42 protein-coding genes are annotated in these 57,671 nt (G+C 66.8%); 39 read left to right on the top strand and 3 right to left on the bottom strand.

Annotated features, from left to right (window positions below; translation table 11 throughout):
- The first annotated feature begins 181 nt into the window (after positions 1–181).
- From ON37_RS28495 to ON37_RS33590, 10 genes are all read left to right on the top strand, one after another.
- Entirely contained in the window at positions 182–427 is a 246-nt protein-coding gene (locus tag ON37_RS28495; protein ID WP_040723873.1) for a hypothetical protein, read from the top strand.
- A 53-nt stretch (positions 428–480) separates the two neighbouring features.
- Positions 481–1,386 (top strand): ROK family protein, encoded by a 906-nt coding sequence (locus tag ON37_RS28490; protein WP_040723870.1) that lies wholly within the window; start codon positions 481–483, stop codon positions 1,384–1,386.
- Positions 1,387–1,613: 227 nt separating this feature from the next.
- A complete protein-coding gene (locus ON37_RS28485; protein WP_051032238.1) occupies positions 1,614–2,765 on the top strand; it encodes a GAF domain-containing protein in 1,152 nt (383 codons plus the stop codon).
- A 102-nt stretch (positions 2,766–2,867) separates the two neighbouring features.
- A complete protein-coding gene (locus ON37_RS28480) occupies positions 2,868–3,911 on the top strand; it encodes a conjugal transfer protein (protein WP_040723869.1) in 1,044 nt (347 codons plus the stop codon).
- An 18-nt stretch (positions 3,912–3,929) separates the two neighbouring features.
- Complete coding sequence (locus ON37_RS28475) at positions 3,930–4,190, top strand: hypothetical protein (protein ID WP_040723868.1); 261 nt, start codon at positions 3,930–3,932, stop codon at positions 4,188–4,190.
- Entirely contained in the window at positions 4,187–4,705 is a 519-nt protein-coding gene (locus ON37_RS28470) for a Rossmann-fold NAD(P)-binding domain-containing protein (RefSeq protein ID WP_210741870.1), read from the top strand. Before ON37_RS28475 ends, ON37_RS28470 begins: the two co-directional genes overlap by 4 nt.
- Positions 4,706–7,246, top strand: a complete 2,541-nt coding sequence (locus ON37_RS28465) for an ATP-binding protein (RefSeq protein ID WP_040723866.1) — start codon at positions 4,706–4,708, stop codon at positions 7,244–7,246. It abuts the gene before it with no gap.
- Positions 7,243–9,744, top strand: a complete 2,502-nt coding sequence (locus ON37_RS28460; RefSeq protein ID WP_040723864.1) for a hypothetical protein — start codon at positions 7,243–7,245, stop codon at positions 9,742–9,744. Before ON37_RS28465 ends, ON37_RS28460 begins: the two co-directional genes overlap by 4 nt.
- A 44-nt stretch (positions 9,745–9,788) precedes the next feature.
- On the top strand, positions 9,789–10,631 hold the full coding sequence (locus ON37_RS28455; protein WP_040723863.1) for an NlpC/P60 family protein: 843 nt from the start codon (positions 9,789–9,791) through the stop codon (positions 10,629–10,631).
- Positions 10,628–12,070: an NlpC/P60 family protein gene (locus ON37_RS33590; RefSeq protein WP_051032234.1), complete on the top strand. Its 1,443-nt coding sequence runs from the start codon at positions 10,628–10,630 to the stop codon at positions 12,068–12,070. The genes ON37_RS28455 and ON37_RS33590 overlap by 4 nt, the downstream gene beginning before the upstream one ends.
- Here ON37_RS33590 and ON37_RS28445 read toward each other — a convergent pair.
- Positions 12,064–13,218: a transglycosylase SLT domain-containing protein gene (locus ON37_RS28445; RefSeq protein ID WP_245553553.1), complete on the bottom strand. Its 1,155-nt coding sequence runs from the start codon at positions 13,216–13,218 to the stop codon at positions 12,064–12,066. The two genes, ON37_RS33590 and ON37_RS28445, sit on opposite strands and share 7 nt — an antisense overlap.
- On the bottom strand, positions 13,218–14,342 hold the full coding sequence (locus tag ON37_RS31325) for a transglycosylase SLT domain-containing protein (protein WP_157171659.1): 1,125 nt from the start codon (positions 14,340–14,342) through the stop codon (positions 13,218–13,220). The genes ON37_RS28445 and ON37_RS31325 overlap by 1 nt, the downstream gene beginning before the upstream one ends.
- An 875-nt stretch (positions 14,343–15,217) precedes the next feature.
- Here ON37_RS31325 and ON37_RS28435 point away from each other — a divergent pair.
- The 11 genes from ON37_RS28435 to ON37_RS28385 all read left to right on the top strand — a co-directional run bounded on the left by ON37_RS28435 (position 15,218) and on the right by ON37_RS28385 (position 30,340).
- A complete protein-coding gene (locus tag ON37_RS28435; RefSeq protein ID WP_040723859.1) occupies positions 15,218–15,751 on the top strand; it encodes a hypothetical protein in 534 nt (177 codons plus the stop codon).
- 6 nt (positions 15,752–15,757) lie between these two features.
- A complete protein-coding gene (locus ON37_RS28430) occupies positions 15,758–17,473 on the top strand; it encodes a hypothetical protein (RefSeq protein ID WP_040723858.1) in 1,716 nt (571 codons plus the stop codon).
- 49 nt (positions 17,474–17,522) lie between these two features.
- A complete protein-coding gene (locus tag ON37_RS28425) occupies positions 17,523–20,087 on the top strand; it encodes a hypothetical protein (protein WP_157171658.1) in 2,565 nt (854 codons plus the stop codon).
- Between the two features lie 46 nt (positions 20,088–20,133).
- Positions 20,134–21,651, top strand: coding sequence for a PPE domain-containing protein (locus ON37_RS28420; protein WP_040723855.1), 1,518 nt, complete (start codon positions 20,134–20,136; stop codon positions 21,649–21,651).
- Positions 21,648–21,992 (top strand): YbaB/EbfC family nucleoid-associated protein, encoded by a 345-nt coding sequence (locus ON37_RS28415; protein ID WP_040723853.1) that lies wholly within the window; start codon positions 21,648–21,650, stop codon positions 21,990–21,992. The genes ON37_RS28420 and ON37_RS28415 overlap by 4 nt, the downstream gene beginning before the upstream one ends.
- The gene (locus ON37_RS28410) at positions 21,989–22,750 is read left to right on the top strand and encodes a hypothetical protein (RefSeq protein WP_040723851.1); all 762 of its coding nucleotides are present in this window, start codon (positions 21,989–21,991) and stop codon (positions 22,748–22,750) included. The genes ON37_RS28415 and ON37_RS28410 overlap by 4 nt, the downstream gene beginning before the upstream one ends.
- 29 nt (positions 22,751–22,779) lie before the next feature.
- Positions 22,780–23,142, top strand: a complete 363-nt coding sequence (locus ON37_RS28405; RefSeq protein WP_040723849.1) for a hypothetical protein — start codon at positions 22,780–22,782, stop codon at positions 23,140–23,142.
- Positions 23,143–23,162: 20 nt separating this feature from the next.
- Positions 23,163–23,462 (top strand): hypothetical protein, encoded by a 300-nt coding sequence (locus tag ON37_RS28400; RefSeq protein ID WP_040723848.1) that lies wholly within the window; start codon positions 23,163–23,165, stop codon positions 23,460–23,462.
- 6 nt (positions 23,463–23,468) lie between these two features.
- The gene (locus tag ON37_RS28395) at positions 23,469–26,045 is read left to right on the top strand and encodes a hypothetical protein (RefSeq protein ID WP_040723847.1); all 2,577 of its coding nucleotides are present in this window, start codon (positions 23,469–23,471) and stop codon (positions 26,043–26,045) included.
- A 123-nt stretch (positions 26,046–26,168) separates the two neighbouring features.
- Positions 26,169–28,082: a type VII secretion target gene (locus tag ON37_RS28390; protein WP_040723845.1), complete on the top strand. Its 1,914-nt coding sequence runs from the start codon at positions 26,169–26,171 to the stop codon at positions 28,080–28,082.
- Between the two features lie 11 nt (positions 28,083–28,093).
- On the top strand, positions 28,094–30,340 hold the full coding sequence (locus tag ON37_RS28385; protein WP_040723844.1) for a hypothetical protein: 2,247 nt from the start codon (positions 28,094–28,096) through the stop codon (positions 30,338–30,340).
- On the opposite strand, the gene ON37_RS28380 is transcribed toward ON37_RS28385, so the two are convergent.
- Positions 30,325–31,728: a hypothetical protein gene (locus ON37_RS28380; RefSeq protein WP_040723843.1), complete on the bottom strand. Its 1,404-nt coding sequence runs from the start codon at positions 31,726–31,728 to the stop codon at positions 30,325–30,327. The two genes, ON37_RS28385 and ON37_RS28380, sit on opposite strands and share 16 nt — an antisense overlap.
- Before the next feature lie 199 nt (positions 31,729–31,927).
- Here ON37_RS28380 and ON37_RS28375 point away from each other — a divergent pair, with 199 nt between their 5' ends.
- The 18 genes from ON37_RS28375 to ON37_RS28290 form a co-directional block, all read left to right on the top strand.
- Positions 31,928–32,899 (top strand): C40 family peptidase, encoded by a 972-nt coding sequence (locus tag ON37_RS28375; RefSeq protein WP_040723842.1) that lies wholly within the window; start codon positions 31,928–31,930, stop codon positions 32,897–32,899.
- An 18-nt stretch (positions 32,900–32,917) separates the two neighbouring features.
- The gene (locus ON37_RS31320; RefSeq protein ID WP_157171657.1) at positions 32,918–34,591 is read left to right on the top strand and encodes a WXG100-like domain-containing protein; all 1,674 of its coding nucleotides are present in this window, start codon (positions 32,918–32,920) and stop codon (positions 34,589–34,591) included.
- Positions 34,592–34,959: 368 nt separating this feature from the next.
- Positions 34,960–36,714, top strand: coding sequence for a type VII secretion AAA-ATPase EccA (gene eccA / locus ON37_RS28365; RefSeq protein WP_040723890.1), 1,755 nt, complete (start codon positions 34,960–34,962; stop codon positions 36,712–36,714).
- 3 nt (positions 36,715–36,717) lie between these two features.
- Positions 36,718–38,277, top strand: a complete 1,560-nt coding sequence (eccB, locus tag ON37_RS28360) for a type VII secretion protein EccB (RefSeq protein WP_040723840.1) — start codon at positions 36,718–36,720, stop codon at positions 38,275–38,277.
- Positions 38,274–42,287 (top strand): type VII secretion protein EccCa, encoded by a 4,014-nt coding sequence (eccCa, locus tag ON37_RS28355; protein WP_051032230.1) that lies wholly within the window; start codon positions 38,274–38,276, stop codon positions 42,285–42,287. The genes eccB and eccCa overlap by 4 nt, the downstream gene beginning before the upstream one ends.
- 106 nt (positions 42,288–42,393) lie before the next feature.
- Entirely contained in the window at positions 42,394–42,708 is a 315-nt protein-coding gene (locus ON37_RS28350) for a PE domain-containing protein (protein WP_040723838.1), read from the top strand.
- 27 nt (positions 42,709–42,735) lie between these two features.
- Positions 42,736–44,196 (top strand): PPE family protein, encoded by a 1,461-nt coding sequence (locus tag ON37_RS31315; RefSeq protein ID WP_157171656.1) that lies wholly within the window; start codon positions 42,736–42,738, stop codon positions 44,194–44,196.
- Positions 44,197–44,241: 45 nt separating this feature from the next.
- Positions 44,242–44,664: a hypothetical protein gene (locus ON37_RS28340; RefSeq protein WP_040723837.1), complete on the top strand. Its 423-nt coding sequence runs from the start codon at positions 44,242–44,244 to the stop codon at positions 44,662–44,664.
- A 42-nt stretch (positions 44,665–44,706) separates the two neighbouring features.
- Positions 44,707–45,006 (top strand): hypothetical protein, encoded by a 300-nt coding sequence (locus ON37_RS28335; protein ID WP_040723836.1) that lies wholly within the window; start codon positions 44,707–44,709, stop codon positions 45,004–45,006.
- Between the two features lie 20 nt (positions 45,007–45,026).
- The gene (locus ON37_RS28330; protein WP_245553552.1) at positions 45,027–45,920 is read left to right on the top strand and encodes an ESX secretion-associated protein EspG; all 894 of its coding nucleotides are present in this window, start codon (positions 45,027–45,029) and stop codon (positions 45,918–45,920) included.
- A 413-nt stretch (positions 45,921–46,333) separates the two neighbouring features.
- Entirely contained in the window at positions 46,334–47,689 is a 1,356-nt protein-coding gene (locus tag ON37_RS28325; RefSeq protein ID WP_245553551.1) for a MinD/ParA family ATP-binding protein, read from the top strand.
- Positions 47,686–49,200, top strand: coding sequence for a type VII secretion integral membrane protein EccD (gene eccD / locus ON37_RS28320; RefSeq protein WP_040723835.1), 1,515 nt, complete (start codon positions 47,686–47,688; stop codon positions 49,198–49,200). The genes ON37_RS28325 and eccD overlap by 4 nt, the downstream gene beginning before the upstream one ends.
- Positions 49,200–50,573, top strand: coding sequence for a type VII secretion-associated serine protease mycosin (gene mycP / locus ON37_RS28315; RefSeq protein ID WP_040723834.1), 1,374 nt, complete (start codon positions 49,200–49,202; stop codon positions 50,571–50,573). Before eccD ends, mycP begins: the two co-directional genes overlap by 1 nt.
- Positions 50,570–52,315, top strand: coding sequence for a type VII secretion protein EccE (eccE, locus tag ON37_RS28310; protein WP_051032228.1), 1,746 nt, complete (start codon positions 50,570–50,572; stop codon positions 52,313–52,315). The genes mycP and eccE overlap by 4 nt, the downstream gene beginning before the upstream one ends.
- On the top strand, positions 52,315–52,773 hold the full coding sequence (locus ON37_RS34380; protein WP_245553550.1) for a helix-turn-helix domain-containing protein: 459 nt from the start codon (positions 52,315–52,317) through the stop codon (positions 52,771–52,773). The genes eccE and ON37_RS34380 overlap by 1 nt, the downstream gene beginning before the upstream one ends.
- Before the next feature lie 88 nt (positions 52,774–52,861).
- Positions 52,862–53,932, top strand: a complete 1,071-nt coding sequence (locus ON37_RS28300) for a discoidin domain-containing protein (RefSeq protein WP_040723833.1) — start codon at positions 52,862–52,864, stop codon at positions 53,930–53,932.
- A complete protein-coding gene (locus ON37_RS28295) occupies positions 53,929–54,693 on the top strand; it encodes a hypothetical protein (RefSeq protein WP_157171655.1) in 765 nt (254 codons plus the stop codon). The genes ON37_RS28300 and ON37_RS28295 overlap by 4 nt, the downstream gene beginning before the upstream one ends.
- 125 nt (positions 54,694–54,818) lie before the next feature.
- On the top strand, positions 54,819–57,671 hold a 2,853-nt coding region (locus ON37_RS28290), incomplete at its 3' end, for an NAD-glutamate dehydrogenase domain-containing protein (RefSeq protein ID WP_174362157.1).

Genomic DNA, 57,671 nt, shown 5'->3' with positions numbered 1-57,671 from the left:
AAACACTGCTTCCCAGCAGGTTTCGCACACCACCCCAGCATCTGCGCCGACCCCCTCGGGCCATCGCCCGCCGTGCGCGGACGGTCCCAACGACTGGGATCTCGATGTCGGCAGCCTGGAGTCCTGGCGATCGGCAGTCCGGGTATGCGCGAGCTGCCCGCTGCTCACCGAATGTTCCCGGATGGCACAGGCTTTGATCGCTCGCGGCGACGGCCCGCGCGCGATGATCTGGGCGGGTATCGCCTACGACAGCGCCGGCAAGGTCGTCGAGAACCTCGATCGTCACCGGATCAACCCGGTCGATCACAAACGTCCGCTGCGCATCATCCACAACGGCGCCCGGCCGGTGTGTGTCGAGTCCGCCCCGGAAACGCCGCGCCGACGTATTGTCCTGGGGCGCCGGTTGCGACCGGCGATCACCGGCTGATGCTGTCCGGGTATCGGCCGATGCGGCAAAACCTTTGTGATGGTGGGTAATTCATGACTGTGCTGGCATTGGCGATCGGATCGTCGCAGATCGCGGCGAGCCGGATCGACGACGAGGTGGGCGAAGACGAGATTCGCAAGGCGCCCGTTCCCGCCCGAGGGGTGTGGGAATGTTGTCGTGATCTGCTGTTGGACGCCGCCGGTGGACGCGAGGTCTCCTCGGTCGGCATCGGATCGTCCGGACCTATCGATATGACGGCCGGAGTCGTGGCACCGTCCGGTATCGCCGAGTGGCGAGCCGGATTCGAGCTGGTGGACGCGGTGAAGGGGCTGTTCCCCGCGGCGAAGGTGCCATTGGCGCTGGACGGTGTGTGCCTGGCGCTGGCCGAACGGAACTTCGGTCTCACCCATGAGGTCATGGACACCATGTCGGTCCTGTTGTCCGACCATGTGGTCGGTTCGGTCACGGTCGGCGGCCTGGTTGTCGTCGGGCGCACCGGCAATGCCGGACAGCTCGGACACGTGCTGGTCCCTGGCTTCGACGACAGGTGTGAATGCGGCGGAACCGGTTGTCTGGAGGCCGTTGCGGGCGGGCTGTCCGCGGTTCGTTGGGCGCAAGGGCAGGGCTGGACCGGAAATTCGCTGTCCGAACTGGTCGAATCCTGCGTCCAGGGCAACGAGATCGCGGTCGCCACGGTTCGGCGAGCGGCCACCGCGGTGGGACGCGCCATCGCGTCGGTCGCGCCCCTGCTGGATTTCGACACCGTCGTGATCGGTGGTGAGCTGGCGAATGCCGGTCCGGCGCTGTGGAAGACGATGAACTCGACGGTTGCGACCCACGCTCGGCTCGGCTCGGTGATGGGGATGCGGCTGCTGGCTTCGGAACTCGGCGATCTCGGTGTGCTCACCGGCGCCGGGGTGCTGGCCCTGGTGTCACAACCGGAGCCGCAGCCGTCGTAACTGTCGCCGGCGTCGAGTGGGCTGACGGGTATCGGTAAAGATCCTGTGACGAAACGTGCCGTTGAACGGCGGCATCCGGTGCATCATGGACATACTGCAATGGTGCACCAGCCGGCGCCTGTTGATTGTGCCGCTGTCTAACGGTACATTTCTTGAGTGCATGATCGAAGCAGTGATCGTGGCCGATCGAAGTGGCTGGTGCAGGGCAAAGTGCGATGAGCGACCCGGTGATTGCGTGGATAACGATAGAGACGCTGACCTCCGAGTGGATGTCGGTGGCCTCGGTCGGGGATTCGCCACGTGAATTCGGTGCCTGGCAGCGGGTTTTGCAACGGCATCTCGCGAAGATGCCCGCCGTCTACGACGGGTTGAACACTGCGGGTATCGCGGATGCGATCAACCTGGCGCGCAGCCGGGCCGAAGATGTCGAGATCCGAATCGGCACCCGGGCCGGGCCGCACCGGCTGCTGGTCAAACCGGTCTTCGGCCCGGCCGGAGATGTCCACGCGATTCGGTTGTGGATCGGCCCGGCCTCCGCGCACGTGCCGCCCCTGCGGCCGGCGATCGGCGTGATCTGGGATCTCGCCTCCCAGACATTGCAGCAGCCGGGCGGTGTTTCGGACCTGTCCGGGGTCACCCCCGAGGAGTATGTGCCGCGGCTCTCGATCGCCGAGCTGTTCAATCGAATGTCGGGTTTCAACCGTCACGCCGAGGTGCTCGACCTGCTCTACAGCCCGGTTCCCGGTGCCCGAATGCAATTCGAGTCGACGGTGCGATTCGAGGGGCAGCGGCCGGCCCGGTGGCGGTTGACGATTCGCGCACGTGCGGACGAACGGACCACCGGCGCGTGGCTGCTGATCGAGGACGTGAGTTCCGACGATCAGCCTGCGGCCGGGCCCACCCTGGAGCAGGTGGGGCTGCGTGAGGCGCATCGTCGCGCGGGAACGCATCTGGCTATCGTGCAATTGGAATACGCCAGCATTTCGCATTGGCTGACCGATCCGGCGCCCTGGGTGCGCTGGGACTATCTGTTCCGGCCTGTGGACGTCTTTCACCCCGACGACCGGGAACGCCTGGTCCGCCTGGACGAGCGGCTCCGCGCCGGCGATACCGTCGGAATGACCGTGCGAGCGTTGAATTACGGCGGCGGTTATACGCCGACCTCGCTACTGATCTATCCGTACCCCGGCTATTCCACCCGGCAGTTGGCGATTGCGCAGCTGGTCCGGGCGGTCGACGACGTGCCGGTGGTCGAACCGGTGTGCGCGGGGGGAATTTCCGTGCCGCGGCGTACACCGATCGGATACGACGACCAACTGCAACGGCGTCTGACCGGACGGAGGCGGACCGGCGCACGCGCGGTCGACTTCCCATCGTAGGGAACAAGTCGGCCCGGGATGGGGGTGTCGCTCTCTACCATTCCGAGAGTGCGGAGTTTTGCTGGTAGATCCGGGAATTCGGGCGAAGATCTGCTTCGCCGGATGACCGCGCGCCGGCGCCGCGACAATATTGTGGTCGTCGTGCTGGCCGTGCTCGCGGTACTGGGCGGCGGGCACGCCGTATTGTCCTGGTTTCGCAGTCCGCCGGCCGGACCGTCGGATTCGGCGACCGTTTCCTTGATCGGACACTCCGCGCTGGCGGCCTCCTTCGCAGAGGATTTCGTCGTCACCTATCTGAGTTCCACCGCTGGGCAGCAGGATCGACTGTCGTCCTATCTGGATTCCGGGCAGCAGTTGCGGTTGCCGGCGACTGCGCATCCGGTCTCCGATCCGCTCGTCGTTCATGTCGGACGCACCGAATCGTCTGCGGCGCTCGAGATTTGGGAAGTCACCGTCTCGGTGGTTCCGGGGCGCAACTCCACGGCGTCCGAACGGCAGTACTACCAGGTGGCGGTCTCGGTGACCCCGGACGGCCGCCGCCGTGCCCTGTCGGTGCCCGCGATGGTCGAGCCGCCGGGCATCGGACCCGACGTCACCCTGGCCTATTCGACACCGTGCTCGACCGAGACACCGCTCGCCGATGTGGCGCGGGGATTCCTCACCGCGTATCTCACCGGCTCCGGTGATGTGGCTCGTTACACCACAACGCAATCAGGCATCACCGTGTTGCGCCCGGCTCCCATGCGGGGGCTGGAGGTCGTCGGCGTGTCCTCGGACGACTCCACCTGCGGCAGTGGCCGCGACTCGGCTCGGGTGCTGGCGACTGTCGCGCCGAAGAACGCCGCGGCCGCGGCGCCCTCGGACAGCAGCGGTAGCCCGCAGTCCTCCCAGCACGATTCGGGTCTCGGAACCGCCCCCGGCGCCTCGAAGGCCGCCGGGCCCGCGGACGGCGCGGCCCTTGCCTACCCGCTGACCATGGTGCGCACCAACGGGCAGTGGCAGGTGCAGGCGATCGACCGTGTTCCGGCGCTGACCGATCCGCTCACCATCGTGACCAATTCCGGTGCCGGAAATCGATCGTCATCCGACGCCCCCACAACCACACCGACGACGACCGTGCAGATCCCGCCGGCGACCCAGAACTGATCCGAGAAGGGACTCGCGATGCAGCACCTCAACAGCCTCCTGTACTACATCCTGTTGGTCGTCCGCGCGCTGGGCATCGTTATCATCACCATCCTGAGCATGGGCATCCTCATCTCCGAATCGGCGAAATCCAAACTGTCACCGGCCAAGGTGCTCGGTGTCGTCGGGTCGGCGATTCTGGCTGCGGTGTTGTTCTGGATGTTGCCGACGATCATCAACTACGCGCGTTCGGATGCCACCAGCGTCGTGCCGGATCAGCCGATCGGGCGTTACCGATGACCGAAGTGGTCAAGGTGTACACCCCGATCAAGCGTGTTCCCACCATGATCGGCAAGGCGCAGAACGGGCAGAAGCTGCCCTTCGGGCCGTACACCCTGCCGCAGGTCGTCGGGGGAATCGTGGTCATCCTGCTCACCTCGGTGGCGGCGATGACCCTGCCGATGAACCCGGCCATCACCTTCGTGATCGGTCTGATCATCACCATCGCCACCGTCTTCGGATTGAGTCTGCTGCCCTACTCCGGGGTCCGGCTCATCTCCCGCGCGCTCTGGTTCGGCCGTCTGGTGTTCTTTCGCAAACCGGTGTCGGCCTCCGGATTTCCGGTGACCGCCGAGTCGACTCGGCATCTCGCCTTCGTGGACGAGACGGTGGTGATCATCTTCCCCAGCGACCCGCAGCCGCAGCATCGGCAACGTCGTCCCCTGGAACGTCCGCATATTTTCGAGAACCTGGCCGAGCGCGCAGTCACCCCGGGTGACGCGGCCGGTCCCGCTTTGGCCGGAGGAGTCCACTGAATGGCGTTCGAGCGAGACCTGCAGCCCACCGCAGCCGTTCGGGGGAATCTGCAATTCACGCACAGCGGGATGGTGACGGCGACCTACTTCATCACGCCGATGGGTTACGGGCTGCGCAAGGCCAGTGACAAATTCGACGTGAAGGCCGCCCATCATTCCCTGATCACGAATTTGCCGAACGGCTCGCTGTTGCTCGGTATTCAGGCCCGGCTGAATATCATCGACGTGCTGGGGAAGATGGTCGAGGGGGTAGATCTCGACGAATGTGACGATTACGCACTGGAAGTGATGGCATCGTACGAGCGGGTGCGCTCGATCGTGCCGCAGACGCGGATCCATCTGCTCTCGATCCCGGTGGGCTCGACGGGCCCCGGCCTCTCTGCGTTGTCGCGCATGTGGCGGGGGAGTACCACGACTCTGGACGCGACCGCTCTATCTCGCGAGGAGTTGCAGAAGTACGACGACACGGCGAACGAGATCCTGTCGCGTATCGGCACCGAGTTCGATCCGGTGCCGGTGCCGGCCGCGCTGTTCCAATGGTTGTGGGAGCACTACCTTTCCCGCGGCGCCGGCGGCGATCCGGTGGCGCCCACCCGGGCCGGGGTCCTCGACGACGCCACCGCGGCGGTATTCCGTTCCGCCGCGCTGGACGAGGGAGCGCAGGCCGACAGCAATCGCCGGCTGCGCCCGTCCTTCGTTCCGATCATCAAGGTGGTGCAGCCCGACTTCGAATACCGGCCCTCGTATCAAGCGATGCTCACTCCGGTGTCGTTTCCCTACGGGGGGATGAAATTTCCCGGGGGAAGTGAATTCCTGAATCTCCTGGACGGGATGGAAGGCGTCACGATCGACTGGGCCATGCGGGTCTCGACGCGGCCGGCCGAGAATGTCCTCAAAAGCAACGAGCAGAACCTGCGCCGGCTCGGCGAGCAGATGGACCAGCGCGATCAGGAGGTTTCGTTCGCGCAGAACACCCTGATGTCGAAGGTGCAGCTGCTGGGGGAGTACAACAACCACTTCGAGGTCAACGGTGCCGAATCGGAGGTCTCCTTCACCACCGTGATCGCGATCGGAAGTCCCTCTCGGGACACCACGATGGACGCGGTCAACACCTTGCGCCGCCGGTACAAGCGTTTCCAGGTCGAGATGACCGCTCCGGTCGGCGCTCAGGTCGATCTGTGGTCGATGATGATTCCGGGCAGTCCCCCGCGCCGTGCCTACGACGATTACGCGCATATCGCGCCGTCGGATATGTGGTCGGGTTTCGTTCCGTTCACCACCAGTCAGATCGGCGACGACAGTGGCCCGGTCATCGGTGTGAATCTGTTGTCGGGGAACTTCGAACCGATTCACTTCGGCATCATGGAGGCGGCGCTGCACGACCTGTCGGCGTCGTTCGCGGTGACCGGCGAGCTCGGTTCCGGTAAGTCGTATTTCCTGAAATTGATGGCCGTTCTGGTCCACGATATGGGCGGGCAGTTCCTCGCCATCGACCGCAGTCAGGTGGGCGAGTGGGAACATTTCGCCCGATCCATCGACAACGCGGTGGTCATCGATCTGACCAATCCGACGGTTTCGCTGGACCCGTTGCGGTTGTTCGACCCGCGCGTGGCCGGCGAACGGACCCTGGATTCGATTCTGCCGCTGCTGGATCTGTCACCCACCAGCGGCGCGGGCGCGGTGATCGGCAGTCTCCTGACTCCCAAAGGCATTGCCGAGCACGGGATCACGTGCCTACTCGATCTGTTCCGCCTGGTGCAACGGATGCGGGACGAACCCGGAGCCGGTGACGAATACGCCGATCTCGCCGCGCGGCTGGGCACCATCGTCGATCGGGTACCGGTGTTGTTCGATCCGGCCCTGCGTCCGTTGCGGCTGGATGCGGCCGCCACGGTGATCCGCAGCCACAACCTGGCGCTGCCGACGGCCGAGGAACTGGTGACCCCGCATCTGTACAACCGGCTGCCGCTGACCAAACGGCTCGGCACCGCCCTGTACGAACTGGTGGGCGTGACGGCGCGGGAGGCATTCCTGTCCGACAACGGTCGATTCGGTCTGCTGGTCGGTGACGAGGCGCACCATTTCACCCAGACCCAGGTCGGCTCCGCGGTGACCAGCGATTTCAGTCGCGACGGCCGAAAGCACCTCGCCGCCATCGGATTGGCCTCCCACGATCCGAAAACCGACTTCCAGGGTGCCGCACACAACCTGATTCCCAACCGCTTCGTGTTCCGTCAACGCGACGAGACGCTTGCCCGCAACAGCCTCGAATGGCTGGGCGTGGATCTGGAGGAAGCGCCGTTCCTGCTGCAGATCCTGCGTGAGGAGACCTCGCCACCGGTCGGCCCCGGCCGCCAGGTTCCGGAGGAACGGCGCGGCGAGATGTTCATGCGTGATGCCTTGAACCGGATCGGACGGGGGAAGGTGCTCGGCCCGGCTCGTGAGGATCGGGCCGCGGCGATCAGCAGCACCCCGACCGCCGGGGCGACCCGGACCATCGCGCCCCGAGCGGCGCAGATGCAACGGTTGGCCGCACCATGAGCGGCGGATCCGACAGCGCCGGATCCGGGATGCGGGTAGGGCTTTTCGACCGGCTCGACGATTACCGCTGGCAGCTCGAATTCTTCGACCCGGCGCGGTGGCAACCGTCGTCGCTGACTCACCGTGTGCGGCAGTGGATTTCGGCGAGTCGACGCCGATGTTTCGTCGTATGGACCACGGTGGTGGTCTTCGTGCTGGCGGTAATTCCCGGGGCGGTGGGCGCGGTCGCCGTGGCGGCGAGCGGATCCGACGACGATTCCAGTGGGTCCTCGGTCAACAGCGGGCTCAGCTGGATGAATGTGCGGGATTCGTCGGGCGTTCCACTGTCGGACTATCGGTTCGTCACCGACCACGGCAGCCTGCTGAATCCTGGCAACACCGCGATCTCGCTGGTGATCAGCCTGGAGTTCGCCGGCTGGTTGGTGCTGGTGACAACGGCGATCTGGCTGGTCGGCTACGCACTCAGTTTCGCCTGGCTCGACCTGTTCAGTAAAGCCCTCGACAGCGTGGCGAAGACGCTGAGCCGGCAGATCGCGACACCGATGTTGCTGATTGTCGCGGTGACCATCGGTGCGTTCTTCGTGGCCTGGTTCATCGTACGCGGATTACATGCCAAGGCCACCATGCAGGTGGTGTCCATGCTGTTGGTGGCGGTCATGGGGCCGATCTATCTGGCCGAGCCGCTGGCCGACGTACTGTCGTCGGACGGACTGCTGGCGCAAGGACGCAATGTCGGGCTCGCGGTAGCGGCCGGGCTGAACGGTAACAGCAATCCCACGGTGAATTCGCTGGTTCCGCAGATGCAGCGCGATATGGCCGACAATTTCGCCCGGCGGCCGCTGCAGGTGTGGAACTACGGCTACGTGATCGACAGCAACTCGGCCTGCAAGCAGGCGTGGACCTCGGGAATCCAGGCCGGCGGGGACAAGGCGGTCCGCTCGGGACTGGAAAAATGCGACAACTACGCCCACTGGTGGAGTGAGCACCCCACGGTCGGACAGATCGGGGCCGGCCTCATTCTGCTGCTGGCCGCCGCTGTGCTGCTGTTGTTCGCGGTGTATCTCGCGCTGCGGGTCATCAAGTCGGGACTCGATACCGTCTACCACGGGTTCATGGCGATATTCGGTTTCGCTGCCGGAGGTTTCGTCTACGGCCCGACTCAGACCTTTCTGGTACGCAATGTGATCGACGGGTTCATCGCCGCCGCGCGAATGGCCGTGTTCACCATATTTCTGGGCGTTTATGTGCTTTTCCTGGGAAATCTGTTCCAGCAGGCCGGCGACCAGGTGATGCCGATATTCGTCATCGGGGCCATCGTCGAGATCGTGGCGGTGTTCCAGCTTCGGCGGCTCAACGACGGACTGACCCGCGGCAACGAGTGGGTCGCCAACCGGGTGGCGCTCGCGATGGAGGGTGCGTCGTCCCGCGGTGGCGGCGGTGGCGGCGGCGGGACCGCGCTGGGAATGGGACATGCCGGCGCCGGACATTCGATGAAGGGAATGGGAATGCTGGCGAGTCTGGGGGCCGTCAGCACGATAAGCAATTCTCCTGCGACCGAATGGATCTGGGGCCGGACCCGGTCACCGTTGCGGCCGTTCTCGCGAACCGAGCGGACCTCGGCCCTCGCGCAGTGGGGCGTGTGGGGGGCTCCTGGATTCGGCGGGCCGACCGGTACCTACGCCCAGTCGTATCAGAACCGTCGATTGTTCGCGACGGCGGCTCGCAACGCGGCCCTCGAGCGTGGCGGGATCGACACGGTGGCCGGCGCGGCCGCAGCTCTGCAGGGCATCGTGGACGTCGGGGGCGGCCTGCCCGATGCCTGGGGTGCGATGGTCGGCGCCGGGTTCACCGACGAGAACATCATGCTCACCGCAATTCGCTCACTCGGCATCGTGACGGAGAATGCCGAGGACGAGACCTTGCAGGACAAACATCTCGGCCTCGTGGTGGCGGCCGTGCAGCGCGCACAGACCTCGGCCAACCGTCTGTTGCGCGGCCAGGGCAACGAACACGAAGTGGCGGCCGATATCGCGACACTGCAGTCGGCGGCATTCCGTTTCCGGCGGGCCAACGCCGGTGGAGTCACGCTCGACGGTGGCAACGCGTATGGACCGCAACGTGCGTTCGTCGAGAGCTATATGCGAAATCCGACGCAGGAACGGATCATCGCGCTGCGCAACGTCGCTAACGGAAATGCGCCCGGCCTCCCGGAGCTGGCGGGGATCGATCAGCAGGGTGCAGCTCGCATGATGCGCTGGATCGGTAACGAGCATGCCCGAGAGGTCGGTGAAGCGGTCCGCAACTTCGAGCGCAATCCGGCAGACCCGCAGGCGATCCGGGAAATTCGGCGAGTGGTCTCGCGGGCGACCGACACCGATATGTGGTCCTCGGGTAGTCACCGCACCCCGTGGAATGCGCCTCAGCCACCGGGAACCAATACGCCCGATCCGCGGTGGGCTCAGGTATTCGGAGATGTACACGACCGGATGTGGCGGTAGGCGGCGTCGTTGGAACCGTGCCGAATGCGGGCAGGAGGGTCTCGATGAGCAATCGGAACATGATCGCACCGCTGCTGTTGGCGATGATGCCGGTTCGGGTCTGGCTCGTCGTCGGCGTGGTGGTCGCGGTACTGACGCTCCTCGGCGGATGTACCGTCCTGGTGCTGGCTCCGGTCAGCACCCAGGCGACCAGTGCCGCCAACAATCTGCATTATCAGTGCGACGGCTTGATAGGTCCGGATCCGGACCTCGGCACTCGAGCAGTTCCCACTCCTTCCGAAACGTTTGCGCCGGAAGATCTTCCGACCGAGAACCCGTTTGCGAAGTTCACGGTGGAACCCGGAGATTCGAGTGTGTCCGATTGGATGCGTGCCTGCGCGGCGGTCATCACCTCGGCGCCGTATCTGCAAGCGGCGTCGACCGCGCCCAGCGCCGCGTATTGTGCAGCGCTGGTGTTGTCCGGGGCCACCGTTGCCGAGGGCGGAAGCGATATGGCGAGGCTTACCCGGTGGGTGGTCTATACGGCTTCGGTTGCCGCGGTCACCGGTCGCTGCGATCCGGTCGCGGTCGATGCCGTGCCACAGCCGACGGGCCGTGACGCGTGCGATTCATCCACGGCGGTGGTTTCCGGCCGCGGGAAAGGTGCGGTGGTACTTCCGATGACAATTTCCGAGCAGGCGATATGTGGTGCCCGGGTCTCGGGTGCGGCAACCGCCGGCGATCTGGTGTTCTGGGATTACCGCAAATTCGTGCCCGCGCGGGTCGGTATCGCCTCCGGACCGGATCGCATGGTTGCCCCGGACCCGAGTACCGGAAAAGTGGTGGAGCAGCCCATTCCTACCGGTAGTGATGTTCGGATCAAACGCGTTCTGGGCGGTGCCGCATGACCACGCCGGCGGAAGTCGATCACGGCGCCACCGCATCCGATCCCCAGGAGGGGGCCGATCCGAATGCGGAGGACGCGCAGACATCATCGGCGGAACTGCGACCCCTGCATCAGCGCGACGAACCGCGGCCGCGGGTCGCGCCGTCCGTGGCCCCCGGTGGGCCACGCGGGGATCCGAACGGACCCGCACCGAGTGGCTCGCCCGCGGCCCCGGCACCGGCCCCGCCCGCCGCGCCGCCGGGACCCCCGCCGGTCAGCACCGGTGCCGGGGTCGTCGCTCCGGCGGGGACGCCACCGGTACAGCCCGGGCCCGCCGGTGCGGCACCCGTCGTCGCCCCGTCCGGACCCGTCGCCGCACCGGGACCTGTCCCCGGTCAACCGGCGGCATCACCGATTCCGGGCATCGACCCGGACCTGCTGGCCACCGCTGTTCCGGCCGCCATGATGGGCGGGGCGATGGCGCTGTCGATGTTGCCGATGCTCGCCTCGGCGCTGGCCGGGCTCGGCGGCGGAAACGGTGCCGGTGCGGGCGGGTCGGGCGCGGACCCGCAATCCGGCCTGACCCCGCAGGCACAGCAGGCGATCGAAGCGCTGAAGGAGCTCAAAGCGGCCTACGGTGACGGCGATTCGGAGGACGCCGATACCGGCGGGCCCGGGAAGAAGAAGCTCACCGGTGACACCGGTGACACCGGCGGCACAGGGGCGACTGCCAACCAGGTCAAGGCGCGTCGTCTCTTTCAACGAAATGCGGCTCGTGCCTTCAACACTCTCGACAACGACCTGGTCAGATACATCACCAAACATGCCGGAAAACACAAGGTCGACAAGCGAGCCGTGCGTCAGCTGCTGCGGGATGTGGATGCCAAACTCGGCGAACTCGGGCCGATAGCCTATACCCGAGCCGGCCAGCAGAAGGTGCACCGGATACTGGAGGATGCGCTGCACGAGGCGCAGAAGATCGTGTCCGGCGGACAAACGAATTCGGCCGATACCGCCAAGGAGATCGATCGGCTCACCGCCCAATATCTCAACAATCTCTACGGGAAGCAGACGCCGGCGGGTGCCGGCGGGACCTCCGCGGCGGGGCAACGGGCGGTTCAGGTGGCACTGCAACAGGTCGGGAAACCGTATGTGTGGGGCGCGGAGGGACCGAGTTCCTTCGACTGCTCCGGTCTCATGCAGTATTCCGCCGGGGCGGCGGGCGCCAAGCTGCCGCGGACCGCGGCGGAGCAGTATCGGCAGTTGCCGAAGGTCGCTCCGAATCAGATCCGGCCGGGAGACCTGATCTTCCCGGCGGCACAGTTCAACGGCGGAAATCCGCAGCACGTGATGATGTACATCGGGGACGGAAAATGTGTTGCCGCACCGAAACCCGGACAGACCGTTCGAGTGGAGTCGCTGCCGAAGAGCTACGCCGCCACCCGATGGGCGAGTCAGTAGCCGACGTAGTGTCCGCCGGAATGCAGATTGGACACGCCGGGAACGTTGGCGACCGAACCGTAGCGCTCGATGGAGTACCGCACCCCGGCGATGATGTTGTCCACCGGATTCCAGATATCGCGGTGGCCCGGAAGTGAATAGGCGGCGAAGGTCGAATCGATGGTCTGCATCAGACCTTTGGACGGATGCCCCGCCGCGGCATTGCTGTCCCAGAGGTTGATGGCGTGTGGATTACCCGACGACTCGTGCGCGATGATCGTCGCGATATCGGCCGGATCGATCCCACTGGTGTCGTAGCCGTGTTCCCGCAGAATCCGTAGCGCCTCGGAAATCCACTGTCCCTGCTGCCCGGCAGGCATCGTCGAAGGAGGACCGCCCGAACCCGCGCGTGACCCCTGCCCGGCCGGGCGGGACGCGGTTGAGTCCGTGTGAAATCTCGCGGCCAACGCGCGGATTTCCGCGGCGGTGAGGTGTGCCGCATTCTGGTTGTGCCCCAGCACTTTTTCCGCTCGATCGAGCGCGGCACCGAGAGTGGACATGATCTGATCGCGGCCCGCGGCGGTGTGAGCCACCGGTCCCAGCGCGGTGAGAGCGGCATCCACCTCCGCGACGATCGCGTCCACTGCGGCGCGTCCGGCGGCGTTGTCTTCCGCGGCGTCCGCCAGGAGGCGATGAAGTTCGGAATTGAGATTGCCCAGAGCCGTGCCGCGTTCGGAGTGTCCCGTCGAGACCGCGGTGTATTGGCCCGACACCCCGCTGTCCCAGGCGATCGGGCCGGTCGGGGCGCCGGTACCCGATACCGGCGGGCTCGTCGCGCCTTCGGGAGTGGGCGCGGCGGCACCGGTGCCGAAGCCGGCGGAGATCGCGGCCAGCCCCGCCAGTGCCGAGGCGGCCATCGGGAGGTTTGCGGCGTGCCCGGACAGGCCTTCCGCGCGCGGAGGTGACGCGGAAGGCGTTGTGGTGGAGGCTGTCCGGCTACCCGATGCGGCCGGGGCGGCGTCGGCAGCCGCTGCGGGGGCCGGCACGCGGGCCGGTCGAGGTGGAGCCGGCCGGGTGGTTTCGCGCTCCCGTTCCCGCCGCGACGGTGCGCTGGTGGTCGCGGTGGTGCCCGGTGGGCCGTTGTCTCGACCGAGTTCGGTGTCCGCCATCAGTACCCCACATAGGGTCGGCCGTTGCGTACCGCGCGCACACCCGGCACGTTGTCGACCGAGCCGTACCGGGCGATGGCATAGCGCAGCGCGGCGACGATATTGTCCACCGGATTCAGGATGTCGGTGTGCCCCGGTGCGGCATAGCGGTCGAAGGTGGGTTGAATGGTCTGCATCACGCCCTTCGACGGATGGCCCGCCGCGGCATTGCTGTCGGTGTTGTTGACCGCCTTCGGATTGCCATTCGATTCGTGTCGGGCGATGAGCGCGACGTCACCGCGATCGATGGCGGCGGTGTTGTAGCCCATGCCTTGCAGAATCCGCAGGGCCTCGTCGATCCACTCGCCGAGGTTTCCTCCGACGGAGGTGCTCTCGGCCTTGGTCGTGCCGCGGCGGCCGTAGAGATTGTTCAGGTACTGCGCGGTGAGCCGGTTGACCTCCGTCGCGGTCGCTGTGGACGTGGCATTGCTGCCGGAAACCAGATCGTCGGCGCGCTGCAGCGCAGCCGCCAGGATTTTGTGTACCTGCTGCTGCCCTCGGGCGGTGTAAGCCCGCGGGCCGAGCTGCGCGAGCTCGGCATCGACATCGCGCAGGAGCTGGCGGAACGCGGTGCGGTCGACGGAGTGCTTACCGGCCAGCCGGGTGGTGTACTCGGCCAGGGAGTTGTCCAGGGTGTTGAAGGCACCGGCCACGTTGTGCTGATACAGCTGCCGGGCCCGGATCGCGGCCGCGGTGGAACCGGAGCCGGAACTTCCGGCGGTCGTGCCGTGCAGTCTTCGGCCTGTGGGACTCGAGGTGTCGCCGTCGCCGTAGGAGTCCCGCAGTGCTTTCAGCGCGGCGATCGCTTGCCGCGCTTGCGGACTCAGCGCCGGATTACCACCGCCGAGGGAGTCCTCGGCGCCCGCGCCTCCGGTGGAGCCGACCGGCTCTCCGGCACCACCCCGGCCGTCGCCGGCGTTGGTGCCGGCACCCGGATTCCCCGCGCTGCCCGCTGCTCCCGCCAGTGCGGACGCCAGCATGGGGAGCATGGACAGCATGGCGGGCAGTAGGGAATCCGGTGCGAAACCGTCGCCGGCCCGGTCGTAGCCGCCGTCGGTGCTTGCGGTATCGGCCGCGGGGACCATCCCGGCGCCGGCCGATGGCTGGGTCGGGACCGGTGTGCCGGCCGGCCCGGGATCGACATCGGCCGCCGGGGCCGCGAGCGCGGACGCGGTTGTGGCGCCGCCGGTTTCCGGAGGTGCGCTTGCCGCCGGCGGGGACGGCGCCGGTTGACCGGTGGATGCTGCCGGTGCGCTGCTGACGGCGGAATCGGTCGACGTGGCGGAGTCGGCGGATGATGCCGCGGAATCGGAGGCGGGTGTGGCGGAGTTGGCCGAGGTGGCCGGGGAGTCCGCGGTTGTTCTCCTCGAGTGGGTCGTGGAATCCGGAGCGGCTGCCCGAGAGTCGGCGGTGCCGGTCGCGGTATCGGCGGAGCCGGGTGGGGAGCCGGCGGAACTGTCCGCCGGAGCTCCGTTCGATGGGGTGGTCGTCGGTGATGTGGTCGCGGAATCGGCGTGCCGCCGCGGTGCTGTGGACCACGGGGTGGTGGATTCCGCACCACCGGTGGCGGTTTCGGTGTCCTCCGAGCCGTCGGCCGCGGATGCGGCGTCATCTGTCGAGACCGTTCCGGTCGGCACTTGCTCGGTACGGAGGCGGCGAACTGCCCAGGGGGAGGCGGTCGAGCCGGTCACGGGTAACTCCGGCGAAGACGAGACGACTGCGGGGAATCCAGAGTGGCCGGGGGCCGGTCGGAACACATTCGATAGCCCTCCTGCCTGCCTCGAGTCCTCGTCGGGAGGTCGCACACACCCACCGCCGCGCGCACTATCAATCCTGAACCGGCCGGCTTCGACGATGATTCCCACGATTGGGAATCGCCGAGAATTGAGATCGGATCAGTCATCGGAGCGGAGCGTCGCCATGGGTCAGCACTCGCGTTCCCGGTCGAGGAGGTAGCTCGATGGGTTTGGGCAGCCTGATCAGCGGTATCGGTAACTTCGTCAAGAACAACTGGTCGGACGCACTGATCGGAGTGGCCACGGGCGCCGCCTTCGCGCTCGGCGGGCCGTTCGGGCCGTTGACCGCAGCCCTCGCGGGAGGCGTGCTGACCGGGCTCAGGGACGGCATCAAGTCCGACTGGGACTGGGGCAAGGTAGGCGAGGGATTCGCCACCGGTGCAGTCCTGGGCGGGGTGACCGGCGGTCTGGGTGTCGCCGGCGGTGCCGTCAAATCGATGTCCAAGGCCGCCCTGGTGAACGCCGGAAAGAGCGTGCTGAAGAAGGACGCGTGGAAACAGGCCGGAAAAGCTGTGGTCAGCACCACCTTCTGGAAGAACACCGCATACGACACGTACAAGGATGTGCTCAAGAAGGGTAGAGGCACCGCTTTGATGATGGGCACCTACGCCGGTATGCAAAGTGGTTCGCAGCCGGCGCCGATCGGTGATATCGAGGTGATGCCCATTCATGTGCCCACCGCTGCCGTCGGAACCTGATGTGCAATGTCCGATGACATGCCACAGGTGTTCATGCCCAACCCGGACAAGCTGCCGAACGGCCTGACGTTCTCCACAGCGGTTCAGGAACGTTATCGTGGGCTGCCCAAAATGTATTTCGACAGCTGGGAGAGCTTCGGTAAAGGGACGAAGGAGGATGTTCCGGAGAAGCCCCCGGTTGTACAGATACAGGGTGCGAGCGGGGCGAACATCCGAAACTACGAGCTCTGGGTAGACACGCTGAAACAGATATATGACTCGCTGCGCGAAGACGATATCGGCGTTCGTGGTGTCGTCAAGAAGGCGGCCGACCTGGTCGACCAAGGTCGTGGTCTGGTTGCCGCTGAGATCAACGATCTGACCAGTTATGCGCGGATCAACCCACTGGATGTGAAGACGGTAAGCAAGCTGTTCTCGGGCGATGACCCGCCGCTGGATTCCAGCTTTCTTCCCACCGGAGGGGGCGAACTGACCGAGGACAACTACATGATGACGGTCGTTGCGTCCATGTCTGCGCGGCTCCACAAAGTGATGAGCGCCGTGCACGAGAAGATGGTGGAGACAGCGGATCTGCCCGATCCCGGGAAGAAACCTCCACTGAAGACGACGCCGGTGAAATTGGGAACCGATTCACCCGACGATCCGGCCGGCGATCCCAGCGGGAAGGGAAAAGAGACGGCGACACCACCGGGCGCTGACGTCCCGCTGGGGGCGAATACCGACCGGACCGCCGGCTCCACGACGGCCGATATGCCGCAGCCGTGGAACTGGGACGGTGCCGAACGAGGTACGACGGGCGCACCGGCCGGAGTCGAAACTGCGGCGTCCTCCGGAAAAGGGCAGTCGAGCGACGATGCACTGGCCAAGATCCGGGATCTCGAATCGCAGGCGACTTCGGCACCGGCGGCCCAGCAGAGCGGCGGATCGAATTCGCCTACGTCGCAGGGGATGTCGCCGCTGGGTTACGCACTGCCCGCGGTGATGAGCGCACTGGCCAATCGCGGTCCGATGGGCGATGCGATGGGAAACAGGTATCCGAGCCCGGTCTCGGGCGGACGTGCCGAGGCGGTCGGTCGCGCGCCGGGCAGCGGGGCGAACAATGCCCGCACTGCGCCACCGGCCACTGGCGGAACGCAGGCGCCGGCGGCGGCAGCGGCCAAACCGGTTGGGGCCGAGGACAAGAGCGCCGCACCGGCGAAGCCCGCCGGACAGGCCGGCCCAGCCCGTGTGTCGAGTGGCAACACCGTCACTCCGGTCGCTGCCACCGGGCCCGTCGACAAGGACGGGAGGGTCGTTTTCACCTTCGTGGACGGTCGCAGCGTGCGGGTGTCGCCTGTCGTGTCGCAGGCGCTGACCGCGGCGGTGGGCAACGCCGCCACCACCGACGCGAACAAGGCCTATGAGCACACTCCCGTCAAGGTTCCCGACGGGAAGGCCGTCGACGCGCAGAAGGATCCGAACGAGTTGATGACCGGAGACGTGGCGCGCTGGGAACGCCGCACCGCCCTGGTGGTGAAATTCGACGAGGAGCCCGACATGCACCTCGAAGTGATCGTCGAGGGCGGACTGCAGCGGTTCGAGAATCACATGAGCGACAAGGCGGGAGATTTCGGCCCGTTCTCCGGATTCGTGCATCCGCCGGGAATAGAACCGCAACCTGTCGGAGACGACGGCTCGCCCACGGTGATTCCCGTGGCAGCCTCGGCCACCGCGCCAGCGTGAGGGGTGAATCGGTATGAGTGACTTGGCGGGATTCGCCGTCAATGTGGGTGTGACGGCGCTCGCGAGCAGGCTGGGGGCGAAGTCCTTCGTGGCCGGTTTTGCCGGTGGCGCCGCCGAGTCCCTCTACGACAACGACTTCAAGTTCGATGCGACCGATATCGTGAAGCAAGGCCTCCTCGGGGGTGCGGGCTCCTGGGGTGGCGACAAATTGAGCGGCCTCGGCAACAAGTTGGGTCCGAAGGCGGCCGGCGCGGGCAGGCTGGAGAGGCTCGCGGCGGACAGGCAGAACGATATCAATCGGCTGTCGAGGAATCTTCCGAAAAACCGCCAAGACGTGATCGATGCGGAACGGGCGGCCGGGAACGGGAGTAAAGGGCCCCTGGATACTGCCAATGACGACTTGACTCGCCTCAACAATGAGATCAGAAATCTCGAAAGTAAGAAACGCCTTTCGAACAAGGATGCCCAGGCACTCGCTGACAAAAAGGTAGAAGCGCAGAAGCTGAATAACCAGCTCGATGACGCGTTGAACAAGGCGCAGAACCCGCGTGCCCTGAAGGTTGCCAAGCGGCAGAAAGATCTGCTCGACCAGAAGCTGAATGCCGCAAAGAAGAAATATGGCGACGACCTGTTCAAGGATTCGAAGGGGCTGAACAAGTTCGGTTGGGGCCGGACCGGGTTGCGGGCTCTCGGCTCCGGGACGGTGTCGGGAATCGGTAGTCTCTACAACGCATTGACCGGCGATGACGAGGGGCCGGGCAAGCCGCCGCACCAGGGAGGTAAAGACGGCGGTGGCGATCCTGGGGGCGATACTCCGTATCAGCCGGTGAAGTTCGTCTGGGACGGTCCGGAATTCTTGGGGGAGGAACCGTTCGTCAGGAATTCCACCATGTTCCCCGGCATCGAAGGGAACGGATTCCTGATCCGTCCCAAGGACCTGAGCGTCAACCTCGCGGACTGGTATGCGGGGCCGTCGGACTCGTTCGCGAAATCGCTGCACGACAACTATGCGCTCTTCGGGGATCTGAAGAACAAGAAAGAGGTGAAATACACCGAAACTCCGCAGCTCACCGAAGCCCTCGTGAAATACGGCGTGAAGTCCAAGGGCATGGAGGACTACACGACTGTGGTAAATGATTTCAACGAACGCGCCCGGAAATTCGACAAAAACGATCGCGATATGCTCGCCAAAGTGACGAAATCGGATACCAGTGTGGAGGAGGTGTCGAAACAGGGCGCGACAGATATCGGGAATTTGATCGCCGGGATGAACAAAGCTGTAACGAGCATGCGTGAGTCCGACCCGGGTTCCTTCGTGGCCGCGCTGATCCAAGGTTACGGTGAGCTGATCGATACGACCGAACTGGCCGCCGGGCAGAATGTGATCACCGCTGCCGATCTGCAGAAGATGGCCGACACCTACGATCAGAAGCTGAATGCCGGCTTGGCGGATGTCGGAAAGAATCTGCAGTCCAATATCGACAGCAGACTCGCAGGCCTGGAGAATCCCGGTGGCGGCAATCTGGCCGATCCGAATCTCGGCACCGGCGGCGACGACAGCAAGATTCCCAGCTGGGCCGATCCCGGAAAAGAGGACAGCCCGACCGATGCGGACAAATCCGCCGTCGACCGGGCGGCGCAGGATGCGATCGACCGCATCGAACAGTCCGCCGGTCAGGGCGTGCCGACCGGTGGCGGCGCGGGTCTCGGCGGAATGGGCGCCGGCGTCGACCCCGGGCTGGGCGCGGCCGGGATGCTTCCGGAGATGTTGAGCGGAATGGCGCTGCCCGCCATGATGCGCAACGGCATGATGGGCAATGGACTGATGGGTGACGGCTTGATGGGTGATCCGCTCGCCGGAGCGGGTACCCGTGCGCTGGACGACCGGGTCGACCGGCTGCAACAGGCGACCACACCACCACCGGCGCAACAGGCTTCGCAGACGCCGTGGTCGAACCAGAACCAGAATCAGAACACCGCGACCCCGGCCGCGCACACTCCGCCCGACGGCGCGAATTCCACGCAGCAGGGTACCGGCACGACCCCGCCGGTCCCCGGCGCCGACGGAAAGGTGCCCCACACCTTCCGCAACGGCAAGGTGCAGCGGGTGTGGCCGGCTGTCGATGTCGCGCTCACCGCGGCCGAATCGAACACGAAGGACACCGACGCGAAGGCGGCCTATGCCGGGACGGCGGCGAAGTGGTCGGACAACAAGCAGATCGGTGCCAGTATCGATCCCAGCCAATTGATGACGGGCGACGTGGCGACCTGGGACGACGGCCATTCCGCGATCGTGGTCATCTGGGACCCGAACGCCGATTCCGCGGCCCCGGCGGCCCCCGCGACCCCGTCGCCGGACGCTGCCGTGCCGGCGTCCGGACCGGGGCCGAGCCCCGACGCCGGCGGTGGCGGTGCCGATGAGGGTAAGGCCGAGATCGTGATCAACGGTGAACTGAAGCCGCTTCCGGAGGTCCTCGCCGGCAGCGAATTCGGGGCCTTCTCGGGCTTCCGGCATCCCAACGGTATCGAGGGGACCGGTGGCGCGACCGGCGACCATACGGCTCCGCCGCCGGACGCCGGTGTCATGCCGGCGGTAGCGGTGCAGACGGCGTGAGATGCGACAGCGTGAGATCGTGGTGACCAGGTGAGAGGAGAGCGTCATGGCACTGAATGTCGATCCGGCTGAGCTGGTTTCGATGGCCGGCGAGCTCGCCACGATGGCACAGATCACCGGCGCGGCGCTGCCGAAGGACTGGGTGGTGCCCGCCGGCGCGGACCCGATCTCCGCGCAGGCGGTGCCGCAACTCAACGGCCACGCTGCCACTGTGATGAACGGGCTGCTCGGGGTGTTGAACGAGGTCCATCGCTCGGCCTGGAACGTCGGTGCGGCCGCGGTCGACTACACCCGGACCGATGACGAGAACGGGCGGAAGGTGGCCGGTGCCGGCGGCAGCGAGCAGGCGGTCAATCCCGTCGCCGAAACACCGCCGCACACACCGCGATTCGCCCCGGAATTCCGGTTTCCCATGGTCGGCACCGAAGTGGACCCGCTGACCTTCGCCCAGCAGTTGCATTCCGGCCCCGGCCCCGGCCACGCGGCGCAATTCGCGCAGAATCTGCGCAGCTACCTGGCCACCACACATACCGCGGCCACCGGGCATATCGACCGCACAGCGGCAGGTATGCAACATTGGACGCCGGTCGGCAGTCTCGCGGCGCAACAGCTGACCGAACATCGCAGTTGGCTCGACCAACTGGGTTCGGCACTGAGCGAGTTGGCCGATGGTATCGAGAATTACAGCAACGCCTTCACCGCGGCGAAGGCGAAACATCCGACGCCGGCCGAGATCATCGCGGCCCGGAAGGAACTCGTCGCCGCGATGCGCTCGAAGAACGAAGTGGCGATGCAGGATGCGCTGGCGAAATTCCAGGAGCAGAATGCCCGCTCGGCGCAGACCGTGGGCGAGTACGAGATATCGGTGAATTCGAAGACCCCGGGTAAGAACGGCACGAACGGCACCGCTCAGGCCGGCTCCGACGGCGGCGGGCAGGATCTGCAAGCCTTGATGCAGATGATCCCGGCGATGATGTCGATGATGCAGACCGGTATGTCCACCATGGGGCAGGACGGACAGTTCGACAGCATCGGTGATGCGGAGTCCGGCCTCGGGGAGTACGGCGATTACGGCGATTACGGGGTGGGTGGTTACGGCGGGAACGCAGCCACCCCGATCGGCGATCTCACCAGCTCGATCGGGTCCGGCGCCGGCGGTGGCGGTGACAGCCTGCCGTCGGTGACGGTGGGTCCGATGCCGACGGTGGCATCGGTCGCGTCGAGCTCACCGGCCTCGAATCCGTCGGCCTCGAACGCGTCCGCCATGCCCAAGGCGCCGGTGATCGACGCGCTGGGCTCGTCGCCGGCCGCGGCCACCCGCGGCGTCGCCGGTGCGGCGGGAATGCCGTATATGCCGATGACACCCGGAATGCCCGGTGCCGGCGGCGGAAACAACGAACGCAATCGAGTCGTGGCCTGGCATCCCGATCGCCTGATGTATGTCGACGATACCCCGCACACGGAGCAGGTGATCGGCGAGAAGCCGACGATCGCACCCGCTGTCACGCCGCCGACGCCGTCGCCGGCCAAGCAGGCACCAACGCAAACCGGAGGTAACGCATGAGCGGAATCCATCCCGACGTGCAGGCGGCCTTGGATGCCGCACGTGAACTGCGCCATCGCATCGCCGATCTACGGGAACGGATCGATGGCATCCGGGCCCGCCGGCCGTCGCCGAGCGGCCTGGTCATCCCGGAAGTCGATGCCATGGGCAGACTGACGGACCTGTATCTCGCGCCCGGGACCGTGGACCGGTTCGAAGCCGATGAGCTGGTTACCGAGATCATGGCGGCGATCCGGGAGAGCACGGCCGACGCGGCGTTGCAGTATCAGACGATCATGGACGCCGAGCCCGAGCCGGAACTCGACGCCTTCGTCGACGCCGGTTCGGAGCCTGGGCAGTGACCGAGCCCGGCGGCGTCACCGTCGGCGATACGGTGAGCTGGCTGCACGACGAGGGTCTCATCCGGCTGTCGTGTCTCGGCGAGCGGGCACTGAGCCCGATCGCGGCCTACACCGTCGATGTCGCCACCGGCACCGTGATGGCCTACCCGGCCACCGGCGGCGGTGTCGGTTCGGAGATCACCACCCATGCCGCCGATGATCTTCCGCATCCGGTGGGGACGCCGAAACGTCTTGTGGTCGTGGGTGTCACCACCTCCGAGGCGGTGCTGATCGTGGATCTCGCGACGTCCGTGACATTGTCGATCAACTCCGATCGGCCCGAATACGCCGCCCGGTCCTGGATTCTGCAGCTGCTGCTGAATCCGGACGTCACCATCTCCACCAACAGCGCCGATATCGCCATCGGAGACAGCCCACGCTGCCGGCGCTCGTTCATCCCCGGCGGCAGTTCGACGATCGTCAATATCGACGATATGAATCCGCCGTTGACCACGGTGACCTTCAACGCCGACGACGAGGGGCCGGATCATCTGGACATACTCGGCGACGGGACGGGCGAAATGTACCTCGGTGCCCGGTTTTGGCCGTTGCGGCAGGTGATGACCGTGGGGGACAAGGCCTGGAACAAGCTCGTCGACCAGATGTCCGGCGGTGCCGACACCGCCGGGCCGGTCACATCGTCCGGCGCCGGACCCTCCTCCGGCGTGGCCGCATCTGTTGCCGACGCCCCGCCGCGGGTCGCGCCACCTACCTACTGATCGCCCGCTACTGATTTCGGAGAACGACGATGACCGAACACGACGACAACGACGATTTCGCCGGCGACCTCGACACCGAGGAGCGTGCGCCGGACTGGAAGTCCATGGTGTACGAGGTATTCAATCCCGAACGCAGTGTCGGTGTGGCCTGTGGCCGCGACGGCGAGGTGATCGGATTGCATCTGTCCGACGAGGCACGAGACAACGGGGACGCCTGGCTGGCCGCGGAGATCATGCGCGTGGCTCGGCTCGCTCATCTGAAATCCCGGGTCGGGTTGCGTGCGGAGATGGAGTACAACGGGGCCCGCCCGTACACCGTCGACTCCTTCGACCTGCCGACCGAGGCCGCGTACCGGGCTATGGAGAACGCCGAATTCGGTATCTCCCAATAACTTCCGGAAAGGAGCCGGCAATGATCGATTACGATTCGGCCGATTCGGTGATCGCGGCATCGACGTGGTTCACCGGCGGAGTCAACGCGTCGACCGGGCATGCCGGGCGGGCCGCGGGAGAGTTCGTGTTCGGGGACCGGCCGCAGTCCGATTTGGACTATCGCCTGGTCGCGGTACGCGACCGGATCGCGCGGTGGTTCGCGGAAGCGGTCGACGACATCGATACCCACAGCGCAACGACACACGGGGATATCGTCGGCACCGCGAACCTCCTCGACGCCACCGATCGCGACGGTGGCACGCAGGTGCGGATGGTCTGATCACCGATGGGATACGAGCACGGCAGTCGGTACTGGGATGAGGTGGTCGGTAAGAACTGGCCGGCCATCTCGGACGGTGACTGGCGCGCTCTGGAGACGATCGCTCGGGATGCCGCCGAGGCCGCCGACCCGATCGAGGCCGATCGGGCGGAACGGCTGTACACCGACCGTGTCCGCGCGGGCGTGAGTCTGGAACTGGCGCACGAAGATATGCGTCGGCAACGCGATCGCCTGGGTCGGCTGGTGGACGCGCTGGTCGCCGCCGCGGACACCTTCGGCGACATGGCCGAGCTGGTCTACCGCACTCGGCACAAAATTCTGGACGTCCTCGACCGTGCCGAGGACGACATTCGGAAGGTGAACAGCAGCGCATCGGAAGACGACGACGAGGAGGATGTGGAACGTCGTCAGCGTCGTATCGAGGCGATTCTCGAGCAGGCACGCCGAGAGGTGGACGAGATCGCGCGGGCGGCGGCGAATGCGGTGGGGCCGCAGACATTACCGGAATTGCGGATTCTGGCCGAGCTGCTGGGGCGGGGAGACCCCTGGCGCCGTGGTCACGGTGGCGGGGGAGGACAGGGCGGTCACGACGGTGCCGGCGCCCGGCCTCGGCACGACGGCGGGCACCCGAACGCGGATCCCTCGGTCCCACAGCATCCGGTCGGTCACGAAGGCGAGCGGGGACGGTCACCATCCGACGTGTTCGCGCGAATCCCACTGTTGCCCGACCTGATTCGACTCGACCCCCGAATGATGCCGCACGGGAACTTCGACGAGCTGATGCGGCGGATCGGCGACCGGCTGCTCGGTATGCCGGACCGGGCGCCGGTGGACGCGCCCCCCGTCGATTCGGGTCCGCCGGGTGCGGGGCAGGCGCTACCGGGTCCGCCGGGAAGCGCGGTGTCCGGCGCCCCCGAGCCGGGTCCGGCGGTGGGCTGGGCGCCTGCCGGGCATGCCGCACCGGGTGCTGCGCCGTCCGAGACGGGTACCGGCGGCGCCGATGCCGAACCGGAAGCGGATACCGCGGCGGGAGCGGCACATTCGGCATCCCATGACGGGCCGGGTGACCATCTCGACGGGGCCCCCGATCGCTCGGAGCGGCCGGACCGACCCCATTCCGATCCGGCGACGCGGCACATTCGAACTCCCGAGGACGATGTGACTGCGGCCGCCGTGCGGGCCGCTGCCCACGACACCGACTCCGACACCGACCATCGGGCAAACGGTCCCGTGCCGGTCGCACCGCTGATACCGTCGCCGTTCACGGGATTCGGCGGGCCCCCTGCCGGTCCGGTGGTGACCGGCTCGCCGCCGGTCGGTGCTGCCCCCACCGCATCCCCCGGTCCCGCGACGAGTAGCGCTGCTCCGCCGGAAAACCGGGTATCGGCTCCCACCGACGGGCGCGCGGCAGCGCCGGGACCTCGGATGCCGAGCAGCGCGGTAGCCGGTCCGGCGGCCGCGGCGCCGCCGCCGGTCAAACCACCATCCGCGGGGCCGGGGGCCGACGGTACCGGCAACGCGATGCGCGACGCCGTGGGCGGCGCGATGTTGGCCGCGGCCGCACCGGGATTCGTGCTCGGGGAACGCGTGGACGGCGATCTCGTGCTGGCCCGCACCCTGCTGAGTAGTCTGCTGGCGGCGACCGGGGCGGAGTCGCCCGGCGTGGACGCCTTCGGGGTCGGATTCGCGGTAGCGGTACTGCGTCACGCGAGCGGAATCAGTGCCTTCGTCACCTCGAACGAGGGCCGCGGATGGTTGCCGGCGGGACTGTATCTGCCGCAAGAGATTTCCACGCCCTGGGTGTGGTCGGAGGCTGCCGGCTCGGCATGGGAGGGGCTCGCCGATCCGGCTCGGGTGCTCGCCGAGTTCGCGTTGGCATGGGGTTCGAAAACGGGTGCACGCCTGACGGCTTTGGTCTCGTCGTTGCCCATGGACGAGATATTGCGGGCCCAACTGGGAGCGATACCGGCGGAGGGTGAAGTCACCGCCGCTGCGGTGATGGACTTCTCCCGGCCGGGCGCCGGTTTCGTGGACCGGCTCGAGTTGGTCGGCGCGCGGCCGCTGCTGGATCGGGTGCGTGACACTCCACCGGAGCGGATCGCCGAGCGATGTCTGGATCTGGCGCGCGATGGTGCGACGAGGATTCGCCGCGCGAACGGTACGCGGCTCGAGTCGCTGAGCCCCGCGCCCGTGCGGGATCGCATCATCGATGCGCTCGGTCGTCGCGAGACGGTCGGCCGCGAGCAATGGGACGAACTGCGTGACGCCGACACCCTGCTCGCGGCGTCGATGCTGCCGTTGGGTGCGGACGTGTCCCGAATACCGTTGCGCGAGTTGCGTTCCGAGCGCGACGGCCGCGACGGCACGCAGGCGGCCACCCTGCGCGCCATGGTGGGCGAGCGACGTTGCGACGAATTGGTGCTGCTGATGGCGGCCGAGCCGAACCGGCAGACCCTGCGCGATGCGGTGTACGCCCACGCCCAGCTGGTCGATCAGTTCCCGTCCGTACCCGGTCCGGACGATGATGCCGGCGCGGCGCCGGCGCGGCGATCGGCAGTGAGCGTCGCTCCGCCGCGACAGTGACCGACTGCCCGGGGCTCTGGAGAAACGGTTCGTACTTCTCTCTTCTGGGAATATCGGCTCCGGTGCGGGCGATCCGAACGCCGACAATAGGAGAGTTGGTGTGCGGAAAGGATTCGATTCGGCATGGCGGAGATGGATATCGACCCTGCGGTGCTGCGTCAGCTGGCCGAACAGCATCTTCGAGTAGCCGAAGAGACGCGGGCCTGGGCGAAGCCGCCGCAGGATTGGCTGGACGCCTTCATTCCCACCTATGGCAAGATCGCGAGCCCCGTCTACGACGCACTGATCGAGTATTACAACGCTCGACAGCAAGCCGGTGAGAATCTGGCCGATCAGCATGTACGCACCGCCGAGGAATTGCGGGCCGCGGCCGACGCTTACGAACAGGCCGACCACGATTTCGCCAACAAGATCCGCCAGGCCGGCGAAGGGCACGACGGAGCTCCCACCGGGCACGGTGGCCCCTCGACCCCGACCCCGACCGGCATCGGGCCCGCGCCGGTGGGTGGCCACGCGCCCGCCGATGGGGTGCGTCCGGCCGTGCCGGTTTCGAGCGGCCCGGCGCAGACCGGCATCGCCCCGATGACCCCGGCCGGCCCTGCCGTTCCCGAGATGCCGGCGGCGGCGTCTGCCGACCCGGCGATGGCTCCGGGACAGAGCGCGCCAATGGCACCGGCGGCCCATGCCGGAGCGGATTCCGGCGTCACCGGTACCACCACATCGACCTCGCCCGGTTCGGGCGTGTACGCCGGGACCGCTGCGGGACCGGTGCCGACCGGGCCCGTTCCGGTGGGGCCGATGGGGTCGACGGCGGATTCGCAGAGTGCCGGGCAGCCCGGGGTTCCGGCGAACGGTACGAACGCCGACGCGGTGCCGGTTCCGATGGCACCCACCCCGTTCGGAGCGGCGATCGCCAAGGCTCGCGAGAAGCAGGCGGCGCCGTCGTACATGGTCGGCGAGGAGGTCGACGGCGACCTGGTGGTCGCCCGGACGCTGTTGCAGGCCGTGCTGGCCGCCACCGAAGCGACGGCCATCGGATTGCACTGGTCGGTTGCCGTATTGCGCGGGCCGGCCGGTGCGGGGGTGTTCATCACCTCGAACGAGGGCCGCGGCTGGCTCCCGGCCGGAATGTACCTGCCCCGTGAGGTTTCCACACCGTGGGTGTGGGACGACATGCTGGGCGATACCGGAGGCGCCGGTTCGCCATGGGAAGGAATATCCGACCCCGCGCGAATTCTGGTGGAGTTCGCATTGGCGTGGGGGCCGAAGGCGAATGCCGAGCTGGTGGCGCTGGTGTCTTCGGCGCCGATCGACGGTGGGTTGCGAACGCGTTTCCCGAATGTCGCCATGGAAGGGTTCGTCGGACCCGAATACGAGGTCGATCTGCGAATCAATACGCCCGACACCGCCGACCGGCTGGCCTTGGCCGGTTCGGCCGAAGCGGCCGACAGCACAGTCGAGGTCCCGGAAGCGCAAATCCGTGCGCGTCTGGTGCAATTCGCCGCCGATGCGCACGGGCGGGTTGCTCGGGCGGTGGCCTCGACACCGGATGCCGCCGAGTCCCGGCGGATCCGCGACCGTATCCTCGCCGTCGTCGAGGCCGGGCAGCCGGTGTCGCGTCAGTGGTGGGACGAGTTGCGCGAGGCGGACGATTTGCTTGCCGCCGCGATGTTGTCGCGCCGGATGGATGTCGGACGCGTGGAGCCGGGAGAACTGCGGGTGGACGAGGAGGGCGCTGCCCTGCGCGGCTTGGTTTTCGAACGCCGCTGCAACGAACTGCTGTTCCTGCTCGCCGAGGAGGAATCGAACCGCCAGCTGCTTCGCGACGCCACCTACGCCTACGACCAGATCATGAATCATCCACGCTTCGAGGATGTTTCGGTCCCGGTGGCCGTCGGTGCCGAGGAGAAGGTCACCCGTCCGGTCGGTGTGCCGGGCCAGGTGTCCGCGCCGTCCGTCACCGCCGGCCCGCCGCCGGGCTCCACGGTGAGCGCGCCCGCCGGGCCGCCGCCGGTGATCACCACCGACCGGAATTGAGGAGGTGAGCTGTGCCTCCGAAGGACGACGGTGGTGACCCGAAACCGCTTGTCGACGACCCGACCAAACCGGGCAAGGACGCGACCAAGGAGCTCGGCAACGGCCTGGATGTCGGTGGCTATCTGGGCACCGGCCAGAAGATCACGTCCGAGAACGGGCAGTACACCCTTCAGCTGAAGGACGGGAACATCGTCGAGACCGGTCCGGACGACCGGGTGCTGTTCTCGTCGGAGACCAAGGATCCGCATCAGGAGAACACGAGCGGCGACCCTCGGGCGAACGATGTCGGTAAGGCGATGGGCGTCCTGTTCGACGCGGAGGGACTCGCCCTCCGGGTCAACAGCTACTACCAGGCCACCACCGGCTGGCAATTGAAGGCTGACCTTCCGGAAGGGTCGAAGCCGACTCGTATCCAGCTCAACAATGACGGCAGTATCGTCATTATCGGCACGGATAAGGACGGCAAAAAGGACACCGTGCTCCAGGTCGTCCAGCAGCCGGACGACAAGGTCAAACACAAACTTGTCATCAAGTTGCACCACCCGATGGGCGATACCGGTGAGGCCGAGGGTTACAAGAAAGGCGTGCTGCACAAGACCATCGATGCCGTGCAAGAGTACATGCAGGTTTCGGTGGATCTGATGGGGATCGGAAAAGCCTCGAAGGCACCGGATTTCGACGAATTGCTGCAGGAGAAGACCGGCCTGCGCGATTTCACCGATCAATCCGCGATGATCGATGCCTACTCCTCGCATCTCGACGGTATCGACGCCGCTAAACAAGAGCTGCACAAGCTGGCGCTCACCAAGGACGAGGCCACCGCGAAGGTCGATGAACACGCCAGGACGGCGATTCAGACGATCGCCAACATTCAAGATGATCTGAATGCGAAGTTGCGGGCGCCCGGTAGTGCCTCGGACGCCCCGCAGGCGGTGAAGGACAAGCCGGTCGATATCACCTACGACAAGAATGGCGACGCCGAGGCGAAGATTCCCGCGGCGACCGTCAAATATCTACTCGGCGCACTACACGACGCGGTGGACCAGACACACACCGTCGTCGCCGGCGTCGCGGCGGCCGCGGACGAGGGGAAGGGACATATCGACCAGAATTCCCCGGAATACAAGGCAGGCAAGAAGGACGGCTACGACGCCGGAAAGAAGGACGGCTACTCGCAGGGCAAAGCCGATGCCGAGAAGGCCAACCCGCCGGGCAGTCCCGGAGACGCCACCCCGCCCGGAGATCCCGCGGGGGACCCGACGGCCCAGCAGACGGATTACAGCTCGCTGTTTCCCGAGGACCTCGGCGCGGACCCCGATCCGCTGGGACTCGGTGACGACCAGGGCAACGGGACCGATGACGGTACGGGGCAGAACACCGGCGGCGACAAGGACACCGGTGACAGCAGCACCGATCCGTTCCAGCAGGCGATCGACAAGATCGTCGCGGCCGGAACCGCCGGGACCGGCGCGACCAATGGTGCGACCGGGACCGGTCAGCAGGGATTCAACCCAGCGAACCTGGCGAACATGATGAGCCCGGCGAACATGATGAACCCGGCGAATATGGCCGGTGGCTGGGCCGGCATGGGGCAGCAGCTGGCGAATCAGTTCAATCCGATGTCGCAGTACGGTCTGCCCGGTGCGATGAGCCAGAACGGCACCGGCTCGCGGACGGGTATGTCGCCGTCGGGCACCGCTGTTCCGGCGACCGCGAATACCACCTCCCCGATCCGGAACGCGAACGGTGGTCTGGTCTCGGCGGATCCGAGTCAGTCGGTGGGCGCCCGCCAGGCGGCGGCCACCGCGGCGGAGCCCGGCAGGCTGGTCGACATGAAGCTGGCCGCCGATCCCACGCATTCGCAGACCGTGCCGGCGATCGTCTCCGATGCCGTGACCAAGGAGCTGAGTAATCCGAACGGCACCGATGTGGCGGCAGCGTATGCGGGCACGCCCGCGGCACAGACCCAGAACTGGACTCCGATCGACCCGTCCCAGTTGAAGACCGGTGATGTCGCGCAGTGGGGCGACAACCACACCGGACTGGTGGTGATGCGGGATGGTCACCCCAACATCGTCGTCAACGGTTCGATGCACCCGCTGGATCCGGAGCATGCGCCCGATGGCGGGAAGTACCACGCCTTCTTCCATCCCGCCGGGATCGATGTGCCGCAGAAGCAGTCCGGAAGTCAGACCGCGCAGGTGTCCGCCGATGCCGGATCGCAGATGCGGCCGGTGCGGCCTCAGGCCCAGGTCTGATCGCTGAGCGGCTCGTCGCCGTCGTGCTCCGGCTCCACCGGGTCGGCGGCCGCGTCCGGCGCAGTACCCTCGGACTTTTTCCGCTGGTAGGAAGTACCACGAAACTGCCCGGTATCGGGTGGTGTGACGCTGGGCGTGCCGGTGTTCGCCGGGGGCGCCGGCGCGGCGCCGACCGGGGCCGGGGCCGTGCCGGGCGGTGTGCTTCCGCTGGGTTGGGCGGGTGCCGGAGCACCGGGGGGTGCGGTAACACCGGCTGGTTCGACGCTCGGCGGGGCTGTCGCGGGAGAAGCGACCGCCGGGGCAGCGGCGGGCTGTCCGGGCGCGGGCTGCGCGGGATCGGACGGGGCGGCGGGGGCGGCCGGTTGTGCGGTTCCCGGGGCGGCTTGCAGCTGGGGGTTCTGCTCGTGCTGACGCTGGTTGCCCTGCAGGACCTGCTGGACGATCGGTGCCAGCGCCATCAGCCCCATCGGAAGCATCATGCCCAGCATCGGCAGCATTTGACCCAGCGCACCCAGACCGCCGCCGCCCGCTCCCGCATCGGCCCCACCGGTTCCGTTCGACGTGCCACCGTTCGTGCCGGAGGAGGTGCCACCGGCTCCCGTGCTCGAGGTGCCGCCCTTGTTGTCGGAGTCGGACTTTCCCTTACCGGCCATCTGGCTGTTGAATTCGGCCACCGCCGATACCTTCTGGATGACGGCGTCGAGGGCGTCGGCGATATCCTCCATCAGCTTGATCTCCTGAGCCGACTTCAGTTTCGCCTTACCGACCGATTTCAATTCGGTTTGCAGTTTCCCGACGATCGTCTTGATCGCCGCGAGTGTCTGGTCCTTGCCGGCCGCGACGTGGATCGCGGTTTCGAGAACCCGGTTGTCCAGGGTCAGGAGATTTGTCTGGCGGGCCTGAACCGCATTCAACGTCTCTTGATACGAGTCGCTGGCCTCGCCCTGACCGAGGGACTTGTACACCTTGGTGGTCAGGAGATCGTTGACATTCGGCGGCGGCTTCATGGTGCCGCGGCCGAGCATGTCGACTGCGGTTTGAATGGCCGTCTCCGCCATGGACACAAAGCTTTTGAGCGCCACCGAGCCACCCGGCGGGGGAACCAGTTCGACGGTCCAATAGTGTTTTCCCACACCGTATTCCGGCTGTTTCCCGGGATCGGGCGTCGGATGTTTCGGCGCGGGCTTCCCGCCGTCGGTCTGGGATGTGCCCGCGGTGCGCGCCGGCGTAGTGGCCGTTTGCCCTCCGGGAGTTTTCGCACCGGTGGGCTGTGCGAGCAACAGCGCCTGCGGGTGCAGCATTCCGGGCAGGATGCCGCCGTACTGCGGGTCGGCCGCCGGTGTGGCGGTCACCTTCAGCGACTCGGATTGCCCGACCTCCACTGCCATACCCGCACCGCCTCTCTCAGTTCTCCCTCATTGTCACGGCTTCTCCCCGGTGGGAAGATATGCGTTTCAACTATCCCGCGCCGTGCCGCATAGTCGGTTATCAGTTCTCGGGCCCGCACGGCTGCACAGTGCGCCGAACGTCGCGACTGGGCCGGATCGGAAGAAGGCGGTCGGTGATGAGCGAGGGTGGGGCGGTGTCATGGCGCCGGGACTGACAACCGACCTGCACGGCGTGCTCGAGTCCCTGCTCGGCCTGTACGGAGCGGGGTCGCCGGCGGCGAGGACACCCTCGGCGGTCGCGGCGGCCATCGACGCGCTCGACGGTCACAAGGGACGAATCGCCAGGGACTACGGGGAACTGCAGGGGATGCGGTCGGCCGTGGCACAAGCGCAGGCGGATCGTGATGCGGTGGTGCACAAGGCCGTTGCGCACACCGGCAACGGAACGGTCACCGGCCGCGGCCGATTGGCCGATCACATCGCCAACTTCCGAGCGCAGGCCCAGGCCATCGCGGGAGTCGGCAATCTGCGATTCAGCGGTCCCGCGCTCCTCGACGCTGCGCACGCCACCATTACCGATGCGTCGCGGCAGGTCGATTCCGATCTGGCCGCCGCCCGGAAACAGGCGGCGGCGATCAGTCCGCTGCCGGTGGCCCAATCGCCGCGGGGCCGGGTCAGCGCCGCCCGGCGTCGTCCGCGGCGCCGGACCCGCACCCGGCGCGTCGCAACGACGCGCACCGCGGCATCGCACCGCAGCGCCCGTCCGATACGGCCGATCACCTCGGACGGAACCCTCGGCGGTCAGGCCGTGAGTGCCGCGAGCGCCTGGCTCGGCACGCCGTATGTGTGGGGTGGCGGCGGCGCGGGCGGTCCGTCCGGTGGTGGATTCGATTGCTCCGGACTGACGCAGTATGCCGTGGCGCAGGCGACCGACGGCCGAGTGGTGTTGCCGCGCACCACATATGAGCAGATCTACAGCGGCGTCCGGGTACCGGTCGACGATGTGCGGCCGGGTGATCTGGTGTTTCCGGCGAGCTCGTTCAGCGCGCGGGGACCCGAACACGTCCAATTGGCCGCCGGAAACGGGATGGTGATCGAAGCGCCGTACACAGGATCGACGGTCAAATGGTCTCGGATGTCGCCCGAGTCGGTCGTCATCCGGGTGATGTGAGGCTGCGGGGGATCGGCCGTGTCGATAGAGATACCGCACGAGGTGGCACTGTTCCTCAACTTCTGCGGTGTGCCCTACCCCGACATCGATGAGGATCAGGTGCACGAATTGGCCGACCGGGTCCGGGAATTCGCCGACAACGTCCGCGAAACCCACGAGACGGCGGGCACCACGATCAAAGAGATGGGCGCGGTCTATTCCGGTTACTCCTACTCGCAGCTGCTTCGAGTCTGGGCGGGTATGAGCAACACCCATATGGTGGCGCTCGACCGTGGTTGCCGGGCGGTCGCCACGGCTCTGGACCTCACCGCGGAAGTCATCCGCGCGATGAAGATCGCGGTTTTCGCCGAACTGAGCGCGATGGCCGTCAGCTACGGAACGGCCTTGTCGACGTCGATCGCGACCGGTGGTCTGTCCTTCGCGCTGGCCGAGGCGCTACGTGCCGCGGCGCGCAAGTTGTGCAGCGTCATGGAACAGGTGCTGCTGGGATACATTCTGTCCGAGGTGATCGGGAAGGCGATCGAGCCGCTCGAACACACCATCGATTCCTTCGTGCACGGCACACTGTTCGATGCCACCCGCGACCTGCTCGGCGTTCCCGAGGCCGATCCGCACGAGACTCTGCGTATCGAACCGGACGAGGTGACTCGTTATGCGGGCGTCCTCGACGATCTTGCCGACGACATCCTGCGGCACGCCGCGAACTTCGCCGACGCGGCCGGCAAATTGACCTTCACCACGGCGGGCCCGATGGTGCCGCCGCCGATGCCGGAGGCACCGGCGCTGCCACCCCCGGCCGCTCGATTGCCGATTGCGGCCGCACCGGGTGGACCACCGCCGACCGGAAATGTGCCGGCCGAGGGTCCCGATCCGGCAGCTGAACCGGTGGGAATGTCGGCAGGGCGAATCGGCGGCCGGTCGCTGCCGGTGGATCCCCTCGAAAACCATGGCGTGGGCGCTGATTCGGGGCTACGCGCTGCCCGGCCGTCTCAGCCCGCTGTGGCGAGCGGTGGTGCGCCGGCCAGTGCAGCGGGGGGCACGACCTCGCCGGGGCAGTCGAGTCCCTGGTCTGCTCCGGTGGTGTCGGGTGCAGCGGCGCATTCGTCGGTCCCCGGCGCAGGCGTCTCGCCGGCTGCCGAACGTCCCGCTGTGCAGGCGGGAACCGACGTACCTGTGACTGCCGAGTCGCCTGGGAAACCCATAGATTCTGTGGTGGCCGAGTCCATTTCCACACCACCGGGGGCCGCATCACCTCCGGGCGCGGGACACGCTGTCGGTGCCGTTGCGGGCGCGTCGGCGAGCGGCGAGAACCCGGCCGCCGCCGCGAGCGGTGATCCCGCCTCGGCGCCACTCCGGTCGGCCACCACCCGCGCGTCGCCGACGGGGCCGGCGGGCGTCCCCACCGGCAAAGTGCGGTCGAATCCTCGAAAGACCCGCAGCCGCCGGGATACTCGTGCGGCGGGAACGCCATGGGCTCGGAAGCGGCGGCGCGTCGACGTCGCGCAGGTGGAAGCGTCCGAGGTGACGGCCACCCCGTGGTCGAAGGATCCGGCCACCGTCGCCGATGCCGCGGCGCCGCCGAAGGTGTTCGCACCGGAATCCGCGCGGCGGCCGCGCGAGCCGGTCGATGACGTTGCGGCATCACGGGTAACTGCGGAGGTTGCGACAGAGCCGGCGGACCAACGGCGGTGAGAGACCACGGCCGGGGCTCCGGGGCGGGCCGACATCTGTGCCGATGTCGGCCCGAGCAGACCGCAGGCTGCATGACACGGCGACCGAGGACCGGGTTGCGGTGGCGTGGACGCCGCCCCGAGCGGGTCCGCAGGATGAGGACTGCCGACCCACTTCTAATTTACCGTCAAATAACGGCACAGTCAATGACGGACCGTTGAACAGTGGCAATATTTCGCCTGTCGGATCGGTGGAATCGGTGTCACACAGGCGGATTCGGCCGACCGGGATGGTTCGGGTATATTCCCAGTGGTGGGAATGGCGCTCCCACGGCTGGTGGCTCGGATGTCTATCGTTCGATCAGGCGAGTGCGGCGGAAGGATGTCCAGGTGTCAGCGGCCGAGGACGCGTTCTACACGGGTGTTCAAGCTTTGGGATTGGTTGCGGGCGGTGCTCGCAACGAGGATACGGCGTTGGCGGCCTTCCGGGCTGCGACCGATGTCGATCCGGATATGTGTGATGCCTGGCTGGGCCGGGCAATGGCAGGCGAAGTCACCTCCGAGGTGATCTACGGTGCCTATCGGTCGGTTCACAACCTGTACCGCGACCAGCAGCGCGCGGGCCTCGTCGAGCGTGCGCTGTGGTGCCAGGTCGAGCTGGGTATGTACGGCTTGCGGGTGGCGATGGCCGACCGCGATCAGATCGCGATCGCGCAGGCCTGCTCGTATGCCCAGGGCGGCGAATGGCAGGAAGCCGCCAACATCCTCGATCAGGTGCCGAGTGACGACGTCGCGGAATTCGTTCGCATGTCGTTGTACTACCGCACGGAGCGCTGGCCCGACGTGATTCGTGCGCGGACCGCGAAACCCACCCTCGACGACGGCCTGCTCGACATCGCCGCCGAGTTGATGGCTACCGAGGCGATGGCCCGGATGGGACGTATCGGGGAAGCGCTGCCACGGGCACAGCGCATCGTCGAGGACAGTTCCTCGGGCAATCTGTCCTACATCTGGGCCGATGCGCACTTTCTGCTCGGAATGCTGCTGCGGCACAACGGTGATCACGACAGCGCCGAAAAGGTGCTGGCCGGTCTGCAGGGGTCGGCGCTGTGGTCCGAGCGGCCGCAATGGCAGCGTGCGGTCAAGGACAAGAGCTACCGATTCGACGTGGTGACCGACGCCGTCATCGCCTCGCGCACCGACATCTGGGACCCCTCGACCGGTGACGATCCGGCCGAAGTGGCTGCCACCGCTGCCCGCGCCGAGCGCGAGAACCTGCTCCGCGAGGCATCGGAGTTGCTGCAGGCGCAGATCGGCATGGATTCGGTCAAGGAACAGGTGGACCGCCTGAAGTCCGGGGTCCTGATGGATCAGGTGCGTGCGAAACGTGGTCTCGCGGTGGAGTCCAAGACCCAGCATCTGATCTTCTCCGGTCCGCCCGGCACCGGTAAGACGACCATCGCCCGCGTCATCGCGAAGATCTTCGCGGGACTGGGCGTGGTGGAAAATGCGGAGGTCATCGAGGTCTCCCGCAACGATATGGTCGGGACACACCTCGGCCACACCGCGCCGAAGACCAACGCGCTCATCGACTCCGCGCTCGGTGGCGTGTTGTTCATCGACGAGGCCTACACCCTGATCCAGGAGGGGCTGTCCGGCGGCGACGCCTTCGGCAAGGAAGCCGTCGACACGCTGCTGGCCCGGATGGAGAACGATCGCGACAAGCTGGTCGTGGTGATCGCGGGATACGAGGATCAGATCGATCGATTCCTGGCCTCCAACGACGGTTTGGCCTCCCGGTTCACCAAGCGGATCCGATTCGCGAGCTACGATGCCGACGAACTCGTCCAGATCGCGGATCACATTGCGCGGAAGAAGGATTCGATTCTCTCCGAGCAGGCCCGCGAAATTCTGCGGGAACGCTGTGTCGAACTTTCCCAGCAGACTCGTAACGGCCGGCGGCTGATCGACTTGGCCGGTAACGGCCGCTTCATCCGCAATGTGGTCGAGGCGGCCGAGGCCGAGCGGGACTACCGGTTCACCCGTGAAAACGCCGATATCGCGAATATGACCGATGAGGAACTGATGACCGTCGATGCCTTCGACATCACCGCCGCGCTGGCGGGATTGGCACCGACCAGCTGATCCATGGCGCGCTTCCGGGTGGTGACCAAACACCAGATCTCGGGATGGCGGTTTCTGCTGCGGCGCATCGAGCATGCGCTCGTTCGCCGCGACGCGTCGATGATCGACGACCCTCAACGCGGGCGCTCCACGGCGCTCTCGATCGGCATCGCACTCGCCTGCGTACTGGTCGCCGGTGCGGCGGTGATGGCATTCTTCAAACCGGCCAAACAGGTCGGTCAATCCGACATCATCGCCGACAAGGATTCCGGCGCCCTCTTCGTCCGGCTGGGCGAGCGCCTGTATCCGGCACTGAATCTCACGTCGGCTCGGTTGATCACCGGATCGGCGAAGAACCCGGTGCAGGTTTCGCGCGACGAACTCGCCCGATATCCGCGCGGTCCGTGGGTCGGTATCCCCGGCGCCCCCGGCGTCATTGCCGACAGCGGTGAGCGTGACTCGTCCTGGACGGTCTGCGATACCGCCCGCATCGGGGCTGCGGCACCGGTGAGCCCGGCCACCGGCCTGCCGATCGCGGCCAACGGTGCGGAAACCACGGTCATCGGCGGGCCGCTGACCACCGACGGCGACTCGATTCGTGATCTCGCCGACGACGAGGCACGACTGCTGCGCCAGGACGGACACACCTGGCTCGTGTATGCCGACCGAGATCGCCGGGTGGTGCGGGCGTCGATAAACATGACGGACTCGGCGGTCATGCTGGCCCTGGGACTCGATGCCACCGCGCCGACCGTGCCGGCCTCGAAAGGGCTGATCGACGCGATCCCCGAAGTGCCACCCCTGCAGGTTCCCGAAGTTCCCGGCGCCGGAATGACATCCGCGCTGTCCGGGGGCATCTCGGCTCCGGTCGGTTCCGTGGTGACGGTGTCCAACCCAGGGCGCGGCGCCTCCTACTATCTGGTGTCCCAGAACGGTCTGGTGCAGGTGAGCCCCGTGGTCGCCGCGATCATCCGCAACGCGGACTCGCGCGGCACGGTGGCGAGTATGACGGTCGGTCCGGACGCGGTCGCGCAGAATCTGCGGCCCGGGGACTGGCCCGGGACGGCGTCGTACCCGACCCGTCCGCTGCGGCTGGTCGATCCGGAAAAGGCCGGGGTGACCTGTTATCAGTGGTCGAAGGGGCAGGCCGACGCCAACGCGGTTACCCACATGCTGGTCGGCCGGCAATTGCCGTTGCCGGCCGAGCAGCAGGCCCAGGTGGTGCCGCTGGTGACAGCGCCGAGTTCGCACGGCGCCACCGCGGATGCGGTGTACATGCCCCGCAACACCGGACGCTTCGTGCAGATCACCGGTGACGATCCGGGTTCGCCACTGCGGGAATCGCTGTATTGGATCTCCGACAGTGGGGTGCGATACGGCATCGGCTCCGCACCGGGGGAGAAGACGAATCCGAATGCCAAGGCGCTGGGCTTGAGTAGTCCGGTCGTCGCTCCGTGGAACATCATCTCGCTGTTCGCGGTCGGCCCGATGTTGTCGGTCCAGGATGCCCGCGTGGTGCACGACGGCATCGCACCGGATCGGGCCGCCGTCGGCCTGCCGGAGAAAGCCGGAGGTGGTCCGTGACCAGTACCCGTCGATTCGTCCGCCCGGCACGCATGGTCCGGGGCCCCAAGGCTCCGGCGGTCACCGAACTGCGCTTACAACCACCGACGGAACTTCCGAAACCGGTTCCGCCGTCGCGACTTCGGATGATCATGCCGGTCGTCATGGTGGCCGGTATGGGCGGCATGATGGTGATGATGTTCCGCAACGGCGGAAGCATGTCGCCCACCATGCTGTTCTTCCCCATGATGATGCTCGTGTCGATGTTCGGCATGGTGGGCGGTTCGCTGAGCGGCAACAGCGGTGGCGGCGCGGCGAGCCTGAACGAGGAACGCAAGGACTACCTGCGTTCGATCGCGGATCACCGCAAGTCCGTCCACGCGGCGGAGGTCGAACTCCACGAATTCCTGCGCTACACGCATCCGGGGCCGGAGGAGCTGTCGCGTTTGATCGGCGGCAAGCGGATGTGGGAGATCCAGGTATCGAGCCCACAGTTCCTCCGGGTGCGAGTGGGATTGGGGCGCATCGCGAATCAGGTTCGGGTCATCGTTCCGGAAGCGGCTCCGACCTCCGATCTGGATCCGGTGGGCGTGGTCGAGGTGACCCGTTTCGCCAAGGCGTATTCGACCGTGGGCGGAATGCCGGTGGCGATCAACCTGCTGTCGGCGCCGCAGGTGGGTTTCGACGGCGACCCGGCGGCCATGGCCGGTTTGATGCGAGCCATGCTGGCCGAAATCGTCGTGCTGCACGGGCCCGACCAGGTTGCGGTCGCGGCCGTGATCGGCGACCCGGACGCTCCCGAATGGAGCTGGCTGAAATGGCTGCCGCACACCCAGCACCCCGACGAGACCGACGCCATCGGGTCCGCGCGCATGGTGTATCGCACCGTCGGCGAGCTGCGCTCGAAAGTACTGTCGAAGTTGAATCGCGGACCGTTCTCGGCCAACAGTCAGCCGACGATGGACCGCACACACTATCTGCTACTGGTCGATTCGTCCGCGTCGGGCAACGAGCGGGAGATCGCCGGAATCGACGGCTGCACCTGGTTACGGATCGGCGTCGGCGAGCAGTCGATGCCACGCGCGCTCAAATTCACCGTTGCCGACGATCGGCGGCTGTTCGAGGTGACGTCGCGCGGGGAACGGCCCGTCGGTGTCGCCGACACATTGTCCGTCCCCGCGGCCACCGCGATGGCGCGCGCGATCTCGTCCTACCGGCTGTCCACCGTGGTCGAGGCGGTGACGGCGGAGCAATCCAGCACCGGAACCTCCTGGGAGGAAATGGTCGGGATCCCCGATCCGGGGGCGATCCGGATCGAGCAGCAATGGCCGCGCCGGCGCGACGCCGATCGCGGCCGGCTCAACATCCCGTTCGGGCACGACCCCACCGGGCAGGTGGTGTATCTCGACATCAAGGAATCGGCCGAAGAGGGTATGGGCCCGCACGGCATGTGCATCGGCGCTACCGGTTCGGGCAAATCGGAATTTCTACGCACCCTGGTGCTTTCGGCCGTCGCCACGCATTCGCCGGATGTGCTGAATCTGCTGTTGGTCGACTTCAAGGGTGGTGCGACATTCCTCGGATTCGACCGACTGCATCACGTCACCGCTGTCGTCACGAATATGGAGGAGGAGGCCGATCTCGTCACCCGTATGGAGGACGTGATCAGCGGTGAAATGGCCCGGCGGCAACGCATTCTGCGCGATGCGGGAAATTTCGCCAGTGTGGCGGACTACGAACGGGCGCGCGAACAGGGGGCCCAGCTCGCGCCGCTGCCCACACTGCTCATCATTCTCGACGAATTCGCCGAATTGCTCGAGCAGCATCCGAACTTCTCCAAACTGTTCGTCGCCATCGGCCGGCTCGGCCGCTCGCTGCGCATCCACCTGCTGCTGGCCTCCCAGAAGGTGCCCGCGAACCGAATGGGAGAGCTCGAGGCGCATCTGTCCTATCGAGTTGCGTTGCGTACCAACCAGACCAGTGACTCGCGAGACGCCATCGGGACCGCGGACGCCTACCACCTGCCGAAGAAGCCGGGCGCGGGGTATCTGCGAGTCGGGGCCGGTGACTTGCAGCGGTTCCAGGCGGCCTATGTCGGTGCGCCGTACGTGCCACCGGCACAGGCCAGCGCGGTGGGCGCGCAGCGCGCGCGTCGCCCCGGCGGCGGCTACCGGCCACCACAACAGTTCACCGCGGCGTTCATCGGCTCCGCCCGCAAGGAACCGGTACGTGTCGCGCCCGAGCCGGTGGTCGTCGATCCCAATGGTGACGGCGAGCCGGTGACCCTGATGGAAACCGTGCTGGCTCAGTTCGCCGGGCACGGACAGCGGGCGCACGCCATGTGGCTACCGCCGCTGGGCGTTCCACCGACGCTGGACGCGCTGGTACCGGCGGTAACGCCCGGCGCACTGCAACTCCCGATCGCCATCGTGGACCGCCCCCGCCAGCAGCGCCAGGATGTCTGGACCGTGGATCTGTCCGCGTCCGGCGGCCATATGGCCGTGGTGGGCGGTCCGCAGTCGGGCAAATCCACCGCATTGCAGACACTGATCCTGTCGGCCGCGCTGACACACACACCGGAACAGGTGCAGTTCTACTGCCTCGACTTCTCCGGTGGTCTCAGCGGTGTGCGCGGGATACCACATGTGGGATCGGTGGCGGCTGCCCGAGATGTGGACCGGATCCGGCGCACCTTCGCGCTGTTCACGAATTTGGTGGCCGCCCGCCAAACCCTGTTCGCCGATCTGGGCATCGACTCGGTCCGGGAATTCCGCCGTCGGCGCGCCGATCCGGTGGAATCGGCCGAGTTGACCGCGCGCGGCGACGAATTCGGTGATGTCTTCCTGGTCATCGACGGCTGGGATATCGGCTTCGCCGTCAACGGCCCGTACTACGACGAATATTCCGGGGTCGTCGAATCCATTGCGCTACAGGGCCTCAACTTCGGTGTGCACCTGGTGGTGAGCAGTTCGCGCTGGGCGGCCATCCGTCCGGCGGTGAAGGATCTGCTGCAGACCCGGCTCGAAATGCGCCTCGGCGACCTCACCGATACCGTATTCCACGCCAATCGCCAAGTGGTGGCGGCGATTCCGCCGGACCGGCCGGGCCGATGCATCTCCAACGACGGGCTGCACATGCTCACGTCGCTGCCGCGCATCGACGGCGTGCGCGATCCGCAGTCGGCAGGAGCTGGTTTGGCCCAGGCTGCCGAACAGCTCACCAGGAACTATGCGGGACGGCAGGCCCCGCCGGTGAAGCTGCTGCCGGACCGTATCGGAGTGGACGCTGTCCATGCGAACATCCCCACGCCGACCACGCTGGCCGAACGGCTCGTGTTGCCGTTCGGGGTACGGGAATCCGATCTCAGCGTCGCCGCGGTCGACTTCGGGGTGTCGACACATATGGTGGTGCTGGGCTCCAGCGGATGCGGTAAATCGACGGTGATCGCGGCCTTCCTGGATTCGATTCGACGGCAGTTCACCCGGGACCAGGCGCGCGTGCTGCTCGTGGATTACCGCCGCCAGCATATGGAGGCGATCCCACAGGACCAGCTGATCGGCTATCTCACCAGCGAGCGTGACCTCGTCGAGGGGCTGCCGCCGTTCGCGGCGAAGATGCGCGAACGACGCCCTCCCGACGGCGTGACGCCGCAGCAGCTCAAAGAGCGGTCCTGGTGGAGCGGTCCGGAAATCTTCGTGGTGGTCGACGACTATCACATGGTCGCCCCGCGAGGCTCGATGAACCCACTCGATCCGCTGCGGGATCTGATCGTCGACGGTCGCGACACCGGTCTGCACCTGATCGCCGCCCGGAGCATCGCCCAGGCCGATATGGCGTTGTACGACAACATCCTCGGGCAGATCAAGAATCTGAACTGCTCGGGTTACATCATGGACGGCACCAAGATGGACGGTGTGCTGATCGGAGATGTGAAGGCCACGAAGCAACCGCGCGGCCGCGGAATCCTCGTGGAGCCGTTGCATTCCCGGCGCGATCTGGTCCAGACCGCGATGGTTTCCGAGGAACAGTGACGGGCTGGTCGGGCGGAATGCGAAGGGCGTTCCCAAAGGTGGGAATGCCTTAGCGTTCTTCCTGTACCGCTGATTGCCAAGCGGCTCCGGACATAAGGAGTTTCCTATGACTCTCCAGGTAATCCCCGAGGATCTGCCGGGCATCGGCGCGCTCCTCAGCACCATCGAAACAGGCCTTGCTTCCGCGCTGAGTTCGGCGGCCGCAACCGCTCATCCGGCGCCCGCTGCTGTGGATCCCGTCAGCCAGGCTGCGGCCCTGTGCTTTACGGCCTATACCGAGAGCCTGACGGCATGTAGTGCGCGTGGCGTCGGATATCTGCGCGACGGATCGAGTGCGCTGAACCCGGTCAGTATCGACTACTCGGTTCGAGACATCTCCAGCGGCAGCGATGTCGCGGCCCGCGGAATTTTCACCCCCTGATCGGTACGGAGCTTTGCCATGGGCGGTATGAGCGATGCCCTGGCTTCGGCAATCGCCGGTGCCGAGGCGCTGGGCGAGGAGATCGCGTTGGTGGCCGCCGGACTGGCCACTGCTTCGATCGGCGCCGTGGACTTCTGGGCGTTGCCGCCCGAAGTCAATTCGGCGCGCTTGACCTTCGGTCCGGGTCCGGCTCCGATGCTGGCCACGGCCGCGTCGTATGCCGAAATGGCCGATGCGCTGGCAGTGGCGGCGAGCGCATCCGATGGATCCATGAACGCGATGGCCGCCTCGTGGTCCGGTGACTCGGGCGCTCGTGCCGAGGGCGCCTTCCGTCGGCACGCCGAGTGGCTGCGGCAGCAGTCGCACGTGGCCGCGGGGGCTTCCAAGCAGGCCGCTCAGGCGGCTGCGGCCAATGCCCAGGCTCGGGCGACGATGGTTCCGCTGCCGGTCATCATCGCGAATCGGGTCGCCGCGGCGACGTTGGCGGCGACCAACAGCGCCGGCCAGAACACAGCGGCGATGGCGGTGAACGAGGCCCTCTACCTCGCGATGTGGGGTGAAGCGGCGATGACGATGCAGGTCTACGCCGCGGAGACGGCACATGCGATATCGCAACTGCCGCCCCCGGTTCCGCCGCCGCCGATCACCACCGGCGATCTGGGCCCGTCGGTCACCCCCGATATCGGTCCGAAGGGAGGGCCCTCGGGAGGCCCGACCACCCTGCGCAGCGGGCCGCGACCGGATACGTCGGACACGGGCCGTTCGAATTCCACCGGTGGTCAGCATGCGAACGATACCGGGAAAACGGGCAACGAGGGAATCAGGGATTCGCCCGATCACCCTGGTACGTCCACGAATTCCACGGACCCGACCCAGTCCGTCGGGCCGGACACCGAGGCTCAGCGGGCGATGACCGACATCGACAATGCCCTGCAACCGATGAACGACTCCCTGGCCGATCCGGGCGTGGGAGGCAATAGCTTCGGCATCGACGACCAAGGCTTCTACGGCACCTCACCGTATTCGCCGACACTCGCCGGGTTGAGCGGCGGCGTGGGCAGTTCGGTGGCCCTGTCGATGATGCGCGGAGGTCTGGGTTCGATGTCCGGGGCATCGACGGGATTCAGGTTGCCCACCAACTGGAATCCGGCAGGTGTGCGCGCCTTCGGCGCCACCTCCGCGCCACCCGCCGGCGGCAGCGGCCCGCTGCGCCGGCCGCCGACTCGCGGCGCCGTCGCGCCCAAAGCGCAGATGCGGCGTCGGCGGGACAAGAAAGATGAGCAGCCGTCGAAGGTATTCGTTCCGGGAGAATTCCAGGAAGTTCCGGTATTGGAGAAACCACCGATCATCGGAGTTATCGAATACGACGAGGGTGACCGCCCCGAGGATGTTGTTTCCGACGCATCCCCCGCGGTCGGTGTCATCGACCGAAACGAGGAGGACTCCGACTCGGATTCGGTCCTGGCAGTCACGGAACGTCCCCGGTAATCGTGCCTGGGCGGAATTTACAACCGGTCGCGAAAGGAACGCGAGATGAGTGAAACTCACAACGGAATCACATTCAATGGTGATCCGCACAAGATGCAGACCACGGCGAACAACACCCATGGCTGCCATGTCGAGCTGGAGGCCCGCCTGTCAGCACTGGCGAACCTGCAGGACGAATTGCACGCCGCGGTGGTGAGCCAGGGTGCGGGTAGCGCAATCTACAACGCACTCGGAAACGCGCACACCAAGGGCAAGGCGCTGTCCTCGACATTGCAGGAAATCGTCACCACGCTCAGTGATTTCGGCGTGAACGCGCAGGTGACCGACGACGATATCCGCAATCAGATCAACAGGGCCGCGGCAGAGGGTGGACTCTCCGACGGCACCTGGTCGGGCAGCGAGGCGGCCCTCAAGGGTATCGATACGAACGCCGGCAACTTCAAGGTGGACACCAGCACCTGGGCGTAACCGGGCATTTATCGTCCACGGAGACAAAGAAAGAGAAAAATCATGAAATACGATTTCCACGCGGTCGACACGCATACGACCAACCTGGACAGCCTGATCAAGGCGATGGACGAGAACACGCGGAACATCGACCAATTGGCCAAGAGCTTGAAGAGTGAATTCATGGGTGCCGGTGCCGAGGGGTACGACCACATCACGAATACGCTGACCCGCAAGCTGGACGATTACAAGCAGTCGATGCAGAACTTGCACAACGCCATCAGCACCACCTCGGGCTACGGCGGTCTGATGAACCAGACCGACAAGCACAACGGCAACCGCTTCCTCAACATCAAAGCGTAGCGGCAGTGCATTCCTGGTCCGTGTCGGACACTATCCATCCGGACGGCCGGGGCGGCTCCGTCGAAACGCATGTCGGTACGGAAGCGGATGACGATCCGCTCGCCGTGGAATTGAATGTCGATGCCGCCCTGATGCTCAGGACGGTGGTTGGTATCGACAGTTACCCGCCGGTGTTGGCACTCATGCCGAATATCTACCTGGTGGAAGACCGGAAGCGAGTTCACGAGGTCGTCGGTGCGCAGCTCGCGGAGGTGGGTGTGCTCGTCGACGGGCGGGTACACCCGACCGTGGCGCACTGGCTGCACTGCCTGAACCGGCCGGACATGGAAATGGCGGCCCGAATCCTCGATACCGGTTTGGACGGCGAAGCCCGTGGGCTACTGCGGATTTCGTTCGTGCGCGCCGGCGCGGACCACGTGTTGGCGCTGCGCAACGACGACCATGTCGTGCTCCAGACGGTATTTCAGCAGGGCCGGGAGCTCGATAACCTGGCGGCGGTGCTGATCTCGGCGCTCGGTTCGGTGGCGGCGCTGGAGTTCGAGCCGATGAGCGCCACGTTCGAACAGCTGAACGAGGTGCCCGCCGACCCGGTCGAGCGCCGCGCCGCCCTGGTCGAATTGGGCGCGCAGCCGCGGACTGCGGCAGCGTTGACGCGCGCGCTCGACCAGGTGGTACGCCGGGCCGAGGTACAGGTGATCGAGCACCACGACGGTGGTTCGGTCGTTCCGGAGGTGGCACTGAGCATTCTGGATACGCTGTCCGGGCGGGTGGTGGTCACCCCGAGCCGGGCGATGGACGGTGAAATGTGGTCGACCTATCTGCCGGGCGACGATGCCGCCATTCAGCGCGGTGTGAGCGCGCTGATCGACCTGTTACCCGCCCGGTCATGGTTTGAAACCAGCCGTACCGACTGAAAGTCACGGTAGGTTTCGAGAAGGATGTGAGTATGAACCGAGCAGCGAACACCAATGGCAGTACTGCTGCGCCTGTGCGAGCCAAAGGTGGGTACGACGCATACTTCGCACCTGTGGCCGAACCGGGTGGGCCGTCCGCGCCCGCCCCGGGTGACACTACTGCCGGTGCGACCGTCATGCGGCCACCGGCTCCCCCGGTGAACGAAACTGCGCGTGCCACAGCCGGTTCCCCCTCACAGGCTCCGGATACGGCGTCGTCCGGCGAGCCACCGAAACCTGAGGCGCCGAAATCCGACCCATCGGCAACGGAATCCCCGGCACCGCGGGTGCAGTCGCCCGCGCCCGGCGGTGCCACGGTGCCGCCGGCCGGTGGATTGCCGTACAGCGCAGGCGGATACGGTGCTTTCGGCACGATGCGGGCGAGCCAGACCGGCCCGCGCCCGGCCGCGAGTGGCCAGGAGAGCGTCGCAGCACCCGGCGCGCCGATGTCGTCGACCCCGGCGCCGAACGCCGAGCCGAGCGCGCGCGCAGCGGAGCCCGCGCCGCACACGGTGGGCCGGCCACCGGCACCCGAACCGGCCGCTACCGCCGCACCGCCCGATGCCTCCGCGGTCTCCTACACCGAAAACCTCGCTGCTGCCCGGCAATCCGAGGCTGCCCGGCAATCCGAGGTGGCCCAGCACTATGCGGAGCCTTCGGGCGAGCCCACGGCCGGCGCTGCCGCCGCCCCGGCATGGACGCCGGAGGCGTTTTCGGCTCCGTCTCAGCTGCCCGACCGGCTGGCGCTCGGCGACCCGGCGGATCGGATCGAGGTGCTGCCGGCCGCGTTGACCTCGATGGACCTGCTGGCCGACATCACCGCCGCACATCGGGCACAGCTCAAATCCACCTCCGGAGTACGTGGTGCGCTGAACAAGGTCGGTTTCAATCTGGGGCTGTCACCGGCCGAGCAGCGGACCGAGAACCGGCGCGGGCGGATCCGACGCCAATTGACCTCCCCGTATCAGATCGCGGTGATCAGTGTGAAGGGCGGTGTCGGTCGTACCACGGTGACGGCCGCGCTGGGGTCGACGTTCGCGGCGTTGCGACCGGACCGCGTGGTCGCGGTCGATGCCAATCCGGACTTCGGCGACCTGCCCGCGCGGACCGCACCGCACCAGTACGGTTTGACGCTGCGGGATATGGTCCGGGCCGGAAATCTCGATGCGTTCTCGGCGGTGCATTCGTTCACTTCCATCAACAACGCCGATCTCGCGGTACTGGCATCACCGTGGACGACCGAATCGGTCGAGGCGCTGTCCGGTCGCGAGTATCACTCGGCGGTGCTCACCCTGCGGCGCCATTACAACCTGGTCCTCGTCGATTGCGGCACCGGCGTGCTGGATTCGATCACCCAGACCGTGCTGCAGACCAGCGATGCCATCGTCGTGGTGACACCCGCGACCGTAGGTGGAGTGAAAGGTGCTGTGGCAACACTCAATTGGCTCAATTCCCACGGTCTGCAGCATTTGATCGCCAGTTCCGTCGTCGCGATCGTGCAACACCACCCCACCAAGCCGATCGTCGATGTGAGCCAGATCGAGAAATTGTTCGCGGGTGCGCAGCGGCCCACTCGGGTGGTGCCCTACGACGAACATCTCGCCGAGGGCGGCGAGATAGACCTGCGCTTGCTGGACAAGGACACCCTGTTGTCGTTCGAGGAACTGGCCGCGACCTTGGGTGACGGATTCCCCCGGTTCCCCGGCGCGGAGCGCGGGGGCCGCCGATGAGCACAGCTGTCGCGCCGTCGGTCGCGCCGGCCGGGCCGCAGGCCGCGGAGGTCGCCCAGGCCCGGGTTGCGGTCCTGGTCGCCAACTACCAGGTCGACGTGGTTGTACCGACCAAGTTCACGATCGAAACCTTCATCGACGATCTGATCGGTGTGCTCGCCAACGCCATCGACGACGAGAACGTCGACTTCACACCGCCGAACGGTCAGTGGAGTCTGGCCCGCCCGGGCGAACCGGCGATGCCGCGGTGGCGCAGCCTGGCCGACCAGGAGGTGGTCGACGGCACCCTGCTGATGTTGACGGTCGTGGAGTCCAACGAGGTCTTCACGCCACTCGTCGAGGACATCACCGATGCCTTGGCCTTGATCAACGAACGCGAGTTCGCGGAGTTCGACGCCGAGACCACGGCGAAGGTGGGCGCCTGTGCCCTGGGCGCCGCCGCGGTGGCCGCCGCCGTTCTGCTCTCGTGGTCGTGGACTCGTACCGGCTCGACAGGCTGGAACGGCCTGCCCGCCTTGCTCCTCGGTGCGGGCTGCTGGGGAGCCGCGGTGTTCACCGGCCGGCGTTCCCCCGGGCCGACCGCGTTGGCGCTCATCTGGTCGGCGTTGGCACTGCTGTTCGCAGGCGGGGCGATGCTCGTGCCTCCGGCCTACGGGGAGCCGGGCAACTTCGCCGCTCCCAATATCGCCGCGGGTGCGGTGATCGCTGCGATAGCCGGCGTCACGCTGTTGCGGGCCAACAGGTTCGGTATCGCGACCTTGATCGCGGCCGTGCAGGTCTGCTCGGTGGTCGCGCTGGCCGCCATACTGGCGACCTATATCCGGGTGCCGAATGAGCGAGTTTTCGGCGGCGTCGTCTTCGTCGCCCTGATCCTGTTGACCGCCGCACCACGAATCGCCGTCGTGATCGCACGGATTCGTCCGCCGGACCTGCCCGACCCGGGTAACGAGGTCTCGCCGGCGACGCTGACCGACATCTTCGATGCGGAGACGCCGCACGAGGGCGAGATCGGTCGGGACGGGCCGCAGATTCCGGACAATACGACGATCGAGGGTCGGGCGCGGATGGCGGTGACGAGCCTGCGGGGTTTGATCGTCGCGGTGTCGCTGTTGCTGGCCGGCGGGACCGTGTCGATCGCGGCGGCCGCCCCGGGGGGCGTGCGCGAAATCGTGCTCGGCGTCGCAGTGGCCGGCATCCTGGTCATGCGTGCGCGGTGGTTTCCGGACCGGGTCCAGGCGGTGACGCTGTGCCTCGGAGCTGCCGCGGCGGTTATCGGTGTGGCGGCGACGACGGTGGGTGCGTACCGGACCGACCCGGCACGTCTGGCCGTGGTCGCGATCGTGGTGCTCGCCGCCGGCGCGGCGTACGCGGCCGCGATGCGGCTACCCGGGCGGCGGTTGTCGCCGGTGACACGCCGGGTCATCGACCTGGTGGAATACGCGTTGATCCTGATCGTTCCGGTGATCTGTTTCTGGATCATGGGCATCTATACCGCCATGCGGGCGATCTGATGAGAATCTTCCGACCCGCGAGTGTCGTGCTCGCCGGGCTGCTCGTCGCGCTCGCCGCGGGCCCCGCGCTGGTGACTGCGCCGGCGGTCGCGATAGATCCGCCCGAGGTGGTGGTCGGCACGATCCCGCCGGACGGACCTCCGGGGCCCGAGGTGCCGACCAAACAGAACAACGGCTGTCTGGCGACCGGGGTGCTGCAGGGCACCGATCTGTCCCAGACGCCGCCCCCGGATCGCGCCTTGAATCTGCGCCAGGTCCGGGCATTGAGCCGGGGTGCGGGAGTGACGGTCGCCGTCATCGACACCGGTGTGTCCCCCGGCCCGCGCTTACCGCACCTCGCCGGTGGGGGCGACTATGTGGCCGCCGGTGGAGACGGATTGTCGGATTGCGATGCGCACGGCACCCTGGTTGCCGGAATCATCGGTGCCGCACCGGATCCCGCCGACGGCTTCGCCGGTGTGGCCCCGGACGCGCAGATCATCTCCATCCGGTATCAGTCGGGCGCCTTCACCGAGGAACAAGTAACCAGCGATCAGACCGAGAAGCTCGCTCGACAGGTCCGCACCTTGGCCCGGGCGATCACCCATGCCGCGAACCTCGGTGCCGGGGTGATAGCGGTGACCCTGCCGATCTGTGTGCCGGCCGCCGCGCGGGTGGACCAGTCGATGCTGTCAGCGGCTGTCGGTTACGCGGTGCACGTCCGCGGGGCGCTGATAGTGGCGGGTGCGGGTAACACCGGCGCCAGCGGGTGCGCACAGAACCCGGATATCGATCCGGGCAAGCCCGACGATTCGAGGAACTGGCGCGGCGTCACGACCATTTCCGCCCCCGGGTGGTTCGTGCCCGATGTCCTGACGGTGGGCTTCACCACGGCGGCCGGCGATCCGATGCCCGAATCACTGTGGGGCCCTTGGGTTTCTGTTGCCGCTCCGGGCACCGGCATCGAATCGCTGGGACCCGGCGGCGGTGGTTTGATCAATGGTGTCGGCAGCCCCGACAAGCTCGTTCCGGTTGGTGGGGCATCCTTCGCCGCGGCGTATGTCAGCGGGGTGGCGGCCCTGCTGCGCTCGCGCTTCCCGAACGAGACCCCGTCGCAGATCATGGCCCGGTTGCAGACCAGCGCACATGCGCCGGCCCGCGGTGTCGACAACGTGGTGGGAGCCGGCGTCATCGACCCGGCTGCCGCGTTGAGCTACGCCACCGCGCCCCAAGCTCCGGTCGGGCTGTTCGGCGGTTCGCGATTGACGATGCCGCGCGCGCAACGACCTGCGGACCGGCGGCCCGGCACGGTCGCTCTGGTGGTGATCGTCGTGGCGCTCGTGGTCGGAATCGGCGCCGGATACGGAATCAGCGCGGTGCGGAGACGCCGATGAGCGCACCCAAGCTTGGTGTCGGGGGTGCCGAACGTGCTCCTTTGGCGGTGGTGATCGTGATCGGAAGCGTGATCGGCGCGGGACTGTGGGGCCGCGTGCCGTGGTGGATCGCGCCCGCCGCCGCGACGGTGCTCGCGGTGAGCTTGACGCTACGGGTGAACGGCCGCAGTGGTCCACGCTGGTTGGCGGACTGGTGGTCGTTCCGGGCCGGTATGGCCGCCCGTGCCGCGGCCGTGCAACGCCGAATCCCGGCTCGTGAGGTCTCGGTGCCATCGGGCGACTGCGGGGTCTACGAAACCGATTCGGCGCTGATCGCGATGATTCAGCTGGCGCCGAATCTGGACCTGCCGACCGTGATCGCCGAGCGTGAGCTCTACACCGAGGACACCGTGCCGGTCGAGGCGCTGTTGCCGATGCTCGACCAGTACGGGCTGGTGATCGACGTCGATATCGTGACCACCGGTCAGCGGGTGCGGCCCGCAGGCGGGTACAGCATGCTCTACGACCAGCTGATCGGTACCCACCCGGTGGTCGGCGATCGGATGACGTGGCTGGTAGTGCGATTGGACCTGCAGCGCAATCTCGTTGCGTTGTCCAAACGCGGTCCGGTGGCGGACTCGGGGCCTCGCGCGCTGGCCTCCGCGGCGAATCGGATCGCGGCTCGCTTGCGCGAACGGGGCATCTCCGCGCACCCACTGCCCGCCTCGGCGTTGGTCGAGGCGACGCGGTTGCTGCACGGCGGCGTGGAATTGACGGATTTGCGCGAGAAGTGGGGGAGGCTCGAGACGTCGGTGCCGAACCGCAGCGTGACCAGCTTCCTCATCGACTGGAGCCGGATGGAGGGCGCCGGCCTCGACGACTGCTGGTCGTGGAACAAGGGACGGACCACCGTGGTGGTCAGCCTCGCGGGCGGTGCCCTCGGAGCGCGGGGACTGGTCCGCTACGTCGGTCCACCGGTGGCCGGCTCGCCGCCGGGATACTTGCGCCCGCTGGGGGGCAGGCAAGCCGAGGCCTTGCTGGCGAGCTTGCCGACGGAGACGTCGGTGCACGACCTGCCACGGCCCCGCTCGGCCGGAGATCTGGCGTCCGCGGAGCAGGTGTCGCAGCTGTCCATCCCGATCGGCCCGAGCGGGCAGATCCTCGGCGCCATCAGTGGCCGCCCCACACATACCCTCGCGATGCCGCTGTTCGACCCGGCTCGCTACAACCCGCGCCACCGCACCATCGACGTCTACGCCGAACTGCCGGTGGCGCAACAGATTGTGCTGCGCGCCATGGTGGTCGGCGCCGACGTCGAGGTGTATTCCGCGCGCCCCCAGCAATGGCAGCAACTGGTCGCCTCGGTGGGCGACCCGGACTCTCTGCGGTTGGCACCGGAGCCTCCCGGCGGCCGGTCGACCGCGGCGGGCTCCTCCGCGACGATCGCGGTCTTCGATCAGGTTCCGCCCGCCGGCTCGGCGGCGCCCACGACCGTGACGATCAACGATCCGGGTGCGCCGCGGCGCCGCTCGGCCGACCTAGCGATCGACCAGGTCAGTTCGACGGCCATCGATGTCAGCATCCCGATGCGGACCGTGCGGGTGGATCTGATCGAGCCCCGCGGTGAAACACGGTATGTCAACTCGGCCGGCGACTTCCCGGCATCCGGGCCACCGGCGATCTCCGCTCCCGAGACGTTGTCGGCGCCACCCGGGCAAATACCCGGAGTTATCCGGGGCGGATCGAATGAGGTGAACCGGTAATGTCGATCAATGTGGTAGCGGATTCGGTATCGGACAACAGCGAAACTTTCGGCGGGGACCGTTCGATGCGGCACTCCCGCAATCCGGGTGGCGGCGCTCGCGGCGAGTCGTCCGCGGGTCGATCGGGTCTGCCGGACGGTGAGTCCGGTACACACCGTGTCGAGGACGACGATCCGCTGACTCCTCGCCAGGCCGCCGCGGCAATCTTCTCGCGTCGGCTGTCGGAACTCATCGCCGAGTCGGTGGTGTCGACCGAGGACGGCGTCACCCGATCGTTGACGTTGTATTCGCTGGCGCAACATCTCGAACTGGCGTACCCGGACGTTCCGGTGTCGCAGTCCGGCTTGTACCGACTGGTACACGGAGACGCGATTCCGAGGCTCGACCTGATCATCGCGTTGGCCCGGGTTTTCGATGTGCCCCCGGAGTACTTTGTCACCTCCGAGACGACGCGCTGAGCCGCCTCGGCTCGCCGGCGGTCGACCTTCTCCGTGACGGGAATAGTGCTGCCACGAAACGGTTTTCGGCCTGGCTACCATCCAGGGTATGTCCGACCAGGACCATGCCGACGTCTTTCTGCGCCATCGTAGTGCGGTCCTGGATACGCTGCTGTCCGATCCGGAACTGAGTGTGCGTTCGGTGGCGACACCGCCCGTCGATTCCGGCGCGGGACGTGTCGATCCGCCGGAATTCGATCCTGTTGCGGCACAGCAAGATTCGGTCGGCGCCACGGCGGCCCCGCCGCGGCCCCCGTCGGCCACGCGGGCGAGCGGCGGAGCCAGAGCGAGCGATCGGATCATGGCCCTGCTCAACGGGCAGTCGCCGGACGCTGGGGGCGGCGGGCTGGAATTCACCGCCGATTATGCCGAGCGATCGCGCTCTCGGCTGGATTCCGCCCAGAAGGCCGATCCGCCGCCGGAAGCTCCTCCAGCGGAGGGAAAACCGTCCGATCGGGGCGGTGCCGGCGCCGGCAATATCGGGCAGACACTGCTCGTGACCGTTCGAAAACCCAAGGTCGCCATCGGATTGGCCGCCGCGCTCGCGGTGGTGATCATCTTGGCGTTGATCACCACCTCGGGTGGTCGGAAAGACCAGGGAAACACGCGGGTCGTGACCGCGGTGGCGGCGGCCCCCAGTTCCCCCGCGGCGCCGAGCTCGCCCGAGCATGCGGTCGGCGGTTCGGTGATCGCGGTCAAGGCCGCGACATCGCATTGCCCGGCGGGTAGCACGCCCGGAATGGACGCCTTCTCCGGCCAGGCGGACAAGGCGTGGTCGTGCGTGCGGGCGTACAAGGTCGACGGCCAGGTTCTGACCATCGACTTGGGGAAGAAGTATCAGATCGATTCCATCGGGATCGTCCCGGGCTGGGACAGCGTGGGCGCCGACGGCAGTGATCTGTGGACCAAGTACCGGACGGTCAGCCGGGTTCGGTACCAGTTCGACGACGCGAATGCGACCGCCTATACCCAGCAGACCCTCGACCAGCGCAGTCTCGTGGTCACCAAGATCAGCCCGCCGGTGACCGCGTCGAAGATCACCCTGAGCGTGTTGGAGTCCAAGGGTGACAGCTCGATCAACACCACCGCGATCTCGTCGATTGTCATTACAGGCCAATGAGACCGGTGCAACGGATCTGCGAGTACTGCTCACACATCGGCAGCGGTGACGAGTCGCGATGTGGTCATTGCGGAGCACCCCTCCGGGTACTCGGTGAGCTCGCGCGTGACGCCGGGGAGATCGCGGCTGCGGCATCGGGCGTGGAGCCGGCGGGCGCCGGAAAGCTGCTGACCGGCCTGACCGCGGCGCTCGGCGGCGCCGAGAAGCTCGTGGCCGGTGCCGAGAAACTGGCCGGTGACGTGCACTCGGCAGAGGACGCGACGAAACAGGAACTGAAAAAGGTCTTTCCGGCGTGGCAGTGGAAGGCGGCTCTGGGCGGAATCGTCGTCATGATCCTGCTGGCTGTTTTGCTGCTGCACTCCTGTTCGACGAATGTGCCCGCGATCGGTGAGTTGACTCCGATGGATGCGTTGCCGGTGTTGATACGCGGGGCGGCGGACTGCCACCCGGAGCCGACCGGGCAGGGCGATACCTGTGTCGTCGCGGCCGATGATCCGCTGCTGTCGGGTGCGATCACCGGTGGGCGCCCGTTGACCCTCACCATGCGCACCGACGCTCCCGATCGCATCGACGATGCGATCGCGCGGTGGCGGTCCTCCGGCGGGGTCGTCGTTGCCGACGGTGCGACCTTCGTCGAGATCGGTCCCGCGGTTACCGTCTGGTACGCCGATCGGAATTCGGGTTTGCACCTGGAGACGAGTAGTTTCGCCAATCGTGCGGGCGCACAGACGTTTTTGCTTCGCTCGGGTTTGGTTCACTGAGAAACCGGGTAAAGCCCGCAGATCCTTGTTACACTAGATAACGTGCCGTTGTTTAACGGTACATTCTTCAAGAAGATCCGCACGGGTGTGCGGTACCGATTCCGATCGCGGGAAGGCACGGGTCGATGGTGGCAACTACCCAGCAGACGATTTCATGGAAGCGATTCCGTGATGATCCGACCGATCTGGAGGCGGTGTACTTCCGCTGGATCCAGCCGGGAGCCGCGGCGCCGACGATCACCGATCGGGCCGAGCAGATCTTCCGCCATCATCTCGAGCTCGCCGCCGGCCGCCGCCCCGGCACCGCTCTGACCAGGCTGTATCGGGCCGAGGACGGGAGCGGGCTGGGTCCGGCGCTGCAGATCGTCAACGACGATATGCCGTTGCTGGTCGATTCGCTCACCGCGGCGTTGCAGCGGCTCGGCGCCACCGTGGTGGAGGTCGTGCATCCGGTGTTCGACGTGCTGCGGGACCGGCGCGGGCGGCTGCGCGCGATCGCGCCCAGTGAGGGTTTCGAGGTCGCGCAGGAGAATCCGGCGAGCCGGGCCGAGGCGAGCGGGAACGTTGTCACCGAATCCTGGATTCATGTTCAGCTGGGCGCCGGGGAGACCGATGCGGTGCTGGATCGGATCGAGCGGGCGCTGCCACCGCTGCTCGCCGAACTCCGCCAGGTCGCCCACGACACCGACGCGATGACTCGGACGATGGGAGCACTGGCCGCGCGGCTGGATCTGGTGCCGCAGCCCTCGGCCGCCGAGGCCGCCGAATGCGCCCGATTGCTGCGCTGGTTGACCTCCGGGCATTTCAACCTGCTCGGCTACGGGTACTACCGCGTCCATCACAATGCGGACGGCCCTGAGCCGCAACAGGTTTCGGGGACCGCGCTGGGCGTTCTGCGCAACGGCGCAGGGGTCGACGTCGGCGCCGCGACAGCGGGCTCGGATCAGATTCTGCGACTGTCCAACGGATCGTTGGATTCGTTGCTGCCCGGCTCGCCGGATGTCTACGTGGTCAGCGTGGCCGATTACGCTGCCGAGACCACGCCGTCGGTGGCGGGCACGGTGGTGGGCGAACACGTCTTCGTCGGCACCTTCACCGTCAGTGGCCTGCACGAGAACATCCTCGACATTCCGGTGATCTCGCGCCGGGTGCATCAGGTGATCGAATGGGCCGGGCTGGCCTTGAATTCGTTCTCCGGGCAGGCCCTGCTGGAGATGTTGCAGACCTTCCCGCGCGTCGAACTCTTCTCCACCGACGCGCGGCGGCTGTTCGAAACCGTCTCGGCCGTCATGAATTTGGGGCTGCGCCGGCAGATCCGGCTGTTCCTGCGCCGCGACGCCGCCAGCAACGCCGTCTACTGCCTGGTCTATCTTCCGCGTGACCGGTACTCCACCGACGTCCGGTTGCGGATGCACGAGATCCTGCGCCGGGAGTTCGACGCCGAGCAGATCGCCTATTCGGCCCGCGTCACCGAATCCGAGCTCGCGGTCGTGTATTTCACCGTCCATCGCGGCGCCGACGCCGAACCGGCGGACATCACCGAGTCCAATCGGGAACGGATCCAGGACCTACTGTTCGCCACCACCCGCACCTGGGGCGATCGGCTGGTCAGCGAGGCCGCCGGTGTGCCCGAGCTGCCGGCCGCCGTGGCGCAGGACTACGCCGCGGCCTTCCCGGCGACCTATCAGCAGGAATACGAGCCGGCCCGGGGACTCGACGATCTGCGCCGGCTGCAGCGGCTGGCCGACGGGCAGATCGATACCGATCTCTATCGCGTCGCCGGGGCGCCGGCGGGCGAGTGGCGGTTCACGCTGTATGTGGCGGGCACCGAGGTGTCACTGAGCCGCGTGCTGCCGGTGCTGCACAGCCTGGGTGTGGAGGTCGTGGAGGAGAAGCCCTACCGGCTCGAACTCCCCGGCGCGAGCACCCGCTGGATCTACGACTTCGGTCTGCGGGTGCCGGCCTCCGCGCTGCGGGTCGTCGGAGACGGTGATCCGGAGGCCGATCTGGATCGCGATGTCGAACTGGATGCGTTGCCGCCCAGCAGTATTCGCCGTCGCCTGCCGGAGGCGACCGCCGCGATGTGGTTCGGCGACTGCGAGGTCGACGGCCTCAACGAACTGGTACTGCGCGCCGGGCTGCACTGGCGTCAGATCGCGATGCTGCGCGCGTACGCGAAATATCTGCAGCAGGCCGGCTTCGCCTACACCTTCGCCAACATCACCCGGGTGCTGCTGGCCCAGCCGAGTACCGCGCGGGCGTTCACCGAATTGTTCGAAGCCTATTTCGATCCCGAACATCTGGGTCCGGTCGCCACCGCACGTGCCGCCGGGATCTCGGCCCGCCTGCAGGACGAGATCGACGCGGTGGTCAGTCTCGACACCGACCGCATTCTGCGGGCTTTCCTCGGACTCATCACCGCCACGTTGCGCACGAACTACTTCCGCCGGGACGCGGAGGGGAAGCCGCCGCGGCACCTGTCGTTCAAATTCGACCCGCATGCCATTTCGGAATTGCCGCGTCCGCGTCCGCAATTCGAGATCTTCGTCTACTCCCCGCGGGTGGAAGGTGTGCATCTGCGCTTCGGCGCGGTGGCGCGTGGTGGTTTGCGGTGGTCGGATCGGTTGGAGGACTTCCGTACCGAGATTCTGGGTCTGGTGAAGGCGCAGGCGGTCAAGAACGCGGTGATCGTTCCGGTCGGCGCCAAGGGCGGTTTCGTGGTGAAGCGCCCGCCGGCCACCACCGGTGACCCGGCTGCCGATCGTCAGGCGCTACAGGCGGAGGGGATCGCCTGCTATCGGACCTTCATTTCCGGACTGCTGGATGTGACCGACAATGTCGACCACGCCAGTGGTGCGGTGGTGCCGCCGGAGCGGGTGGTGCGCCGCGACGGGGACGACACCTATCTCGTCGTCGCCGCCGACAAGGGCACCGCCACCTTCTCCGACATCGCCAACGAGGTAGCCCAGCAATACGAC

Source organism: Nocardia veterana NBRC 100344 (assembly GCF_000308855.1).
GTDB lineage: Bacteria > Actinomycetota > Actinomycetes > Mycobacteriales > Mycobacteriaceae > Nocardia > Nocardia veterana.
Note: the sequence above shows the minus strand (reverse complement) of the source record. Positions and strands in the feature narration are given on the sequence as shown.

Coding starts and splice junctions, on each gene's coding strand:
- ON37_RS31325 (WP_157171659.1), bottom strand. CDS start 14,342: ATGGTCCCCGCGGCCGATACCGCAAGCACCGACGGCGGCTACGACCGG.
- ON37_RS34380 (WP_245553550.1), top strand. CDS start 52,315: ATGTCGATCAATGTGGTAGCGGATTCGGTATCGGACAACAGCGAAACT.
- ON37_RS28475 (WP_040723868.1), top strand. CDS start 3,930: ATGCAGCACCTCAACAGCCTCCTGTACTACATCCTGTTGGTCGTCCGC.
- ON37_RS28415 (WP_040723853.1), top strand. CDS start 21,648: ATGAGCGGAATCCATCCCGACGTGCAGGCGGCCTTGGATGCCGCACGT.
- ON37_RS28490 (WP_040723870.1), top strand. CDS start 481: ATGACTGTGCTGGCATTGGCGATCGGATCGTCGCAGATCGCGGCGAGC.
- ON37_RS28340 (WP_040723837.1), top strand. CDS start 44,242: ATGAGTGAAACTCACAACGGAATCACATTCAATGGTGATCCGCACAAG.
- ON37_RS28435 (WP_040723859.1), top strand. CDS start 15,218: ATGGGTTTGGGCAGCCTGATCAGCGGTATCGGTAACTTCGTCAAGAAC.
- eccB (WP_040723840.1), top strand. CDS start 36,718: ATGGCGCGCTTCCGGGTGGTGACCAAACACCAGATCTCGGGATGGCGG.
- ON37_RS28465 (WP_040723866.1), top strand. CDS start 4,706: ATGGCGTTCGAGCGAGACCTGCAGCCCACCGCAGCCGTTCGGGGGAAT.
- ON37_RS28300 (WP_040723833.1), top strand. CDS start 52,862: ATGTCCGACCAGGACCATGCCGACGTCTTTCTGCGCCATCGTAGTGCG.
- ON37_RS28430 (WP_040723858.1), top strand. CDS start 15,758: ATGTCCGATGACATGCCACAGGTGTTCATGCCCAACCCGGACAAGCTG.
- ON37_RS28390 (WP_040723845.1), top strand. CDS start 26,169: ATGGCGGAGATGGATATCGACCCTGCGGTGCTGCGTCAGCTGGCCGAA.
- ON37_RS28375 (WP_040723842.1), top strand. CDS start 31,928: ATGGCGCCGGGACTGACAACCGACCTGCACGGCGTGCTCGAGTCCCTG.
- ON37_RS33590 (WP_051032234.1), top strand. CDS start 10,628: ATGACCACGCCGGCGGAAGTCGATCACGGCGCCACCGCATCCGATCCC.
- ON37_RS28460 (WP_040723864.1), top strand. CDS start 7,243: ATGAGCGGCGGATCCGACAGCGCCGGATCCGGGATGCGGGTAGGGCTT.
- ON37_RS28325 (WP_245553551.1), top strand. CDS start 46,334: ATGCGGGCGAGCCAGACCGGCCCGCGCCCGGCCGCGAGTGGCCAGGAG.
- ON37_RS28380 (WP_040723843.1), bottom strand. CDS start 31,728: ATGGCAGTGGAGGTCGGGCAATCCGAGTCGCTGAAGGTGACCGCCACA.
- ON37_RS28420 (WP_040723855.1), top strand. CDS start 20,134: ATGGCACTGAATGTCGATCCGGCTGAGCTGGTTTCGATGGCCGGCGAG.
- ON37_RS28295 (WP_157171655.1), top strand. CDS start 53,929: ATGAGACCGGTGCAACGGATCTGCGAGTACTGCTCACACATCGGCAGC.
- ON37_RS28395 (WP_040723847.1), top strand. CDS start 23,469: ATGGGATACGAGCACGGCAGTCGGTACTGGGATGAGGTGGTCGGTAAG.
- mycP (WP_040723834.1), top strand. CDS start 49,200: ATGAGAATCTTCCGACCCGCGAGTGTCGTGCTCGCCGGGCTGCTCGTC.
- ON37_RS28495 (WP_040723873.1), top strand. CDS start 182: ATGGCACAGGCTTTGATCGCTCGCGGCGACGGCCCGCGCGCGATGATC.
- eccD (WP_040723835.1), top strand. CDS start 47,686: ATGAGCACAGCTGTCGCGCCGTCGGTCGCGCCGGCCGGGCCGCAGGCC.
- ON37_RS28455 (WP_040723863.1), top strand. CDS start 9,789: ATGAGCAATCGGAACATGATCGCACCGCTGCTGTTGGCGATGATGCCG.
- ON37_RS28405 (WP_040723849.1), top strand. CDS start 22,780: ATGACCGAACACGACGACAACGACGATTTCGCCGGCGACCTCGACACC.
- ON37_RS28470 (WP_210741870.1), top strand. CDS start 4,187: ATGACCGAAGTGGTCAAGGTGTACACCCCGATCAAGCGTGTTCCCACC.
- ON37_RS28480 (WP_040723869.1), top strand. CDS start 2,868: ATGACCGCGCGCCGGCGCCGCGACAATATTGTGGTCGTCGTGCTGGCC.
- ON37_RS31315 (WP_157171656.1), top strand. CDS start 42,736: ATGAGCGATGCCCTGGCTTCGGCAATCGCCGGTGCCGAGGCGCTGGGC.
- ON37_RS28350 (WP_040723838.1), top strand. CDS start 42,394: ATGACTCTCCAGGTAATCCCCGAGGATCTGCCGGGCATCGGCGCGCTC.
- ON37_RS28445 (WP_245553553.1), bottom strand. CDS start 13,218: ATGGCGGACACCGAACTCGGTCGAGACAACGGCCCACCGGGCACCACC.
- ON37_RS28335 (WP_040723836.1), top strand. CDS start 44,707: ATGAAATACGATTTCCACGCGGTCGACACGCATACGACCAACCTGGAC.
- eccE (WP_051032228.1), top strand. CDS start 50,570: ATGAGCGCACCCAAGCTTGGTGTCGGGGGTGCCGAACGTGCTCCTTTG.
- ON37_RS28400 (WP_040723848.1), top strand. CDS start 23,163: ATGATCGATTACGATTCGGCCGATTCGGTGATCGCGGCATCGACGTGG.